Source organism: Methylobacterium dankookense (assembly GCF_902141855.1).
Classification (GTDB): domain Bacteria; phylum Pseudomonadota; class Alphaproteobacteria; order Rhizobiales; family Beijerinckiaceae; genus Methylobacterium; species Methylobacterium dankookense.
In genome coordinates this window covers 221930-274678 of record NZ_CABFVH010000002.1, presented here as the reverse complement: position 1 = coordinate 274678, position 52749 = coordinate 221930, and the positions used below count along the sequence as shown (strand labels likewise).

The following is a 52749-nucleotide window of genomic DNA, read 5'->3' as shown; positions in this document are numbered from 1 at the left end:
GCCTTCCGCATGCGCAACCGCGACCTGGTCTACGTCTCGAACGCGCCCTTCACCGAGTTGCAGAAGGTGCTGAGCGTCTTCTCCACCGTCGCGGCCCCCGTCGCCGGCGCGGCCTCGATCTACTCCGCCGCACGCTGAACGCGGGCGCCGGCCCGAACGAAGAAGGCCCCGCACCGATGGTGCGGGGCCTTCTTCGTTGCGTCCGATCCTGAGATTCCGAAGGGATCATCCTTTCGGCGGGGGCGCCGGGGCAGAGCCCCGGCCATCCCAGATCAGCCGCGCTTGGCGAGCAGCTGCTCGATCAGCGAGCCGCCCTTCTCGATGGCCGCGAGCTCCTCGGCGACTGCCGCGACCGTGTCGCGGATCTGCTCGGCCGTATGCTCGGAGGTCATGAAGAAGCGCAGGCGCGAGGCCCGCTCCGGCACCGCCGGGTGGATGATCGGCTGCACGTTGATGCCGCGCTTGTACAGGCGGTCGGACAACGTCACCGACTTCAGCGAGTCGCCGACGATCACCGGGATCACCGCGAGGCCGAGGCTGAAGCCGGTGTCGAGCCCGTGCTTCCTGGCGCAGTCGAGGAAGAGGCGGCCATTCTGGCGCAGGCGCTCGACGCGCTCGGGCTCGGCCCGCATCACCGCGAGCGCGGCCTCGGCGGCGGCGGCCAGCGGCGGCGACATGCCGACGCTGTAGACGAAGCCGCCGGCCGTGCACTTCAGGTACTCGATCAGCGCCGCCGGGCCGCAGATATAGCCGCCGCAGGCCGACATCGTCTTCGACATCGTGCCCATCCAGATGTCGACGCTCTTCGGGTCGATCCCGGCATGCTCGAACAGGCCGGCGCCCGTGCGGCCGAGGACGCCGAGGCCGTGCGCCTCGTCCACCATCAGCCAGGCATTGTAGCGCTGCTTCAGCGCGATGAGCCCCACGATGTCCGGCGCGTCGCCGTCCATGCTGTAGAGGCCTTCCACCACGATGAGGGCGCGGCGGTGCTCGTGCCGGGTCGCCTGGAGGAGCGTCTCGAGGGCTTCGAGATCGTTATGGGCGAAGGAGCGCCGTTGCGCACCGGAGAGCTGCGCGCCCGTCACGATGGAGTTGTGGCTGAGCGCGTCGTGATAGATCACGTCGCCGGGCTCCAGCAGGGCACCGATCGTCGTGACGTTGGTGGCGTGCCCGCTCACCATCACGACGCAGCCCTCGGTGCCGTAATGCTCGGCGAGCGCCCGCTCCAGGCTCAGATGGCCCGGCCGCTCGCCCGCGACCACGCGGCTCGCCGAGGACGAGGTGCCGAAGGCCTCGATCGCCGCGCGCGCGGCATCGCTGACCTTGGGATGCCCGTTGAGGCCGAGATAGTCGTACGAGGAGAAGTTCACGAAGGGCCGGCCCTCGATACGCGTGGTCGCGCCGGCCTTGGTCTCGTGGACGTGGAAGAAGGGATTGCTGAGGCCGATCAGGTCGGCCGCCGAGCGCTGCAGCTTCAGCTCGCGGTAGCCCGGCAGCGTCTCGAAGCTCAGCACCGACGGGTTCTGCGCGGGCTCCGGCGCCCGGGCCGGGGCCGGCCGGGGCGGCGTCCGCCCCAGCCGGTTCGTCACGAAGCCTGCCAGAGCGGCGCGCCCCCCGTCCGGCCGTGGCGATTGCGTCATGGAAGGATCTCTTTGATCTCGAGGCTTTTCTGCTCCACAAGGTCCTTGAACGGCGCGAGCGCCGCCGCGTCGACCTCGCTGCCGACATGCTTCTGAGCCAGGCTCAGGGCCACGCCGGCCGCCTCGTCCATGGGCGCCGAAACCGCCTGAATTAAGGTCTCCGCCAACTCGTTCACAGTCAGGCCCGAGGAGATGCCCGCCGGCGGCGAATCGAGGCCGAAGCGCTCCTGCAGGCTGGCACCGAGCTCGACGCCCATCAGCGAGTCGAGGCCGATCTCGGAGAGCTGGCGCACGCGGCTGATGTCGTCCTTCGGCAGGCGCAGGATGCGGGCGATGTCCTCGACGATCGCGTCCGACACGGTCTTGCGGGCCGAGTCGAGGTCGCCGCCCTTGAGGAGCGCGGCGATGTTGATCGTCGCGACCGCGCCGGCCTCCGCCTGCTGGTCACCGCCGAGCGCGTCGTAGCTCGGCGAGCGCAGGGTGGCGAGGCGCTCGCGCGCCTTGCCCCAATGCATGGCGGCGATGGCGATCACCGCGTCGTCCGGGGACGGGCCCTGGCCTTCTAGCGCCTCGGCCATCAGGTCGAGGCAGCGGCGCGCCTCCATCGGTGTGACGCCGACGCGGGAGGCCAGCGTCTCCATCACCGCCTTGTTGCGGGCGAGCATGCCGACATCGCCGATGGCGCCCCAGGCGACGGCGAGCGCCGGCAGGCCCTTGCGGCGGCGCTGGCGGGCCAGCCCCTCCATGAAGCCGTTGGCGGCGACATAGGCGCCCTGGCCCGGATTGCCGATGAAGGTGGTCGCCGAGGAGAAGACCACGAAGTAATCGAGCTGGCGGTCGCGGGTGGCCGCGTCGAGATGCTGGGCGCCGATCACCTTCGGCCCGATCACGGCGTCGAGCGAGGCCGTGTCGATATTGGCGATCAGGCCGTCCTGCAGCACCGCCGCGGCGTGGATCACGCCCGCGAGCCGGCCGCCCTTGGCCTCGATCGAACCGAGCAGGCGGTCGACCGCCGCGCGGCTGGTGAAGTCGACCGCCGGCGCCTCGACCGTGACGCCGCGGGCGGCGAGGTCGGCGACGGCCGCCTTGGCCTCCTCGGTCGCCGCCCCCTTGCGGCCGGCGAGGACGATGTGCCGGGCGCCGCGATCGGCGAGCCAGCGCGCCGCCTCCAGGCCGAAGCCGCCGAGGCCGCCGGTGACGAGGTGCACGCCGGTGCCGGAGATGGCGAAGCGCGACGTCGCCTCGGCCAGCACGCGGCCGGGCTTCGGCGGGGCGATGACGATCTTCCCGATATGGCCGGATTGCTGCATCAGCCGGAAGGCGTCCGAGGTCTCCTCGGCGGTGAAGGGCTGGTAGGGCAGGGGCTTGAGGCCGCCCTCGCCGAACAGCGCCATCACCTCGCGGAACATCCGCGCTCCGTCCTCGCCCTGGTGCTGGAGCACCTGATCGAGGTCGACGCCGAAATAGCTCAGGTTCCGCCGGAACGGGCGTAGCCCGATATGGGTGTTGGCGACGTAGTCGCGCTTGCCCAGCTCCACGAAGCGGCCGAACGGCTTGAGGGCGTTGAGCGAGCGCTCCATCGCCTCGCCGAACAAGCTGTTCAGCACCACGTCGACGCCCGAGCCCGTGATCGCGCGGATCTCGTCCACGAAGGCGAGCGAGCGGGAATCGAGCACGTGCTCGGCGCCGAGCGCCTTCACCAGCGCCCGCTTCTCACGGGAACCCGCGGTGGCGATGACGCGCGCGCCCTTCAGCTTGGCGATCTGGAGCGCGGCGAGGCCGACGCCCCCCGCGCCGCCATGGACCAGCACCCACTCGCCGCGGCGGAGCCGCGCGCAGGTGACGAGGCCGTAATAGGCGGTGAGGAAGGCGACCGGCACGGTGGCCGCGGCCATCGGCTCCAGCCCGGCGGGGGCGGGAGCCACCACCATGTCGGGCACGACGATATGCGTCGAGAAGCCGGACTGGGCGAAGGCGACGACGGCGTCGCCCACCTTGAAGCCCTGGACGCCCGGGCCGACGGCCGTGACGCGGCCGGCGCATTCGAGGCCGAGGCGCGGACCGGCGAAGCCGTCCTCCAGGATCTCCTCCGGGAGCATCGAGAGCGCCCAGAGCACGTCGCGGAAGTTGAGGCCGGTGGCCTCGACCGCGATCTCGACCTCGCCGGCCCCCGGGGCCTGACGCTCGGCCGGGCCCCAGGTCATCTCGTTGAGGCCGCCCGTGTTGCTGCGCTCCAGCCGCGCGGCGGCGGCGGGCACGGCGCCCGTCTCGGCCCGGCGCCGGACGCGGCCGGGATGGAAGCGCACGACCTGCGTGCGGTCCTCGTCGAGCACGATCTCGGTCTCGGGCGTGCCCGAGAGGATGAGGTCGCGCAGGCGCTCGGCGGCGCGCTTCGAGGACATCTCGGGCGCGAGGTCGATGCGGCGGACATCGAGGTTCTGCGCCTCGTTGGCGAGCGTCCGGGTGAAGGCCCAGACGCCGGCCTCCACCGAGGTGCCCTGGCCGCCGCGGTCGCGGGTCGCGCCCGGCGCCACCACCCAGAGCCGGGTCTGGCGGGTGCCGAGATGCTCGGTGCAGCGCTTCAGGCTGAGGCAGCGGTCGCGCAGGCGCTCGGCCGCCTCGCCGCCGCGGGTGAAGGCGCCGGCGAGGAAGACCACCGTATCCGGGGTCTCCCGCTCCAGCTCCATCAGCGAGGTCTCGGAATCGAGGATGATCGAGACGTGCACGCCGCCCGCGACCAGGAGCGTCGCGAGGGAGGAGGCGGTCTCGGCCGCGAACTCGTCGTCCGAGCCGATCACGAAGGCGAAGGTCTGGCCCGGGGCCGGACCCGGACGGGCAGGCGCCTCGCCCACGAGGAGCAGATCGTCGCCATTGGCGGAGGCCGCCCGCTCGGCCGAGACGCTGACGAGGCCGGTGGCGCTGAGCGTCCGCTGCCAGCCGGTGATGTCGTCGAGGCGCCCGATCGGCAGGTCGTCCTCGCCCGGCTCGAACCATCCGGGGGTGAGGCCGAAGACGAGGTCGCGGAACAGCGACGCGCCGGGCTCGACGGCGATCAGAAGGCCGCCGGTGGCGAGCGCGTCGGCGAGGCGGCGCGGCAGGTCGCGGTCGCCCCGGTGGAGGGCGCCGCTCGTCAGCACAAGGTCGAAGCAGGCCGCCGGCAGCTCGTCGGCGACCTCGATCACGGTGACGCCGCGCGGCAGGGCGAGGCGGGCGCGCCCGGCGAGGCGGCGGTCCGTCTCGAACACGGTGAGGCGGGCCTGCGCCTCCTCGGCGAGCGAAGCGACCTGGGCGGAGAGGGGCCCGAACCCGGCCTGGAGCAGGCGGAGTGCCCGGTCCTTCGGCAGCTTGTCGCGGGAGGCGGCGAGGATGCCGGAGACGACGTCGGCGGCGTGGCGCGCGGTGGCGCTGCGCAGGGCGAAGGCGTCGAGGGCGTTCTGCGGCAGGACCGGCGCGTCGCTCAAGGAACCGGCGAGGAGCTGGTCGGCCAGGGCACCGACATCGGCGACGAGGACGAGCTCGGCCGAGAGCTCGGGGTGGTCCGCCGCGATCCAGCGCAGGATCTCGTCGGGGGCGGGCAGCGCCGAGCCGTCGCCGAGGGTCCAGCCGGGGCCGGCCCGCTCCGCGAGGCCGCTGCTCTCCAGGGCCGAGAGCGCGTTGGCGATCCAGGGGCGCAGGGCGTCGGGCACGCGCCCGTCGAGGGTGACGGAGCCGTCGCGGGCGAGGCCGGCGGCGAGCTTGAAGGCGAGCGCCGTCGCCCAGCCCTCGAGGAGCAGGTGGCCCGGCGAGAGCGGCGCGTCGGCGGCGCTACGCGCGCCCTCGGTCAGCGGCTTCAGGCGGGCGGCGATGCTCGGCCGCCGGTCCATCGGCACGGCGGTCGGCTCGGGGGCGAGTTCCGTCGCCTGCGAGATCGCGAAGGCCGACAGGTCGCCGCCGCCCTTGGCGCGCAGCGCCTGGAAGCGGCCCTCGCGGATGGTGGCGATGACGGCGCCGTCGGCGTCGAGCACCGTGAAGTCGGCCAGGATGCTGCGCTCGTTGCAGCGGCGGGTGCGGATCACCGCGCGGGCGATCGCGGCGCCCGGCTTCACGAGGCGGATCTCGCCGAAGCGGACGGGGATGTAGGCCTTCCCCGCATTCTCCCCGAGGAGGTCGGCGAAGAGCAGGATCAGGCCGTGGAAGCAGGCATCGAGGCGCGCCGGCACGAGGCCGTAGCGGGCATCCGCCTCCGCGGGCACGAGGTCGGAGACGATGGTCTCGTCGTCGAGGCGGGCGGAGAGCGCCACCTGACGGAAGCTCGGGCCGAAGCCGAGGCCGGCGGCCACGGCGCGGGCATAGAGCTCATCGCCGGCGACCGCGCGGTCCTCCGGCATCTCCACCTGCGGCGCCGCGGGCGGGGCGAAATCGCCCTCGATCACCTTGGCGGCGGCATGGATCTGCCAGGGCGTCTGGGCGAGGCGCGGGCGGCTCAGCACCTGGATGCCATTGCCGCTGCCGGACAGACGTACCGCGACCTCGCGCAGGGCGTCCTCGTTGAACACCATCGGCGACTGGATCTCGAAATCGGCGAGCACGATCTCGTCGCTGCGCAGCGCCTCGCGGGCGGCGGCGAGCGCCATCTCCACGAAGCCGGCGCCCGGCATGATCGCCTGACCCTCGATCCGGTGGTCGTCGAGCTCCGGCACCGTCGCGATGTCGACGTAGCCTTGCCATTCGAGCCCGTCGGAGGCGTTCCGCGAGCCGATCAGCGGGTGGTACTGGCGGGCGCTGGTGGCGCCGACGCTCTCGGTGGTCTCGGGCAGGCGGAAGGCCCGGCGCTGCCAGGGATAGGTCGGCAGCGCGACGGCGCCCTTCGGCGCGTCGCCGAACAGCAGCGCCTCGTCGACCGCCGCGCCCTGGACCAGGGCGGCGCTGACGGCCTTGGCGATCGGGTCGCCGCCGGCCTCCTTGCGGTGCATCACGCCGACCACGGCGTTGTCGATGCCGAGCGGCTCGATGGCGTCGCCCACATGCGACATCAGCGTGGCGCGGGGGCCGACCTCCACGAAGACGCGGGCGCCCTGGCGGGTCGCCTCCTGCACGGCGTCGCTGAAGCGGACCGGCTCGCGGATGTTGCGCCACCAGTAGGTCGCGCCGAAACTCTCGCCCGCCAGCACCTTGCCGGTGACGGTCGAGACCATGTGCACGATGCCCGGCGAAGCCTTCAGCTCGGCGAGGTCGCGCAGCAGCGGCTTCTCGGTTGGATCCATGATCCGGCCGTGGAAGGGATAGGCGAGGTCGAGCTTGCGGCCACGGCGGCGCTTGCGCGACAGGGCCTTGATCGCCGCGTCGATGTCGGCGACCGGGCCGGCGACGGTGACCGCCTTCGGGCTGTTGTAGGCGGCGATATCGAGGCGCGGATAGTCCTTGAGGAAGGCGGGCACCTCCTCGGCGGGCATCAGCAGCACGGCCATGGTGCCCTGGCCGCGGGTCGTCTCCTGGTGGTGGCTGCGGTAGAAGATCACCCGCACCGCCTGCTCCAGGCTGAGGATGCCGGCGGCTTCCGCCGCGGCGATCTCGCCGACGCTGTGGCCGATGACGTAGGCGGGCTTCAGGCCGCGGGCGCGCAAAGCCGTGGTCGAGGCGCTCTGGATCGCGAAGATCAGCGGCTGCGAGACGCTGGTGAGTTCCAGGCGCTCTTCGAGGTCCTCGGCCTCGAGCGCCTCCTTCAGCGACCATTTGGCGTAGGGCTGGAACAGGGCGTCGATGCGGTCGAAGGCCGTCCGGAAGACCGGGTTCTCGGCATAGGCCTCGCGGCCCATGCCGGCCCACTGGCTGCCGTTGCCGGAATAGACGAAGGCGACCTCGGCCGCCCGGTCGATCGCGGTGCCGGTCACGGCCTGGGCCGTGTCCTCGCCCTCGCCGATGGCGCGGAGCGTCGACGCGAGGTCGGCCTTGCCGTCGAGCGGCACGGCGAGGCGGGTGTTCAGGCGCTCGCGGCGATGGGCGGCGGCGGCCGCGATCCGGGCCGCCTCGGCGGGCGTCGCCGCCTCGAAGCGCTCGGCATAGTCGAGGGCGAGGTCGTTGAGCGCGGCGCGGCTCTGGGCGGAGAGCAGCAGCATCTCAGGGGTCCGCGCCGCCTTGGCGGCGGGCGCCGCCCGGACGGGCTCGGCATCGCTCAGAACGACGTGGGCGTTGGTGCCGCCGAAGCCGAAGGAGTTCACGCCGGCGAAGCGCTCGGCCCCGCGGGTAAGGGGCAGCGGCTCGCGAACCACGTCGAGGTTCAGCTCGCCGAAGGGGATCTCGGGGTTCAGCTCGGCCGCGTGCAGCGAGGGCGGCACGAGGTCGTGCTCCAGCGCGAGGCTGGCCTTGAGTAGGCCGGCGAGGCCGGAGACCGGCTCGGTATGGCCGATATTGGTCTTGATCGAGCCGATCGGCAGGGGCTCCCGGCGCATGCGGCCGATCTTGCCGCCGATGGCCGAGGCCTCGATCGGGTCGCCGACCGGGGTGCCGGTGCCGTGCGCCTCGACGAAGGCGATGCGGTCGAAGTCGATCTCCGCCTCGCGGTAGACCTTCTCGAGCAGCGCGCCCTGCGCGTAGCCGGAGGGCAGCGAGATGCCGGTGGTGCGCCCGTCCGAGTTGACGCCGCTCGCCACGATGCGGCCGCGCACCGTCGCCTCGGAGCGCGCCGCGGCCTCGGCCGATTGCAGGACGAGGACCACGCCGCCCTCGGAGCGCACATAGCCGTCGGCATTGGCCGAGAAGGCCTGGCACAGGCCGGTGCGCGAGAGCATCTGCGCGTTGGAGAAGCAGATGAAGTTGAACGGGCTCGCGAGCACGTTCACGCCCGCTACCACCGCGGTGTCGATCCGGCCGGAGCTGATCGCCTGGACGGCGTTGTCGAGGGCGACGAGCGAGGACGAGCAGGCCGTGTCGACGGTGAAGCTCGGGCCCTTCAGGTCGAAGATGTAGGAGATGCGGTTCGAGAGGATCGAGAGCGTGTTGCCGGTGGCCGCGTAGGCGTCGCCCGACGGCACATCGAGGATGCGCAGGTTGCCGTAATCCAGCGACGAGGCGCCCACGAAGACGCCGATATGGCTGCCCGCCACCGCGGAGGGGCGCAGGCCCGCATCCTCGAGCGCCTCCCAGGTCAGCTCCAGCAGCAGGCGCTGCTGCGGATCCATCTGCTCCGCCTCGCGCGGCGAGATGCCGAACACGCCCGGATCGAACGACCAGATGTCGTCGAGCACGCCCGCCGCCCAGGTGTAGCTCTTGCCCCGTTCCTGCGCGCGCGGGTGCCCGAACCGGTCGAGGGACCAGCGGTCGCCGGGAACGCGGCTCACCGCGCAGCGCGGCTCCGTGAGGAGCTGCCAGAGGCCATCGACGCTCGGGGCCCCCGGAAGCCGACAGGCGCGACCGACGATGGCGATGTCTGTACGTTGTGTCACGTTCGGTTCGCACACGCTCGTTAACGGGAGTCGATTCGAAGGGCGGAGAGTGGGCATCCTGCTGCACCCTTAGTATGGCTCTAATGCGGTGGCAAACAGGCAGGGCGACGACCAGCGGGCGCCGCAACACAAATCCAGCCGCGTGTGATATGTATTCATCAGTTTAGGGCCGGCAGGCCGGCCACTGAAGTTCCGGTCAGGCGCCGCTATGCTGAAGGCTTTGCAGTGGAGCCGCGACTGAGCTGCCACATTTCAGCCGCACGTTTCACAATGGATTGAATCGTCAGGCGCCCCTGACGCCCATCGCATGGCCCGGATCGCGGCCATGGCACGCTTCGCGGCGGTCAGCCAAGCCTGAGCTTGGAGCGGCCGGGGGATAACCTATGCGCAGGACGCATCTCATCCAGCGGATTCAAGGTCCGGCCGACCCACGCTGACGTAGCGGAATCCGCGGGCCTGGATGTCCTGCGGACGGTAGACGTTGCGCAGATCTACAAGCACAGGCTGTGCCATCCGCTCGCGCAGGCGGGTGAAGTCGAGGGCGCGGAAAGCGTCCCATTCGGTCACCAGAACGAGCGCATCCGCGCCTTCCGCGCAGGCATAGGGGTCGGAGGCGTAGGCGACGTCGCCCAAGAGCGGCCGCGCCTGCTCCATCCCCTCGGGGTCGTAGGCCTGGACGCGGGCGCCGGCATCCTGCAGGCCGGCGACGATGGCGAGCGAGGGCGCATCGCGCATGTCGTCGGTGTTCGGCTTGAAGGTCAGGCCGAGCAGCGCGATCGTCTTCCCCCGCACCGCACCCCCGCAGGCCGCGATCACCTTGCGCGCCATCGCCCGCTTGCGGCTCTCGTTGACCGCCACCACCGTCTCAACGATCCGCATCGGCGTGGCGTAATCCTGCGCCGTCTTCACCAGCGCCAGCGTGTCCTTCGGAAAGCACGAGCCGCCATAGCCCGGGCCCGCATGCAGGAACTTGCGCCCGATCCGGTTGTCGAGGCCGATGCCGCGGGCCACCTGCTGCACGTCCGCCCCCACCTGCTCGCACAGGTCGGCGATCTCGTTGATGAAGGTGATCTTGGTGGCGAGAAACGCGTTGGCGGCGTACTTGGTCAGCTCCGCCGTGCGCCGCCCGGTCACCAGGATCGGGGCCTGGTTGAGGTAGAGCGGCCGGTAGATCTCGTTGAGCACCGCCACCGCGCGCGGATCCTCGGCGCCCACCACGATGCGGTCGGGCCGCTTGAAGTCGGCGATCGCCGCGCCCTCGCGCAGGAACTCGGGGTTGGAGGCCACCGCCACGTCGGCCTGCGGGTTGGCCTCGCGGATGATGCGCTCGACCTCGTCGCCGGTGCCCACCGGCACGGTGGACTTGGTGACCACCACGGTGAAGCCGGTGAGCGCGCCGGCGATGGCGCGGGCGGCGGCGTGGACGAAGGAGAGGTCGGCGAAGCCGTCGCCGCGGCGGGACGGCGTGCCCACCGCGATGAAGACGGCGTCGGCCTCGGCCACCGCCTCGCGCAGCTCGGTGCGGAAGGCGAGCCGGCCCTGGCGCACGTTCTCGGCCACCAGCGCCTCGAGCCCCGGCTCGTAGATCGGCATGCGCCCCGCCTCGAGCGCCGCGATCTTGGCGGGATCCGTGTCGATGCAGACCACGCCGTGACCGAAATCGGCAAAGCATGCCCCAGACACTAGGCCGACATAGCCGGCTCCGATCATCGCGATCCGCATGAGAACTCCTGCGCCGACCGGCCCTCGGGGCCATGCCCGCCCACGCCGCGACGGACCATGACACCAAGCCCTTGTTTCGACACGCTCCCCGGCGCCGAAACCGGTGTCCCGTGCGGCAGGGCGCGCCCTAGGTGCACTGCACCATTAGCGTGAACGGGCGGGCAGGCAAACCGTCGCGGTTCGTTGCCGGCACGCCCCCGCATGCCAAAGCGCGCGAACGCGACAGTTTTTTGTCGGCGGCGCCGGAGCGGCGACGATGGTTCAGCGGCGTAGCGCGGCGGCCGCAGAAGCAGCCTTGCGGATCGCCGCGACGTCCGGCGCGCCGGGCTTCACCACCCAGCTCCCGCCGACGCAGAGCACGGCCTTCTCGGCCAGCCAGTCCGGCGCGCTCGTCTCGGTGATGCCGCCGGTCGGGCAGAAGCGCACCTGATGGAAGGGGGCGGCCAGCGCCTTCAGCGCCTTGAGCCCGCCCGCCGCCTCGGCGGGGAAGAACTTGAAGCGGTCGAGGCCGTGATCGAGCCCGCGCATGATGTCGGCGGCATTGGCGACGCCCGGCAGGTAGGGCACGCCGTTGGCCTTGGCCGCGTCGGTGAGCGGATCGGTGAGGCCCGGCGAGACGATGAACTCGGCACCCGCCGCGAGAGCCGCGTCGAGGTCGCGCGGGTTGAGCACGGTGCCCGCGCCGACCACCGCGCCCTCGACCCGGGCCATCGCCCGGATCACGTCGAGGGCGGCGGGGGTGCGGAGCGTGACTTCGAGGGCGGTGAGGCCGCCCTCCACCAGGGCCCGGGCGATCGGCTCGGCATGGGCCGCATCCTCGATCACCAGGACCGGGATCACGGCCACGGAGCGCATCAGCGCGTCGATGCTGGTCAGGTCGTTCATGGTCGGCACCTCCCGGTTCTGTGGTCGTGGTTTCGAAAGGTCCGAGACCTTTCGCGGGTGCAGGGCAGAGCCCTGCAATCGGCCCCAATACCCGGCGACGCCGGGCATTGGGGCCGAACTCGGGGCTTCTCGCGCCCCGAGACCCCGCCGAAGGGACTTGTCCCTTCGGGATCCCGTTACAGGCCCGCGGCTGCGAGCATCGCCGAGGCGCCCTGCTCGGCGCCATCCGCGCCATGGCGCATGAAGGCGAACAGCTCGCGGCCGGTGCCGAGTTCCGGCGGCGGCACCGCTGCGGGCGTACGGGCGGCGAGCTCCGCCTCGTCCACCATCACCTCCAGCACGCCGTCCTCGGCGCTCAGTCGCACGATGTCGCCGTCGCGGATCTTCCCGATCAGCCCGCCGCCGAGGGCCTCCGGCGTCAGATGAATCGCGGCGGGTACCTTGCCGGAGGCGCCGGACATCCGCCCATCCGTGACGAGGGCGACCTTGTGGCCGCGGTCCTGCAGCACGCCGAGCGGCGGCGTCAGCTTGTGCAGCTCCGGCATGCCGTTGGCGCGCGGGCCCTGGAAACGGACCACCACGATGACGTCCCGCTCCAGCTCGCCCGCCTTGAACGCCCTGATCACGTCGTCCTGGTCGGAGAACACCCGGGCCGGTGCCTCGATGGTGCGCCGCTGCGGCTCGACGGCGCTGGTCTTGAAGGTGGCGCGGCCGAGATTGCCCTTCACGAGGCGCATGCCGCCATCCGGCTGGAACGGGTCGGCGGGCCGGCGCAGCATGGCCGGGTCGAGGCTCTCCGGCACCGCGGGCTCGAAGACGAGGTCGTCGCCGGCGAGCTTCGGGTCGCGGGCATGGTCGCGCAGCGATTGGCCGGCCACCGTCAGGATGTCGTCGTGCAGGAGCCCGCCATCGAGGAGCGCGGCGATCACGAAGCTCATGCCGCCGGCCGCGTGGAAGTGGTTCACGTCGCCCGAGCCGTTCGGGTAGACGCGGGCGATCAGCGGCACCGCGGCGGAGAGGCGGTCGAAATCCTCCCAGTCGAGGACGATGCCGGCCGCGCGCGCCATGGCCGGCAGGTGGATCGCGTGGTTGGTCGAGCCTCCCGTGGCGAGCAGCCCGACGACGGCGTTCACGATCGCCTTCTCGTCGATGCACAGGCCGAGCGGCCGGTAGTCGTTGCCGTCGGCGCCGATCTCGGTGAGGCGGTGGATCGCCGCCCGCGTCACCGCCTGCCGCAGCTTGGTGCCCGGATTGATGAAGGAGGCGCCCGGCATGTGCAGGCCCATCACGTCCATCATCATCTGATTGGAATTGGCGGTGCCGTAGAAGGTGCAGGTGCCGGCCCCGTGATAGGAGGCGGACTCGGATTCGAGCAGCTCCTCGCGGCCGACCTTGCCCTCCGCGTAGAGCTGGCGGATGCGCTGCTTCTCCTTGTTGGCGAGCCCCGAGGGCATGGGACCGGCCGGGATCAGGATCGTCGGCAGGTGGCCGAAGCGCAGCGCGCCGATGATCAGGCCCGGCACGATCTTGTCGCAGATGCCGAGCAGCGCCGCCCCGTCGAACATGCCGTGGCTGAGCGCGACCGCGGTCGAGAGCGCGATGGTGTCGCGCGAGAACAGCGACATCTCCATGCCGCGCTGGCCCTGCGTGACCCCGTCGCACATGGCGGGCGTGCCGCCGGCGACCTGGGCCGTGGCGCCACGCTCGCGGGCGAAGACCTTGATCTGGTCCGGATAGCGCCCGTAGGGCTGATGCGCCGAGAGCATGTCGTTGTAGGCGGTGACGATGCCGATATTCATCGACCGCCCGGCGCGGATCGCCGCCTTGTCCTCGCCGGAGGCCGCGAATCCGTGGGCGAGGTTGCCGCAGGCGAGCTTCGGCCGATGCACGCCCGCCTCGCGCTCGCGCTCGATCAGGTCGAGGTAGCGCCGCCGGCTCGCCCGGGACCGCTCGACGACGCGCGCGGTCACGGCCGCGACCTCGGGATGGATCTCCGTCATGAGCCTTCCTTCCTCTGGGCGCATCCTGCCGGAATGGGCGCCGCTCCGGCGCGGGGCCGAGCGACGGTCCGGGCTTCGACGCACCGGTTATTTCGAGCCCTTCTAGCCTGTCGCCAATCCTGTGTAAACGTTTACACCCCAATCCGACATCAGGCTCGCTCCTTGAGGGGGCCGAGCGGAAGCCCGCCCCCCGAACGCAGGCTCAGTATTCCCAGAAGATGCGCTGCAGCTCCTTGGTGTCGCCGGTCTTGGTCAGGGCCACGGCAGTCAGGATCTTGGCCTTCTGCGGGTTGAGGTCGTGGGCCACCACCCAGTCGTACTTGTCGTCGGGCTGCTCGGCGTTGCGCAGCACGATGCCGTCGCCGACGCGCGAGGAGCGCACGATCAGCGTGCCCTTGGAGCGGATGTCCTTCAGGGTATCGACGAGATAGCCCGCCACCGAGCCGTTGCCGGTGCCGGCATGGACGATCGCCTTGGCCCCGGCATCGACGGCGGCCTTGTAGGCACCCGGATACATGTTGCCCGAGCCATAGACGATCGCCACCGTCGGCAGGCTGTCGATGGCGTCGATGTCGAACTCGGACGCCTTGCCGTGGCGCTTCGCCGAGCTGCGGAAGAAGTAGGTCTTGCCCTCGACCACCATGCCGAGCGGGCCCCATTGGCTGTAGAAGGCGCTCGGGACGACGTTGACGCGCTTCGTCACGTCGCGTCCGGCCTGGATCTGGTCGTTCATGGTGACCATGACGCCCTTGCCGACCGCTTCCTTCGAGCCGGCCACGGTGACGGCGTCGAGGAGGTTGAGGGCGCCGTCCGCCGAGATCGCGGTGGAGGGCCGCATCGAGCCGACCACCACGATCGGCTTGTCGCTCTTCACCACGAGGTCGAGGAAGAGGGCCGTCTCCTCCAGGGTGTCGGTGCCGTGGGTGACCACGACGCCATCCACGTCGTCCTGCTTCAGCAGCGCCGAGACGCGCTTGCCCAGCTCCACGAGCTGCGCGTCGGTGAAGCTTTCCGAGGCGATCTGGAAGACCTGCTCGCCGCGGACATTGGCGACGCCGCTCATGGCCGGCACGGCGGCGATGAGCTTGTCCACCGGCACCTTGGCGGCCTGGTAGGTGGCGCTGTTGGCGGCATCCGCGCCGGCACCGGCGATGGTGCCGCCGGTGGCGAGGATCACGACGTTCGGCTTGCGCGCGGCCTGATCCGCGGCGGCATCCGGCATCTCCCGGGCCGCGGAGGGGAGGGGGCCGAGCGGCAGGCTCGCGCAGGCGAGCGCCGCCAGGGCGGCCGCGGAGGAGAGACGACGGCCGGAGCGGAAAGCAGACATCGGGTTATCCCTGAGCTCGGAAGATCCTCGACGGATCGTAGGCAGCGGGTCCCATGAGGCAAGACGGAGGCCGCGCCCTGGCCCGTGCCGATGCCCGGATTGTCACGGCAGACCGGAGACGCGCTACAGATGCCGCCCGGCATCCATGCGCGCATGCAGGATCCGGATCACCTCGATCCGGCCGCCATCGCCGATGCGGTAGAAGGCGACGTGCGACGTGACGGTCAGCCGAAAATAGCCCGGCCGGACCTTCTCGGCACTGCGGCCCCGGACAGTACCGGTGGCGAGATCCGCGAAGGATTGCGCGAGGCGGCGGACATAACGGTCCGCCTGATCAGGGTCCCAGCGCTCGGCCGTGTCGTCCCAGATCCCGTCGAGATCGTCCCGCGCCCGTGGTGCGAGGACGTAGCCGCCACTCACGGGCGGCCGGCGCGCTTGGTTTTCAGGAAGGCCTCGACATCGAAGGCCTCCGGCGGGCCGCTGGCCTCGCCCTCGACGAGCGCCGCGCGAAGGGCCTGCAGGCGCGCCTCCTGCTCCTCGAGGAGACGCAGCCCGGCCCGGACCACGTCGCTGGCCGAGCCGTAGCGGCCGCCCTCGACCTGCTGGGCGATGAACCGGGCGAAGTGGTCACCCAAGGAAACAGAGGTGTTGTGCGCCATCGCCAGCCACCAAATTACCAATTCCTGGTACTTTGGCAGGCGAAGCGGCAAAGGAAAAGGGGCCGCCTCGCGGCGACCCCTCTCCCGTTTCCCGATGGTGGCGTGGACTTAGAAGTCCATGCCGCCCATGCCGCCGCCCGGCATGGCCGGAGCGGGGGAGTCCTTCTTCGGCGCGTCGGCGACCATCGCCTCGGTGGTGACCAGCAGGCCGGCGACGGAGGCGGCGTCCTGCAGGGCGGTGCGCACGACCTTGGCCGGATCGACGATGCCGGCCTGGATCATGTCGACATACTCCTCGGTCTGGGCGTTGAAGCCGAAGGTCTCGGAGTCGGTCTTGTCGGTGATCTTGCCGACCACGATCGAGCCCTCAACGCCCGCATTCTGGGCGATCTGGCGGATCGGGGCCTCAAGGGCCTTCAGGACGATCTTGATGCCGGCCTGCACGTCCGGAACGTCGGACTTCAGCTCGGCGACCGCCTTCTTGGCGCGGAGCAGCGCGGTGCCGCCGCCGGGGACGATGCCTTCCTCGACCGCCGCGCGGGTGGCGTTGAGGGCGTCGTCGACGCGGTCCTTCTTCTCCTTGACCTCGACCTCAGTCGCGCCGCCGACGCGAATCACCGCGACGCCGCCCGCGAGCTTGGCCAGACGCTCCTGCAGCTTCTCGCGGTCGTAGTCCGAGGTGGTCTCCTCGATCTGCGCCTTGATCTGCGCGATGCGCGCCTCGATGTCGGCCTTCTCACCGACGCCGTCGATGATCGTGGTGTTCTCCTTCTCGATGCGGACGCGCTTGGCGCGGCCGAGCATCGGCAGGGTCACGTTCTCGAGCTTGATGCCGAGATCCTCGGCGATCATCTGACCCTTGGTCAGGATCGCGATGTCCTCGAGCATGGCCTTGCGGCGGTCACCGAAGCCCGGCGCCTTGACGGCCGCGACCTTGAGGCCGCCGCGGAGCTTGTTGACGACGAGCGTGGCGAGCGCCTCGCCCTCGATGTCCTCGGCGATGATCAGGAGCGGCTTGCCGGTCTGGACCACGGCCTCGAGCACCGGCAGCATGGCCTGGAGCGACGAGAGCTTCTTCTCGTGGATGAGGATGTAGGGGTCCTCGAGCTCGGCGACCATCTTCTCCGCGTTCGTGATGAAGTACGGGGAGAGGTAGCCGCGGTCGAACTGCATGCCCTCGACGACGTCGAGCTCGGTCTCGGCGGTCTTGGCCTCCTCGACGGTGATGACGCCCTCGTTGCCCACCTTCTGCATGGCGTGGGCGATCATCTCGCCGATCTCCTTGTCGCCGTTGGCGGAGATCGTGCCGACCTGGGCGACCTCGTCGGACGAGGCGACCTTCTTGGCGCGCGAGGTGATGTCCTTCACGGCGGCCTGGGTGGCGAGGTCGATGCCGCGCTTCAGGTCCATCGGGTTGATGCCGGCGGCGACGTACTTGGCGCCCTCGCGGACGATCGCCTGAGCGAGCACGGTCGCGGTGGTGGTGCCGTCACCGGCGATGTCGTTGGTCTTCGAGGCCACTTCGCGCACCATCTGGGCGCCCATGTTCTCGAAACGGTCGGCGAGCTCGATCTCCTTGGCGACGGTGACGCCGTCCTTGGTGATGCGCGGCGCGCCGAAGCTCTTCTCGATGACGACGTTGCGGCCCTTGGGGCCCAGCGTCACCTTGACCGCGTCGGCCAGGATGTCCACGCCGCGGAGCATCTTCTCACGGGCGTCGGCGGAGAAACGAACGTCTTTCGCTGCCATGTGGGTCAGTCCTTAATGGTTAAGGATTGCGGGGAAGGCCCCGAGGCGCGGAAATCGGCCTCGAAGGGCGATGAACGGTGCCGGCCGGGGCCTTTAGGCCTCGACGACGCCCATGATGTCGGATTCCTTCATGATCAGGAGGTCCTGACCATCGATCTTGACCTCGGTGCCGGACCACTTGCCGAACAGGACGCGGTCGCCGGCCTTGACGTCGAGGGCGTTCACGCGGCCCTGCTCGTCACGGGAACCGGGGCCGACGGCGACGATCTCGCCCTCCTGCGGCTTCTCCTTGGCGGTGTCCGGGATGATGATGCCGCCCTTGGTCTTCTCCTCGCTCTCGATGCGACGGACGACGACACGGTCGTGCAGCGGACGGAACTTCATGGTCTGCCCTCTTGCTTCAGAACTCGAAGTGGCGTTGATGCGGCGCGCGATTGCCGCCTCCAAGCCCGGTCGTTAGCACTCGGCTTGAGTGAGTGCTAACGACCGGCGGCGAGATAGCCACCGCCCTCAGACGAGTCAAGGCTGTCGCACCCCCAAGTGACGGGGCGACGATGGTTTTCGTCTCCCTTTCCACGCGACGGTGAACCGATCCGCCATGCTGACCCTGCACGGACCGGAGGGCGCCCTCGCGCCGTGGGATCCCGCCTCCGGGGCGCCGCTGCCCGCAGGCGCCCTCTGGATCGACCTGAACGACCCGAGCGTCGAGGAGGCGCAGGCGGTGGAGGCCGCCACCGGCATCCGCGTGCCCTCGCGGCGGGCGCTCAGCGAGGTGGAATCCTCGAGCCGCCTGCGCCGCCTGAAGAACGGGCTGTCGCTCTCGACGCCGATGATCACCTTCGAGCAGGCGGATTCGCAGCTGAAGCCGCTCGGCTTCCTGCTGACCCGCGACCACCTCGTCACCGTGCGCTTCCACGAGCTGCGCGCCTTCGAGGGCGCGGGCAAGCGTCTCGCGGAGGAGGAGGGCGCAGCGACCAGCGCCGAGGCCTTCCTGCTTCTCGTGGAGGAGCTGGTCGACAACCTCGCCGACGCGCTGGAGGACATGGGCGCGGAGCTCGACTCGCTCTCGACGCGCATCTTCGACTTCGACGTGCGCGCGCCTCGTGCCCGGAACGGCGCCCGCAACGGCGACGTGCCGCCCCGCCGCCGCGACCTCGCGCTCCGCCGGATCCTGCGCGGCATCGCCCGGCGCGGCAAGGCGCTCGGCAAGATCCGCGCGAGCCTGCTCGGGATGGAGCGCATCGTGCCCTACGTCGCCGGCGCTTGCGCCGACCTGCTCCATCAGGAGGAGGATGCGCGCTTCGAGACGATCCGCCGGGACATCGAGTCCCTCGACGAGTTCGAGACGCGGCTCTCGGAGAACGTGCAGTTCCTGCTCGACGCCGCTCTGGGGCTGATCCAGATCGAGCAGAACAACGTCTTCCGGGTGCTGACCGTGGTCTCGGTGGTCGGCGTGCCGCCGACGCTGATCGCCTCGATGTACGGCATGAACTTCAAGCACATGCCGGAGCTCGACTGGCTCTACGGCTACCCCTACGGCCTCGCCCTGATCCTGACGAGCGCGCTGATTCCGATCGTGTTCTTCCGGATCAAGGGCTGGTTCTGAAGCGCCTCTCCTCTGCTCCGTACGGCGAGAGGGTGCCCCTGCAGCTCACGATCAAGCGCGCGCCCCCTCTCTCGTTCGGGAGAGGGGGCGCGGCGAGGTTCCTGCTCGCGTCCTGAAGCCGTGTTCCCGGCTTCCTCAGCCCTCGATCCTGGAGAAGTCCGCGACCTCGCGGGTGGCCGCGCGCAGCGCGTTGAGGAGGGCGAGGCGGTTGGCGCGCAGGGCCGGGGCCTCGGCATTCACCGTGACCGCCTCGAAGAAGGCATCGACCGGAGCGCGGAGCCGCGAGAGCGCCCGCATCGCGCCCTCGAAATCCTCCGCCGCCACCGCCGCCGAGGCCTCATTCCGCGCGACGCCCAGGGCCTCGGCGAGCGCCCGCTCCTCCGGCTGGCCGGAGGACGCGATCAGCGCGGCGTCGGGCTCGGCATCGTAGGCGCGTCCGTCCTTCTTCTCCTCGATGCGCAGGATGTTGGCCGCGCGCTTGTAGCCGGCGAGCAGGTTCTTGCCGTCATCGGTTTCCAGGAACGTGCCGAGCGCCTCGACGCGGCGGACCACCATCAGCAGATCGTCCTGGCCGGGCAGGGCGAAGACGGCGTCGATCAGGTCGTGGCGGGCGCCCTGGTCGCGGAGATAGACTTTGAGGCGGTCGGCGAAGAAGGCCAGGAGGTCGTCCACGCGCGGATCGGCCAGCAGGTCGAAGTCCGGGGGCAGGTCCTTGTAGGCCGCCTCCAGCTCCTCGATGCTGCCCGGCAGATCGATCTGCACCACCATCGGGCCACCGGACTGCAGGTCGAAGGCGTTCGGCAAGGCCAATTCCGCCAGCGGCAGGCGGATGCCATTCTCCAGGATAAGCCTGATCACCCCGAGAGCCGCACGGCGCAGGGCGAACGGATCCTTGCTCCCGGTGGGCTTCTCGTCGATCGACCAGAAGCCGGCGAGGGCGATGAGCTTGTCGGCCAGCGCGACGGTGATGGCGACCGGATCCGAAGGCACCCGATCGGATGGCCCGAGGGGCTTGTAGTGGTCGCCGATCGCCGTGCAGACACTCGGGTCCTGGCCCTGGAGAGCAGCGTATTTCGCGCCCATCAGGCCCTGCAACTCGGGGAATTCGCCGACCATCTCCGTCACGAGATCGGCCTTCGCGAGGCGTGCGGCGCGACCCACGAGGCCGAAATCCGCCCCCACGGTCTCGGCCAGATCCTCGGCAAGCGCCGCGATGCGCCGGACCCGCTCACCCTGCGTCCCGAGCTTCTCATGGAAGACGATGGAATCGAGCTTCGGAAGCCGGTCCTCCAGCTTCACCGCCTTGTCGGTCTCCCAGAAGAACTTCGCGTCCGAGAGGCGTGCGCGCACCACGCGCTGGTTGCCGGCCACGATCGCCTGGCCGCCGTCGCTGGCCACGAGGTTCGAGACGAGGATGAAGGCGGGGGCGAGTTCCTCCGAGCCGGATTTCCGCAGCACGAAGCATTTCTGGTTGGCGCGGATGGTGGCGCGCACCGCCTCGGCCGGAATGTCGAGGAAGCTCGCGTCGAACGAGCCCATCAGCACGACCGGCCACTCGACGAGGCCGGCCACCTCCTCCAGCAGACCCTCGTCCTCCACGAGGTCGAGCCCCTGCGCGAAGGCGAGGTCGCGGGCGTCGTGAAGGATGATGTCCTTGCGGCGGTCGGCGTCGAGCACGACCTTGGCCCGCTCCAGGGCCTGGACGTAGTCGTCGAAGCGGCGGACCTCGATCGCCTCGGGGGCCAGGAAGCGGTGGCCGTAGGTGACGTTGCCGGCCGCGATCCCGTCGACCGAGAAGGGCACGATCTCGGTGCTCTCGGTCTCGGGGCCGAAGGTGGCGACGATCGATTGCAGCGGGCGCACCCAGCGCAGCGCCCCCGCTTGAGCCGAGGCCGCGCCCCAGCGCATGGATTTCGGCCAGGGGAAGCTGCGGATGATCTGGGGCAGGACCTCGGCCAGCACGTCGAGGGTCTCGCGGCCCTCGCGCTCGATCACGGCGAGGTAGAACGCGCCCTTCTTCGGGTCGGTGACCGTCTTCGCCTGATCGATCGAGGCGAGCCCGGCGCTCTTCAGGAAGCCCTGGATCGCGGCGTCGGGGGCGCCGACGCGCGGGCCCTTGCGCTCCTCGCGCACCGCCTCGCCGCGGGGCGGCAGGCCGGCCACGTGCAGGGCGAGGCGGCGGGGCGTCGCGAAGGCCTTGGCGCCCTCGTAGAGGAAGCCGCGCTCCACCAGGGCGTCGGTGACGAGCTTGCGCAGGTCCTCGGCCGCGCGCCGCTGCATGCGGGCGGGGATCTCTTCGGAGCGGAGTTCGAGGAGGAGGTCAGGCATGGCTCGGATCCGGCCGCGGGGGCCGCGCAAGGGGGCGTCGGAACGGCCGGGCCCGTTTAGGAGCCCGGACCGGCGGTGTCGAGGCGCGGGCCGCGATCGGGAGCGACTCTAGTTCAGCGGCTGCGAGAGGAGGGCGACGAGCCCCCAGCGCTCGCCCGTCACCGCGCGCACGTCGGCGATCAGCCAGCGGCCGCCCTCGCGCACGAGGTCGTAGCGGATGTCCTGGGGCCTGCCGTTGCGGAACGTCGCCTGGACCTCGGCCCGGTCCTCGCCGGCCGAGAGCGTGGCGAGCCGCAGCGTCTTCTCCCAGCCCTTGGCGGTGTCCTGGCCGTTGACGCGAAAATCGAATCCGATCCGGCCGACCTCGCCGTTCGCCTCGCGCTGGTCGCGTTCGTAGAGGGCGCGCAGCACCCGGGCGTAGAAGCGGAGATCGTCGGTCGATGGCGCCGCGTAGAAGGCCCGCACGGTGCCGACCGGGTCGGTGGCCGATTGCGCGAGCGCCGGGCCGGCCCCGAGCAGGAGCAGGAGGGCGAGGAGAAGGCCGCGCACGGGCTCAGGCCGCGGCGAGCCCGCCGCCCTCCGTCCTGAGCCAGGCGGCGCCGCAGGCCTTGGCGAGCTCACGCACGCGCAGGATGTAGCTCTGCCGCTCGGTCACCGAGATCACGCCGCGGGCGTCGAGCAAATTGAAGACGTGGCTCGCCTTGATGCACTGGTCGTAGGCCGGCTGCGCCATGCGGTGGCGGGCACCCTCGCTCTCGGGCGCGCCGGCCTCGAGATAGGCGCGGCAGGCCCGCTCGGCATCCGCGAAGTGCCGGAACAGCATCTCGGTGTCGGCGGCCTCGAAATTGTGGCGCGAATATTCCTGCTCGGCCTGGAGGAAGACGTCGCCGTAGGTGACCTTGTCGTCGCCTTCGCCGCCGTTGACGTTCAGGTCGTAGACGTTCTCGACACCCTGGACATACATGGCCAGGCGCTCGAGGCCGTAGGTCAGCTCGCCCGCCACCGGCGCGCATTCGAAGCCCGCCACCTGCTGGAAGTAGGTGAACTGGCTCACCTCCATCCCGTCGCACCAGCATTCCCAGCCGAGGCCCCAGGCGCCGAGCGTCGGGCTCTCCCAATCGTCCTCGACGAAGCGGATGTCGTGAAGCTTGAGGTCGACGCCGATGGCGGCGAGCGATTCGAGGTAGAGTTCCTGAAGGTTCGGCGGGTTCGGCTTCAGGATGACCTGGAACTGGTAATAGTGCTGCAGCCGGTTCGGATTCTCGCCGTAGCGCCCGTCCTTCGGGCGGCGCGAGGGCTGCACATAGGCCGCCTTCCAGGGCTTCGGCCCGAGCGCGCGGAGCGTGGTGGCCGGGTGGAACGTGCCGGCGCCGACCTCCATGTCGTAGGGCTGCAGGATGACGCAGCCCTTGGCCGCCCAGAAGCGCTGGAGCGTCAGGATCAGGCCCTGGAACGATCGGGTGGGCGCGAGATCGGCGTCGGACATCATGCTGCATCGCGGCGGGAGCAAGGGCCGGCAGCGTTTAGATGGGGATGACGGGGTGTCAAGCGACCGGCCTGCGCCGTGGGCGACGGCCCGGTCGGTATTGCCCGCGTGTTGCAGCACACCGCAGCGTGGCGGAAATGCGGCGAGAAGAGGGAACGGCCGAGCCCACGGCCACGTTTATTGTCCAGCCAGGGAAGAGCGGGCCGGCGAACCGGCCGAAGCTTTCGGAAGACCAGTCATGCGCAAGAATCTCACCATCGTCGCCGCCCTGTTCGCCGGCTCGCTCGTGGCAACGCCGCTGGTGATGTCGGGCACGAAGGCCCTCGCCACCGCCGAGGACACGGCCACGATCACCCTTCCGGCCGCCGTGACGCCGGTCGAGGTCACGGCGGTGGCCGCCCCGGCGCCGCAGGCCGAGCCATGCCAGGTCCGTAAGGTTCGCGTGGTCTATAGCGGCTACGGCACGCCGAACGCGGGCTGCCAGGCGCGGTAACGCAGAGCCGGCTCGATCAGAGCCCGAGGCGCGCCCAGGCGGCGCGCTCCTCCAGGGCCGCGAGGCCGTCGCCGGCGAGCGTGCCCACCCCGCCGGGCGCAGCCCGGCGCAGAAGCCGGGCCAGGAACGAGCCCCGCGCATCGGCGATCAGCCGCATCTCCACCTTCTCGCCGAAGCGGGCTCGCAGGGTCGAGCGGATGTCACCGAGGGCATCCACCAAGCCGAGCGCCGCCGCCTGACGGCCGGTCCAGACCGCGCCGGTGAACAGGTTCTCGCCGGCGGGGAGCTTCGGGCGGCGCTGCGTCACGAGCTCCGTGAAGAGCGCCTGCACATCCGCCTGGATCGCCTTCAGACGCTCCACGTCGGCCGGATCCTCGGGGCGGAAGGGATCGAGCATCGCCTTCGCCTCGCCCTGCGTGTGCACGCGCCGCTCGACGCCGATGCGGGCGATCAGCTTGTCGAAGCCGAACCCCGCCGAGACCACGCCGATCGAGCCGACCACCGAGGTCGGGTCGGCCACGATCTCGTCGGCCGCGCAGGCGATCATGTAGCCGCCCGAGGCCGCCGCATCCTCCACGAAGGCGAGGACCGGGATCGCCTTCTCCTCGGCGAGGGCGCGGATCCTGCGGTGGATAAGGTGGGATTGCGCGGGCGAGCCGCCCGGCGAGTTCACCACGATCGCCACCGCGGCGAGGTCCTTGAGGGCGAAGGCGCGCTCCAGGCTCCCCGCGACCGAGGCGATGGAGAGGCCTTGCCGGATCGGCGAGACCGCGCCGATCACGCCGTTGAGGCGCACCACCGCGACGAGCGGGCGCTTCTCGCGGAAGCGGCGGGGCAGGAGGTCGCGGAGAAAGGCCGGAAGCGCGGGCATGGTGGGGCCGGGTCGGGAACGGGGGGATCCGGGAGCAGGTGGGCACGGCCGCGCCAATGGCAAGGCTCAGCGGCAAGGCTCGGCACTCGCGAACGGCTCAGCCGGCCTCGAACATCAGGGCCATCGTCGCGCTGAACACGCGGCGCCCCCTCTCGTCGCGCACGTCGGCCCGGTAGGCGCAGGTGTCCCGATCCGGCCCGGAACCCGCGATCAGCTCCTGCAGGAGGCGGCGCGCCTCCAGGCGGGCGCTCAGGACATCGGGCAGCACGCGGCCGACATCGTCGTGCACGATGGTCCCATTGAACGTATCGAAGAAATAGCGCTGGGTCATCATCGTATTCCCATGATGCCGACGCTGAACCGCCCGGGCTGCGGAAGGAATAAGTTCAGTACCTCAAAGTTCCTTCACCCGACAAGCAATTTTCGACCCTTTTGGAATGCGGTATACCTGTTAATCCCAGCTCGATCCGCAATGCATCGACGCCGATTCGGGGGTCGGGCTGGCATCGTCGTTCTGGAGGATCAGCGGCGGCAGCAGGCTCGTCCCGGCCCGGCTGCCCTTCACCGCCCGGATCAGGATGCGGATCGCCGGGCGCCCGGGCCGCGCATGGACCGGCCGCACCGCCACGTCGCCGAAGCGCCCGGCGAGCACGGCGAGGCAATCGGGCAGGGCGTCGGCGCGGTGGATCAGGCCGAAATGGCCGCCAGGGCGCAGCAGCCAGGTGCAGGTGCGGATCCAGGCGGCGAGGCCGCCCTCGGGCAGGCTGTGCGCGGCGGCGCGGAGCGCGTTCGGCGAGGGCCGGTGGTCCGCGCCGAGGAAGGGCGGGTTCGTCACCACGAAATCGGCCGCCTCCGGCACGAGCCCGGCCGCGAGCCGCGCGGCGGCCGGCGCCAGCACGTCGGCCTCGACCACGGCAGCCGCGGGCAGCGCGTTCAGCGCGACGTTGCAGCGAGCGAGCCCGGCGAGACCCGGCTCGCGCTCGACGAGGGTGACGCGGGCGCCCACGCGCCGGGCATAGGCGAGGCCGACGACGCCGGTCCCCGCGCCGACATCGCAGAGCGTCGCGCCGGCCGGCGGCTCGAACAGGTGGGCGAGCAGCACCGCATCCGTGCCTGCCCGGTGCGCGCCGCGGGCCGGCTGGAACAGGCGCAGGCGCCCGCCGAACAGGCTGTCGGGCTCGTCCGCGCCCGTCACCGGCACCTCCCGCGGATCGCACGGCGCATTGGTCGCGGGGCCGCGCCCGCAGCCGCACACCATATGGGGGGACGGGTCATCGACGGCCTCGCGTGTTGCGGCGCCGCGGGCCCCGTGCGAAGGGGAACGGTCCCGCCTGTCGCGGTCGAACGGTCTGGAGGCATCGGACCTTGGGTGTCGTGGTTCCCATGGAGAAAGGTCGTCCGCAAACGGAGGCCGATCTGAACGATCTCGTGGCGCTCGTCGCCGACGGGATGGCGCGCGTCAACACGACGATCCTGTCGCGGACGGGATCGGAGGTGACGATGATCCCCGAGGTCGCGAGCCACCTCATCGCCTCGGGCGGCAAGCGCCTGCGCCCGATCCTGACCCTCGCCTGCGCGGACCTGTGCGGCTACCAGGGCGGCGAAGGCGCGGTGAAGCTCGCGGCCAGCGTCGAGTTCATGCACACCGCGACGCTGCTGCACGACGACGTGGTCGACGAGAGCGACATGCGCCGCGGCCAGGTCGCCGCGCGCATCAAGTGGGGCAACGAGGCGAGCGTGCTCGTCGGCGACTTCCTGCTCGGCCAGGCCTTCCGCATGATGGTCGAGGTGGGCTCCCTGCGCGCCCTCGACATCCTCTCGGCCGCCGCGACCGTGATCGCCGAGGGCGAGGTGATGCAGCTCACCGCCGCCAAGAACACCGAGACCACCGAGGACGAGTACCTCGCCGTCATCCGCGCCAAGACCGCCGAGCTGTTCGCCGCCGCCTGCGAGGTCGGGCCCGTGCTCGCCGAGCGCCCACGGCCCGAGCAGGCCGCCTGCCGCTCCTACGGCATGAATCTCGGCATCGCCTTCCAGCTCATCGACGACGCGCTCGATTACGGCGGCTCCAGCGCCGAGCTCGGCAAGAATGTCGGCGACGATTTCCGCGAGGGCAAGATCACCCTGCCCATCGTGCTGGCCTTCCGCCGCGGCAGCGAGGACGAGCGCGCCTTCTGGCGGCGCACCCTGCAGGAGGGCAAGATCGAGGAGGGCGACCTCGAGACCGCCCGCGCCATCCTGCGCCGTCACCGCGCGCTCGAGGACACGGTGGAGCGCGCCCGCCACTACGGCGCCATGGCCCGCGACGCGCTGGCCCTGTTCCCGCAGAGCCCGACCAAGGCGGCGCTGCTCCAGGCCATCGATTTCTGCATCGCCCGGGCGCATTGACGCCGCCCGGCGCGACGGACCATCCCGGACGTGCCGCTGTCCCGAAGCGGCACACAGTAGTTTTCCGCCATACCCGGCCTGACCCCACACCCTAGCTGAGCAGTACGCCGCCGTTCGCAATCTGAGATTGCGAACGGGCCGCCCGCTTCCGCGCACGGGGTTGAGAATGCCGGGTTCTCTCGCCTACCGGCCCTTCGGAGCCTTCCGCTTCCTGCTCGCCTTCCTGGTGCTGGTGAAGCATTTCTGCGCCGACGTGGCGCCGGACTGGCTGGCGGAGGCCACGCGCCCCTACGCCTTCGGCTACGTCGCGGTCCTGGCTTTCTTCATCCTGTCGGGCTTCGTCATCACCGAGGCCATCTACCATTTCTACCGCCACCGGCCGGTCGGCTTCATCGAGAACCGCCTGCTGCGCATCGTGCCGCACTACTTCCTGGCGCTCGCAGCGATGATCGTGGTCTGCCTCGCCTTCTCCGATGCCGGCACGCTGCGCGTGTCGCGCACGGAGATGCTCCCGGCCGGCGCGGCCTTCGACGCCAAGAACCTGCTGGCGAACCTGTTCGGCTTCGTGCCGCTGTCGAACCAGATGATGGATTTCGACTTCATCGGCATCGCCTGGGCGATCCGCGTGGAGATGATGTTCTATCTCTTCTTCGCGGCCGCCCTCTGGCTGGAAGGCGTGGCGGGGCGCCTGTTCGACCGGCGCCTGCTTACCGGCATCCTCGTCGCCATCGTGCTCGTGCTGTGCCCGCTCTGGTTCCTGTCCATGGCCGGGCGGCTGCCCGCGATGATCTCGCTCGCGCCCTACTTCATCTTCGGCTCGGCCTTGTACTTCCTGCTGCGCTCGCGCAGCCGCGAGAGCATCCTGATGGCCTTTCTCGCCTTCGCGGGGTGTACGGCGCAGTTCATGGTCTACTCCGTCCACGGGCGGGAGCCCGGCACCGAGAGCGGCGCCTGGGCGGAGTTCGCGCTCCTCGTCGGGCTCGTCGGGACGATCATCTGGCTCGCCGAGAGCCGGCTCACCCGCCTCCGCTCCATGGACGAGGCGCTCGGGCGGATCACCTATCCGCTCTACGTGTTCCATCCGGTGGTCGAGGTGTTCATCCTCGCCCTGGTGCCGGGCTATTCCTACTGGGCTTTCGTGATCGGCATCGCGCTCAGCGTCGCCGTCTCCTGCCTGCTCCAGGCGCTCATCGACCCGAGCGTCGACCGGATCCGGGACGCGGTGCGCGGGCGGAACCCCGAGATCGGGGCTTCCACATCGGGGGCCTTCGGCGGGGACTACCAGGGCGCCGCCCTGGACCCGCGAAAGGGGTGACCCCTTTCGAAGCCCGGACCTACCGCAGCAGCGTGGCGGCGACCCACCAGCCCGGATTGGCCGCGCGCAGGGTGCGGGCGGCGCGCATGGCGGCGTGCCGGTCGGCGAAGAGGGCGAAGACCGTCGCGCCCGAGCCCGACATCCGGGCGAGGCGGCAGCCGGCCTGAGCGCGGAGCGCCGCGAGCGCGTCGCCGATCACCGGGGCGACGGTGAGGGCAGGGGCCTCCAGATCATTGCGCGCCGGGGCGATCAGGCCGAGCAGCGCGTCCGCATCGAGCCCGCCCGCGATGGCGGGATGCTCGGCCCCGTCGAGCCGGTCGCCGACCTTGAGGCCGAGCGCCTTGAACACCGGCGCGGTCGGCACCGGCACGCCGGGATTGATCAGCACCGCCGGCAGGCTGGCGAGCCCGAGCGGGCCGCCGACCTCCTCGCCCGCGCCGCGCATCATCCGAGCCCGCGGCTCCAGGCAGACCGGCACGTCGGCCCCCGTCGCGCGCGCGGCGTCGACCACGGCCGGATCGTCGATGGCCACGCCGTTCAGCCGCGCGAGCAGGCGCAGCGCCCCGGCCGCGTCCGACGAGCCGCCGCCGATCCCCGCCGCCACGGGCAGGCGCTTGTGCAGGCGGAAGGCGCCGTGGCGCAGGCCGGGCAGCCGGGCTGCAAGGTGGCGGGCGGCGCGCAGCACGAGGTTGTCCTCGGTCGGGCCGGCAGGCCCAGCGGTCGGCCCGCTCACGGCGAGGCCGAGATCGGCGCCGGGCTCCAGGGTCAGCACGTCGGAGGTGCTCGCGAAGGCGACGAGGCTCTCCAGCACGTGATAGCCGTCCTCGGGCCGACGGCCGAGGACGTGCAGGGTCAGGTTGATCTTCGCGGGCGCGCGGGTTGTGAGGGAGGACACGGGCGCTCCGGCGTCAGGAACCTCGGGACAGAGGCAGGCCATACGGGGCCGCCGCCGGAGGGGCAAGGCAGAGCGCGTTTCGGAGGGCGGGCGACGATTTCTCGCCCCGTCTCCCGGCTCGCCCCCCTCTCCCCGCTTGCGGGGAGAGGCCTGCCTGCACCTTGTCGTGCCGGCAGGAAGTGGAGGCGCAGGCCGGAGCGGCGGTGAGGGGGCAGCTCAGGAAGGGTCTCCACGGAGCCGCCCCCTCATCCCCGGCTACCGCCTCGCTCAGCCGACGACAGGGTCGGCTGAGCCCTCTCCCCGCAAGCGGGAAGAGGGGATCCTCAGGCACCAGATCGTTCGAACGAAGACTGCCCTCAGCCCCCGGTCTTCTTGTCGGCGGCGCCGGGCGGCTCGTTCGGCTGCGGCGCGCCCTTCGGCAGTTCCGGGTTCTGCGGGTTGTGCGGCGCGGCCACCGGCGCCGGCGGGTTCTCCGCGGTGGCGGTCGGCTTCTCGATCTCGGGCAGGCCGTTCTTCAGCTTCTCGTTGATCTGCTCGAGGTCATCCGGCTCGGGGTTGAGGTCCTTGGCATGCTGCCACTGGAACTTGCCTTCGAGGCGCCGGCCGGCGCGCCAGTAGGCGTCGCCGAGATGGTCGTTGATGGTCGGATCGCCCGGCTTCAGCTCGACTGCCTTCTCCAGTTCGCGCACGGCATCGTCCCAGCGGCCGAGGCGGTAATAGGCCCAGCCCAGGCTGTCGATGATCATGCCGTCGCGCGGGCTCAGATCCGCGGCCTGCTTCAGCAGCTTGAACGCGTCGTCGATGTTGAGCTTCTGGTCGACCCAGGAATAGCCGAGATAGTTCAGCACCTGGGCGCGGGCCGCGGGCTGGCTCGCCGGCACGAGCTCCAGGGCCCGCTTCAGGTCGGCCTCGGCCTTCGGCCATTGCTTGGCGCGCTCGTAGGCGGTGCCGCGGAAGTAGAAGGTCGTCCAGTAGTTCTGCACCGGGCGGTCGCCGATGAGACCGATCGCCTTGGTGTAGGTCTCGGCGGCCTCGGCGTACTTCTTGCGCGAGCGCTGCACGTTGCCGAGCGCGGTGATGACGTCGATGTCGTCGGGATGCGCCTTCATGGCGGCGTCGAGATGGGCCAGCGCCTCGTCGCCCTTGCCCATCTGCTCGAGGTTCAGGCCGACCTGGATGTCGGCGTTGAGCTTGAGCGGGGAGGCGGCCGGGATCTGGGCGTAGGCCTCGTTGGCGCGCTCGGGCTGCTTCATCCGGTCGAGGATGTCGGCGAGGGTGAGCCGGGCCAGCGCGTGCTCGGGGGCGAGGTAGAGGGCGAGGCGCAGGTAGATCACCGCCGGCAGCTCGTCGCCCTGCGTCGAGCCGGCCGAGCCGAGGCCGTAGAGCACCTCGGCCGCGCCCTCCTGCGCCGAGCCGACCAGACGGCCGAGCGGCTTGCCGGCCTTCAGCTTGTCGAGGGCGTCGCGCACGATCGGGTGGCGCGGCATCAGGTTGTCGAAGTCCGTGTAGACCTGGATCGCCACGTCGGTGCGGCCGGCCGCCGCCTGCTGGCGGGCATAGGCATCGACCACGCGCAGGGTGTTGCGGTCGGCCTCGTAGGCACCCTTGAGGCGGCGCTCGGCCTCCGCCTGATCGCCGACCACCGAGGCGATCAGGCCGGCATGGTAGTCGCGGAAGGTGTTGTAGTAGCGCTCGCCCTTGAGGCGGCCGACCGTCTCCAGCGCCTTCTTGCCGTCGCCCTGGCCGGCATAGGCCCAGGCGGTGAGCAGCGTCGCGGTGAGGTCGGCGGCGGCGCCGCGCCCGCTCTTGGTGAAGTTCTGGCGGGCGGCCGACCATTGGCCGGCCTTGATCTGGCGCACGCCGAGCGAGAGGTTGGCGAGCCCGTTGGCGCCGTCGCGGGCGGTGAGGCGCTCGGCCGAGCGGAAGGCGTCCGGCAGCGCGCCGTCGGCGAGCAGCGAGATGAAGGCGCGCTCCAGAAGCTCGGCGTTGCGCGGGTCGGCCTTCACGGCCTCGCGATAGAAGGTGGCGGCGGCGGCGGTGTCGCGGGCGGCCCCGGCGATGTAGGCGGCGAGGAAGTTGCCCTCCAGCGAATCCGCCGGCTCGTACTCCGTGATCGGGGCGGATTCCCGCGGCTGCGCGGCAAGGGCGGGACTGAGGCCGGCCGCGAGCACGAGGGCGATCACCGAGACTGTGCGGCGGGCGCGTCGATCGAACATCCGGAAAACTCGCGGCTCCTCGCGCACCGCAGCCCAGGAAGGCCGCGGCGCTGAACGGGCGGGACTCTGGACCCTACCCGCCATGCCCGCAAGGCGAAAGGATGGCGCGGCGGGGAGCGCCCGCCGCGCCGGCCACACTCACATGTTCGGATAGTTCGGGCCGCCCGGACCCTCCGGGGTGACCCAGTTGATGTTCTGGTTCGGGTCCTTGATGTCGCAGGTCTTGCAGTGGACGCAGTTCTGCGCGTTGATCTGGTAGCGCACGCCGCCGCTGGCCGCCGCGTCCTCCACCCATTCGTAGACGCCCGCCGGGCAGTAGCGCGCGGACGGACCGCCGAACACGTCGTGCTCGGAGGATTTCTGCAGGCCCGCATCCTTCACGTTCAGGTGGGGCGGCTGGTCCTCCTCGTGGTTGGTGTTCGAGAGGTAGACCGAGGAGAGCCGGTCGAAGGTCAGCTTGCCGTCGGGCTTCGGGTAGACGATCGGCGTCACCTCCGAGAGCGGCTTCAGGCAGGCATGGTCCGGCTTGCCGTGCCGGAGCGTGCCGAAGGGCGAGGCTTCGAGGATGGTGTTCGACCACATGTCGAGCCCGCCGAGCCCCACGCCGACCAGGGTGCCGTATTTCGACCAGAGCGGCTTGACGTTGCGCACGCGCTTCAGGTCCTGCCCGATCGGGCTGTCGCGCCAACCCTGCTCGTAGGCGGTCAGCTCGTCGCCCTGACGGCCGGCCCTCAGGGCCTCGCCGATCGCGTCGGCCGCCTGGATGCCCGACAGCACCGCGTTGTGCGAGCCCTTGATGCGCGGGACGTTCACGAAGCCCGCTGAATCGCCCACCAGGCAGCCGCCGGGGAAGACGAGCTTCGGGACCGATTGCCAGCCGCCCTCCATGATGGCGCGCGCGCCGTAGCCGATGCGCTTGGCCCCCTCGAAGGTCTCGGCGATCATCGGGTGGGTCTTGAAGCGCTGGAACTCCTCGAACGGCGACAGGGTCGGGTTCTCGTAGTTCAGGTGCGTGACGAAGCCGACCGAGAGCAGGTGGTCGTCGAAATGGTAGAGCCAGGAGCCGCCGCCGGCCTTGTTCGGCAGCGGCCAGCCCATGGTGTGCTGCACGAGGCCGGGCTGGAACTTGCCGGGCGCGAGCTGCCACAGCTCCTTGACGCCGAGGCCGTATTTCTGGTGGTCGCTGCGGGCGTTGAGCTGGAAGCGGTCGATCAGCGTCTTGGTGAGCGAGCCGCGCGCGCCCTCGCCGAAGATCGTGTACTTGCCGCGCAGCTCCATGCCGCGGGTGAAGTCGTCGCGCGGCTCGCCGGAGCGGCCGATGCCGAGATCGCCGGTGGCGATGCCGACCACCACGCCGTGCGCGTCGTAGAGCACTTCCGCGGCCGGGAAGCCCGGATAGATCTCGACGCCGAGCGCCTCGGCCTTGACGCCAAGATACTTCGTCACGTTCGAGAGCGAGCCGACGAAGTTGCCGTGGTTCGACATCAGCTTGGGGAAGAACAGGTTCGGCAGGGTGATGCCGCTGTTCTTGGTGAGGAACATGAACTCGTCGCGCTCGACCGCGGTCTTGAGCGGGCGCTCGGGATCGTCGCGCCAGTCCGGCACCAGCAGGTCGAGGCCGGACGGGTCGATCACCGCGCCCGAGAGGATGTGCGCCCCGACCTCGGAGCCCTTCTCGACGACGACGACGCTGATCTCATCGCCGGCCTCCGCCGCGCGCTGCTTCAGGCGGATCGCCGCGGCGAGGCCCGCCGGCCCCGCGCCGACGATCACCACGTCGAAATCCATCCCCTCGCGTTCGGGAAGCGCCATCCTCGTCTCCTGCCTCTCGTGTCGGCCCTGTCTTCGGCCTGATCGTTCGTCCGCGCCGGGCTCGTGAACCCTTCTCGGCCTGTCTCGGTATTGTCAGGCTTGCTTTCAAGCAATTCCTCAACCCATTCCAAGGTAGGATGGCAAGGCTTGCCTGGCAGGTGAGGCGCGCCATCGCGCCGCTGCCGGGGCCCCGGCGGCGCGCGTTGTCCACAGGCTTGCGACGCCCCACATGACGACGATGGCACCGCCCACCGAAGCGCAGCGCGACCTCATCGCCTATCTCGACTTCCACAGCGAGGCCGGCGTCGACGCCGTCCTGGACGAGCGCCCGCATGACCGCTTCGGCGAGGCCGACGCACCAGAGCCCCATTCCGCGCAACGACCCGCCCCGCGCCGCGCAGAGGCGTCTTCGCCCCGGCCGTCCCTGCCGCCCCGCGGCGAGGCGCCGCCCGCCCGGGCACCCGCTCCGGCGCGCACCTTCGGCCAGGCGGCCTCGGCCAAGCCCGACGAGGCGGCCACCGACGCCCGCGCCCGGGCGCGGGCGGCCCAGAGCCTCGACGAGCTCGAAGCCATCCTGAAGGATTTCGAATCCTGCCCCTTGCGCTTCACCGCCAAGAACCTCGTCTTCGCCGACGGCAACCCGGCGGCGCGGGTGATGTTCGTGGGCGAGGCGCCCGGCGCCGACGAGGACCGTATCGGCAAGCCCTTCATGGGCCGCTCGGGCCAGCTCCTCGACCGGATGATGAAGGCGGTCGGCCTCGAACGCGAGACGGCGTACGTCGCCAACATCGTGCCCTGGCGCCCGCCGGGGAACCGCAACCCGACGCCGCAGGAGGTCTCGGTCTGCAAGCCCTTCATCGAGCGGCAGATCGAGCTGGTCGATCCGGACCTCATCGTCTGCCTCGGCAGCCCCTCGACGCAGACGCTGACGGGGACGAAGGACGGCATCCTGAAGGCGCGCGGGCGCTTCTTCCCCTACCGTCTGCCGAGCCGCGAGGTGCGGGCGCTCGCCACCCTCCACCCCGCCTATCTCCTGCGCCAGCCGGTGCAGAAGCGGCTCGCCTGGCGCGACTTCCGGCTCCTGCGGGCGGCCCTCGACGGAAAGGCTTGACCGTTCCGGCGGAACCGGGGCTTTTGCCCGGCCATTACTAGTGACCGCCCAGGGTGGGCGGCCGGGCAGGGCGGCTGGCAGATGCGCTGGGACGATTTCCGGTCTTCGGACAACATCGAGGATCGCCGCGGCGAAGGCGGCGGCGGCGGCATCGGCTTTCCCGGCGGCGGCGCCGGGGGGCTGGGCATCGGCACCATCGTGGTGCTGCTCATCATCGGCTGGGTGACGGGCATCAACCCGGCGATCCTGATCGGCGGCGCCGAGCAGATGACCCGTGGCGGTGGGCAGAGCCGCGAGGAGCGCGTCGACCCGCAGACGCAGCAGCGCCGCCGGCAGCAGCCCACCGACGATTCCGGACGCTTCGCCGCCAAGATCCTCGGTAACACCGAGGACGTGTGGAGCCAGATCCTGCCGAACCAGACCGGCAAGCAGTACACGCCGACGACGATGGTGCTCTATACCGGCGGCACCCGCAGCGGCTGCGGCTCGGCCCAGGCCGCGATGGGCCCGTTCTACTGCCCGCTCGACAAGAAGGTCTATCTCGACACGAGCTTCTTCAAGGAGATGGCCACGAAGTTCGGCGTAAAGGGCGATTTCGCCTACGCCTACGTCATCGCCCACGAGGTCGGCCACCACGTGCAGGACGTGCTCGGCATCCTGCCCAAGGTCCAGGCGCGCCAGCAGCAGGCCTCGAGCAAGCGCGAGGCGAACGCCCTGTCGGTGCGCGTCGAGCTGATGGCCGACTGCCTTGCCGGCGTCTGGGCCAAGAACTCGAACGACAAGTGGAACGCCCTCGACCAGAGCGACATCGAGGAGGCGCTGAAGGCCGCCAACGCCATCGGCGACGACAAGCTCCAGGAGGCCTCGCGCGGCTACGCCGTGCCCGATTCCTTCACGCACGGCTCGTCCGAGCAGCGGATGCGCTGGTTCATGAACGGCTACAAGAGCGGCCAGACCCGCGCCTGCGACACGTTCAAGACCGCCAACAACTGAGCCGCCGCATGACCCTTCCCTGCAGAGGGGAAGGGGGGACACAGCGCACGGCCGCTTCGTCCGTGCTCCGAATGTGTTCCACGTGAGGTGGGATCCGGACCGAAGGCTGAGCCCCATGAAGCGCATCCCCGTCGACGCAAAGCTCTCCGTCGCCGCGCAGCCGAGCGAGGCCGAGATCGCAGCGCTCGGGGTGGAGGGCGTGGCGCTCCTCATCAACAACCGCCCCGACGACGAGGAGCCCGGCCAGCTCGGCTCAAGCGCGGAGCGCAAGGCGGCGGAGGCCGCCGGCCTCGCCTATCTCGACCTTCCGGTGACCGGGCCGACCATCACCGAAGAGGCGGTCCGGCGCTTCGCGGAAGCGGTCGCGGCGGCGCCCGGCCCTGTCGTCGCCCATTGCCGCAGCGGCACGCGCTCGCTCACCCTCTGGGCGATCGCGGCTGTCCGCTCGGGCCGGCTGCAGCGCGAGGAGGTCCTCGCCTTCGGCGCGGAGCGCGGCATCGACCTCGCGGGCGCCCTGCGCTGGCTCGACGCGCATCCGGAAGGCTGACGCTCAGGCCGGGGACAGCTCCCGCGCCTGCACCTCCAGGGCGCCGAACAGGCGCTCCAGTTCCGCGCCCTCGATCTGGTGGAAGCCGAGCGAGCGCCCGAGCATCAGGCCGAGCACCGCGCAGACCAGCACGCCGCCGGCACCCGGGCGGCCCTCCACCGAGGCCAGCTGCGCGAAACGCTCGTCCATGAAGGCGCGGAAGCCGGCGAGCGCCTCCGGATTCTCCACCGCCGCCAGGAGCAGCGCGTCCGGGAAGCCGCATTCCTCGGCGTAGAGCTCGCGCGCCAGCGCCACCGCGGCGAGCGGGATGGCGGCCGGCGCATCGCCCTGCGCCACGACCTGCTCGGCGATGCCGGTGCGCATCCGCTCGACCTTGCGGGCCGCGAGCGCGCAGATCAGCGCGTCCTTCGAGGCGTAGTGGTGGAGCACGCCGCCCTTGCTCAGCCCGGCCTCCGCCGCCACCGCGTCGATGGTCAGGCTGCGGTGCTCGGAGCGGCGCAGCAGCGCCTCGGCCGCGTCGAGGATGATGTCGGCCCGGTCGGGGCGCCGGCTGCGCGCGCTGCTCATGGCTTCGGTCTCACGTGGTCGACCACATTCAATTAAAAACCGTCTGGACGGTCGGTAATCTAGCGGATATGGCTGCGGCGCGAAAGGGAGAATCGGCGGTGACGACAGCTTCCCGGGCCGTAACCATATCATCCGCGGCCCTCCTGCATCTCTGTGCGCTCGGCGCATTCGCGCCCGGCGCGGCCCTGCTGGTGCCCCGTGGGGCCCTGGCCGACGAGGTGCCGCTGAAGGCGCAGACGCTGGTGCGGACCGCGATCGCCGCGGAAAGCTCCGTGGCGTCCGAGGCGGTGATCACCGGCGACATCCAGGCCCAGGCGCAGACGAACGTCTCGTTCCGCACCAACGGCAAGATCGCCGAGCGTCTCGTCGAGGTCGGCGACCACGTCACCGCCGATCAGGTGCTCGCCCGGCTCGATCCGCAGGAGCAGCGTGCGAACCTCGCCAATGCCGAGGCCGCCCTGACCTCGGCCGAGGCGCGGCTGACGCAAGGAAAGCTCAGCTTCCAGCGCCAGCAATCACTGATGCAGAGCGGCTACACGACGCGGCCGGCCTTCGACAACGCCGAGCAGGAGCTGCGCGGCGCCCAGGCCGCGGTCGATTCGGCCAAGGCCTCGCTGGGCACCGCGCAGGAGCAGTTCTCCTATACCGACCTGAAGGCCGGCGTGACCGGCATCGTGCTGAGCCGCTCGCTCGAGACGGGCCAGGTGGTCCAGGCCGGGCAATCGGTGCTAGCCGTGGCGCAGGACGGGCCGCGCGACGCGGTCTTCAACGTCTACGAGGCGCTGCTCGCCGCCCCGCCGGCCTCCAACCGGGTCGAGGTGACGCTTCAGGCCGACCCGTCCGTGACCACGACCGGCACGGTGCGCGAGATCGCGCCGAGCGTCGATCCGGCCTCGGGCACGGTGCGGGTGAAGGTCGGCATCGCGCAGACGCCGCCGGCCATGTCTCTGGGAAGCGTGGTGATCGGGCGCGGGCGCTGGAAGCCGCGCAAGGCCGTGGTCCTGCCGTGGTCGGCGCTCTACCGCTGGCGCGGCCATCCCGCGGTCTGGATCCGCGAGCCGAAGGGCGGGACGGTCAGCCCGCGCGCCGTCGCCATCGAGCGCTACGGGCCGGATTCGATCGCGCTCGCCTCCGGCGTCACGGCCGGCGAGGAGGTCGTGGTGGCCGGCATCCAGTTCCTGCGCCCCGGCCAGACCGTCACCGTCGCGGAGACCGTGCGATGAGGCTCCCCAACCCGCAGCGGACGGCGCTCGCCGCCGCGCTTCTCGCCGCGCTCTCCGCCTGCAAGGATGAGACGGGCGACAAGGCCGAGGCGCCCCCCATCCGCCCCGTGCTCTACACGGTGGCGAAATCCGTCGACACGGTGCGCTTCGGGCCCTTCGCGGGCACCGTGGAGCCGCGCTACCAGTCGCAGCTCGGCTTCCAGATCGGCGGCCGGGTGGTCGCCCGCGACGTCACGGTCGGCGACCTCGTGAAGCGCGGCCAGCGCCTCGCCGCCCTCGACCCGATAGTGCCGCGCTACGCGCTGACCCGCGCCGAGGCGGATGTGTCCGATGCCCGCGCCCAGACCGAGAACGCGGTCGCCACCGAGGCGCGCACCCGCCGCCTGATGGAGGGCGGCAACGTCACCCAGGCCCAGCTCGACGCGGCGGTGGCCAACCGCGACACCGCCCAGGCCCGCCTCGCCCAGGCGCAGGCGAGCTTGAAGAAGGCCCGCGACCAGATCGGCTATACCGAGCTGAAGGCGGATTTCGACGGCGTCGTCACCGAGCGTCGCGCCGAAGTCGGCCAGGACCTCTCGGCCGGCCAGACCGTGGTGACGGTGGCCCGGCCCGAGGTGCGCGAGGCGGTGGTCGACATCCCCGAGGAGCTCGTCGGCGCCATGCCGAAGGACGGGCGCTTCACCGTCGCCCTCCAGAGCGCGCCGGACGTGACCGCGATCGGCACCGTGCGCGAGGTCGCGCCCTTCGCCGATGCCAGCACCCGCACCCGGCGCATCCGCATGGCCCTGCAGGATCCGCCCACCGCCTTCCGCCTCGGCACCACCATCACGGTGGTCCTGACGCGCCCGGTGGAGCCGCGCATCTACCTGCCGGCGACCGCGCTCCTCAGCGAGGCGGGGAAGGATTCCGTCTGGGTGGTGGACGGCGACGGCGCGCACGTGACGCGGCGCGCCGTGACGGTGGCCGAGCGCAAGGCCGAGCGCGTCGCCCTGAAGGCGGGGCTGAATCCCGGAGAGCGCGTGGTCGTGGCCGGCGCGCATTCCCTGAGCGAGGGCCAGACGGTCCGGCTGTCCGACGAGGCGCTGTGATGCACGCTCCCACCGACACGACCGGCCGCGAGACGCAAGGCCAGCCCGAGAAGGACCGGCACGAGACCGGCTTCAACCTGTCCGAATGGGCGCTCGCGCACCGCTCCTTCGTCTGGTTCCTGATGGGGATCAGCCTGCTCGCGGGCGCGCTCGCCTACACCAAGCTCGGCCGCGAGGAGGACCCGCCCTTCGCGATCAAGACCATGGTCGTGCAGGCCGTCTGGCCCGGCGCCACGATCGGCGACACCCTCGAGCAGGTGACCGACCGGATCGAGAAGGAGGTGCAGCAGATCAATGCCCTCGACTACGTGAGGAGCTACACCACGCCCGGCCAGGCGACGGTGTTCGTACAGTTCCGCGACACCACGAAGAAGGAGGAGATCCAGCCCGCCTTCTACCAGGTGAGGAAGCGCCTCGGCGACATCCAGAGCCGGTTCCCGCAAGGGGTGCAGGGCCCGTTCTTCAACGACGAGTTCGGCGACGTCTACGGCAACGTCTACGCCTTCACGGCGGACGGCCTGACCCACCGGCAATTGCGCGACTACGTCGAGGGCGTGCGCACCGAGATCCTGAAGGTGCCGAACATCGGCAAGACCTTGCTGCTCGGCACCCAGAAGGAGGTGATCTACCTCGACTTCGCCACCCGCAAGCTCGCGGGCTACGGCATCGACTTCAACCAGCTCATCAAGACCCTCCAGACCCAGAACGCGGTGACGGCCTCGGGCGTCGTCCAGGCCGGGCCGGAGCGCGTCTCGGTGCGGGTGAGCGGGCAGTTCGCCTCCGAGGAATCGCTCCTCGACATCAACCTGCGCGTCAACGACCGCTTCTTCCGCCTGTCGGACGTGGCGGAGATCTCGCGCGGCTACGAGGATCCCCCGGCCGCCATGTTCCGGGTCGACGGCAAGCCGGCGATCGGCCTCGCCATCGCCATGCGGCCGGGCGCCAACCTCCTGCATTTCGGCGAGGACCTGAAGACGCGCATGCGGCTGATCGAGGAGAAGCTCCCGATCGGCGTCGGCATCCATCTGGTCTCGGACCAGCCGAAGATCGTCGAGGAGGCGGTCGGCGGCTTCACCAAGGCGCTGGTCGAGGCGGTGGTGATCGTGCTCGCGGTCAGCTTCATCAGCCTCGGCGTCCGGGCCGGCCTCGTGGTCAGCCTGTCGATCCCCCTCGTGCTCGCCATCGTCTTCGTGGTCATGCAGATCATGGACGTGACGCTGCAGCGCATCTCGCTCGGCGCCCTCATCATCGCGTTGGGCCTCCTCGTCGACGACGCGATGATCACCGTCGAGATGATGGTCGCGCGACTGGAACTCGGCGACACGCTGAGGAAGGCGGCGACCTACGCCTACACCTCCACCGCCTTCCCGATGCTGACGGGCACGCTGGTGACGGTGGCGGGCTTCCTGCCCATCGGCTTCAACGGCTCGTCGGCGGGCGAGTACACCTACTCGCTCTTCGTGGTGATCGCGGCCTCGCTCCTCGTCTCGTGGATCGTGGCTGTGCTGTTCGCGCCGCTGATCGGCGTGGCGATGCTGCCCACGAAGATGAAGGCGCATGCCCACGAGCCGGGCCGGCTCGGCCGCGGCTTCCTCGCCGTCCTGCGGCTCGCCATGCGCTTCCGCTGGACCACGGTCGTGGTCTGCGTCGCGCTGATGGGCGCGGCGATCGTCGGCATGGGCCACGTCCAGCAGCAGTTCTTCCCGTCGTCCGATCGCACCGAGATCCTGGTCGACCTCACGCTGCCGCAGAACGCGACCATCGCCGAGACCAAGGCGCAGATGGACCGCTTCGAGGAGAAGCTGAAGGGGGATCCCGATATCGAGCGCTGGTCGTCCTATGTCGGCCAGGGCGCGGTGCGCTTCTACCTGCCCCTCGACCAGCAGCTCGACAACGCCTTCTTCGGCCAGATCGTCGTGGTGACGAAGTCGCTGGAGGCGCGCGAGCGGGTGTTCACGCGGCTGGAGGAGATCGGCAAGACGGAGTTCGTCGGCACCGACGTCTTCGTGAACCCGCTCTCCCTCGGCCCCCCGGTCGGCCGCCCGATCCAGTACCGGCTCTCCGGCCCGGACATCCAGGCGCTGCGCGAGCACGCGCTCGGCCTCGCCAACGTGATCGCGAAGAACCCGCACGTCGCCGTGCCGACCCTCGACTGGAACGAGCCCGGCAAGGTGCTGCGCGTCGAGATCCAGCAGGACAAGGCGCGCCAGCTCGGCGTGACCAGCCAGGACATCGCCGGCATCCTCAACGGCGTCGTCGGCGGCACCGCGATCACGCAGGTGCGCGATTCGATCTACCTCGTGAACGTGGTCGGCCGGGCGCGCGCCATCGAGCGCACCTCCCTCGACACGCTGCAGAGCCTGCAGGTGGGGCTGTCCAACGGCACGGTGGTGCCGCTCCTGGCCTTCGCCAAGCTCGACTACGACCTGGAGCAGCCGATCGTCTGGCGCCGCAACCGCGTGGCGACGATCACGGTGCGCGCCGCGATCATGGACACGACGCAGCCGCCGACCGTGGTGGCCGCGCTCCAGCCGGACATGGACGCCTTCATGAAGGCCCTGCCCGAGGGCTACACCCTGGAGACCGGCGGCGAGGTGGAGGAATCGGCCAAGGGCCAGGGCCCGATCGCCGCGGTGGTGCCGGTGATGCTGCTCACCATGGCCTTCTTCCTGATGGTGCAGCTCCAGAGCGTGGGCAAGCTCCTGCTGGTCTTCTCGGTTGCGCCGCTCGGGCTCATCGGCGTGGTGCCGGCGCTGCTCCTGTTCGACAAGCCGATGGGCTTCGTGGCGATCCTCGGCATCCTGGCGCTGATCGGCATCATCGTGCGCAACGCCGTGATCCTGGTGAGCCAGATCGAGGAATGCGAGGCGGAAGGGCTTGCGCCCTGGGACGCGGTGGTCGAGGCCACGCGCCACCGCATGCGCCCGATCCTGCTCACCGCGGCGGCGGCGAGCCTCGGCCTGATCCCGATCGCCCGCGAGGTGTTCTGGGGCCCGATGGCCTACGCGATGATCGGCGGCATCCTGGCGGCGACCCTGCTCACGCTGCTCTTCCTGCCGGCCCTCTATGTCGGCTGCTACCGGATCCGGCCGCCGAAGGCCGGGTGATCAGGGGGCGCCGCTCCGCTGCACCGTGGCCCCTGGCCTCGAATCGGTCGAGGCGTAGTAGGGCTTGATGTCGAGGAGCGGCGTGCCGTCGAGGCAGTCGAGGCCGCGCACGTGGAGCGTCGCGCCCGCGATGCCGAGAAGCTCCACCACCGAGAGGGCGATCGGGTTCGGCCGGGCGGGGGAGCGTAAGGAGAAGGTGCCGCGGGTGCCGTCCGCGTGGCGCGGCTGCTGGACCAGCAGGCCGCGCGGGGCCCGGTCCATCCAGTAGAGCAGGATCAGGTGGCTCGCGCCCGAGACGTTGGCGAGGCCGGCCGCATAGGCCGGATCGACCTCGACGGTGCAGACCGCCTCCGTCTGCAACCCGTTCTTCGGGCAGTCGCCGCGCTCGGTCCAGGGCGTGCGCAGGCGCCCGATGAAGTGGAGGCCGGCATCGTAGCGCCCGGGCAGGCTCACCGCCTGCTCGCCCGGCCGCAGCCCGAATCCGTCCCCGCCGCCCGCTTCTCCGCTCATCGCCGCCCGCTTTCCCGGTGCCGCCCCCGTCCTCGCGGGTATAGGATGGGCCGGCGGAATGCGAGCGGGAGAGCGGCTTGGTCGAGGAACTGCGCCCCATGGAGGCGGTCGAGGAGGTGCCGGTCGCCGTCGACCGGCTGGTCGCCCTGCACGCGGAGGCGACGCGGGCCCTGCGCGAGGCGCTGGCGCGCTACCTCGACGGCGGACCGCCGCCGGACGCGGCCGAGCGGCTGAAGTTCCGCTACCCCGAGATCCGCGTCACCTATCACCCGACCGGGCCGATGCCGCGGATCAGCCGCGCCACCGGCAAGCTCCAGGTGCCGGGCACCTACGCCACCACGGTGACGCAGCCCGCGCATTTCCGCGAATACCTGATCCACCAGCTCCGCCCGCTGGTGGAGGATTACGGCGCCGCGCTCGAAGTGGGCGTGAGCGCGCAGGAGATCCCGTATCCCTACGTGCTGGAAGCCGGCATCGGCCCGAGCCGGCGCACGCCGGACGGGGCGGACCTCGCCGCCTTCTTCCCCGTGCCGCTGCTCTCCCAGGTGGGCGACGAGGTGGCCGACGGCCTGTGGGAGCAGCGGGGTGACGCGCCGCGCCCGCTCGCCCTCTTCGACGCCGTGCGGGTCGACTACTCGCTCCGCCGCCTCGTCCACTACACGGGCTGCGACTGGAGCCATGTCCAGCCCTGGATCCTGCTGACGAACTACCACCGCTACGTGGACCAGTTCATCCGCCACGGGCTGGAGCGCCTCGCCTCGGGGGCGGAGGGCTTCGAGGAGATGATCCTGCCCGGCAACATCCGCGTGCGGCGGGACGAGGCCGCGAGCGCCGACCCCAACGCGCTGATCGCGGCCTCGCCCTGGCACCGGTTCCAGATGCCGGCCTACCACCTCGTCGCCCGCGACGCGGAGGGCGCGATGCAGGGCACGACGCTGGTCAATATCGGCGTCGGCCCCTCGAACGCGAAGACGATCACCGACCATCTCGCGGTGCTGCGCCCGCATTGCTGGCTGATGGTCGGCCATTGCGGCGGCCTGCGCCAGTCGCAGCGCATGGGCGACTACGTGCTGGCCCACGGCTATCTGCGCCGCGACCGCATCCTCGACGCACTCGTTCCCACCGACGTGCCGGTGCCGGCGCTCGCCGAGGTGCAGCTCGCCCTCCAGGCGGCCGCGGCCCAGGTGACGGGGGAGCGGGCCGAGGCCCTGAAGCGGCGCCTGCGCACGGGCACCGTCGTCACCTACGACGACCGCAACTGGGAGCTGCGCTTCAGCCAGGAGCGCCGGGTGATCAACCTCAGCCGCGCCATCGGCGTCGACATGGAAAGCGGCACCATCGCCGCGCAGGGCTACCGCCTGCGCGTGCCCTACGGCACGCTGCTCTGCATCTCGGACAAGCCGCTCCACGGCGAGATCAAGCTGCCGGGCGCGGCCAACGCCTTCTACGAGCGGGCGGTGGGCGAGCATCTCCGGATCGGTCTCGCCGCCCTCGACATCCTGCGCGCCGACCGCCACGGCCTGCACTCGCGCAAGCTGCGCAGCTTCGACGAGCCGCCGTTCCGCTGAGGTTGCCGCCAGCCGTTCAGCGGTCGCGCCCCCACAGGCCGACGCGCTCGGCGCGGGCCTGCTCCTCGGCGGCGAGGAGATCGGGCGGGGCGCTCTCGCTCGCCCGGGCGCCGCCGGCGGCGAGGATCAGCGCGGCGAGGTCGTCGCCCTCGATACGGCAGCGCATGCCGTCGCTGACCGTGGCGCAGACCACCTCGCGGCGGCGCAGGTAGCGCGCGAGCTGGCGGGCGAGCGCGCCGCCCTCGCCCTCGACGCCCGCGAGCCGGACCACGCGCCCACGGAAGGAGAGGGTGCCGGTATCGATCACCTCGGGCACGCCGCGCGCCTCCGCCGAGGCCTCGACCGGCACCGGCGCGGGCGGCTGGATCCCGGGCTGCACGGTCGGCTGCGCCCCCGCCTGGACCGCGGGGGCCGGCTCGGCACGGGCGGCGGAGGGACGCTTGCGGCCCTTGGCGAGCTGCGCGGAGGCGCGCTGCACGAAGTCGCGGAACATCGCGGCCGGCAGGTCGCCGCCGCCGACCCGGTTCATCGAGGAATTGTCGTCGTTGCCCACCCAGATCCCGACCACGAGGTCCGGCGTCATGCCGATGAACCAGGCGTCGCGGTAATCCTGCGTCGTGCCGGTCTTGCCGCCCACCGCGAGGCCCGGCACCCGCGCCGCCTTGCCAGTGCCGCCATCGACCACGGCCTGGAGCGAATCGAGCATCATGCTGCGGCTGTCGGCGGACAGGCCGCCCGTCTGGGCCGGGTCGGGATGCAGGTAGAGCGGCTGGGGCTGGGCGCCGCGGATCGCGTGGATCGAGAAGGTCTCCAGCGGCGTGCGGTTGGCGAGCACGCCGGCATAGGCGCGGGTCATCTCGAGGAGCGTCACCTCGGCCGAGCCGAGCGCGAGGCTCGGCACGTTCGGCAGGTCTGAGGTGATGCCGAGCTTGCGCGCGGTCGCGATCACCGCCGGGATGCCGAGTTCGTCGCCGAGCTGCGCCGCGATGGTGTTCACCGAGAGCGCGAAGGCGGTGCGCAGGGGCAGCGCGCCGCGGAAGCGGTTGTTGGAGTTCTGCGGCTCCCAGTCGCCGATCTGGACCGGGCGGTCGACCAGCATGGAATCCGGGCTCAGGCCCTGCGAATAGGCGGTGAGATAGACGAAGAGCTTGAACAGCGAGCCGGCCTGGCGCTTGGCCTGCACGGCGCGGTTGAACTGGCTGTCCTCGTAGTCGCGCCCGCCCACCATCGCCAGGATCGCGCCTTGCGGCGAGAGGGCGACGAGGGCGGCTTGGCTCGCCTTCTTCTTCTGCCCTTCCGCATCGAGGCGGCGGGCGATCACGCCCTCGGCGAGGCTCTGCAGATCGAGGTTGAGGGTCGCGCGCACGGTGACGTCGCCGCCCGTATCGGCGAGGCGCTTGGCGTCGGCCGCCACCAGGTCGAGGAAGTAGTTGGCGCCGGGCGGCGTCTCCGGGGGCGTGCGCAGGGTCACGGTCTTGGTCCGCGCCGCATCGGCCTCCTTCGCCGTGATGGCGCCGGTCTCGACCATGGCCTGGAGCACCACGTCGGCGCGCTCCTTGGCGCCGCCGAAATTGCGGGTGGGGGCGAGCTGCGAGGGCGCGCGCACGAGCCCCGCCAGCATCGCCGCCTCGGGCAGGCTGACCTGCTTGGCGGGCTTGCCGAAATAGCGCCGCGCCGCCGCGTCGACCCCGTAGGCGCCGGCGCCGAAATAGGCGGTGTTGAGATAGCCGAGCAGGATGTCGCTCTTCGTCATCTCGCTCTCGGCCCGCAGGGCCAGGAAGGCCTCCTGGATCTTGCGGCGGAGCGTCTTCTCCTGGGAGAGCGAGGTCAGGCGGACATATTGCTGCGTGATGGTGGAGCCGCCCTCGCGCACGCCGCCGCCGAGCGCGTTGCGCCAGGCCGCCCGCGCGAGGCCGCGCAGGTCCACGCCCCAATGGCTGTAGAAGCGCCGGTCCTCGATGGCGACGATCGCCTGGGCGAGGTGGGGCGGCAGGTCGGCGGCGGTGAGCGGCTGGCCGCGGAACACGCCGCGGGTGGCGAAGACGCGCCCATCATCGGCTTCGACGGTGAGCGCCCGGCTGCCCGGATCGGTCGTCACGGAGCCGAGCGGCGGCAGGGTGAGGAAGGCCGCGAGCACATAGCCGAGGAGCGCGAGCAGCGGCACCGCCACCAGGGCGACGAGGGCGAAGGCGGCCCTGCGCCAGCGCCCGGGCCGCCGGGGCGGTGGCGCGGCGGAACGGGCCGGGGCCGAGTCGGGCGAAGGGGCGGACGAGGCCGGCCGCGCGAGCCGCCGGCGCAGGCCGCCCAGGCGCTCGGCGCCGCCGGCCGCCGCACGTCCGGAGCTGCGGGCGGCCCAGCGCACCGAGCCCGCCAGCAGGATGGCGAGCTGCCGCCCGAGCTGGCGCGCGGCCGAGGCCGCCTCGCGCGCCGCCGCCCGGGTGTCCGGGTCGGGGCCGCGCCCGTCGAGCTTGGCGCGTTCCGGGTCGGGAGGGCTCATCGTATCCGCAATCGAGGGCCGCCCGGCGGCGGGCGGCCGGGTGCGGGCGAGCCGCCGTTCTAGACCGGATCCCGCGGCCGAAGCTACGCCGCGTTCCTCAGGCGCCGCCGGGCAGCGGCATCGGCCGGCCCGCGGCCTCGTGGCGGCCGCGGAGCTGGAAGCCGAGCACCACCAGCATCACCCCGAAGGCGATGGCGTAGCCGCCGAGCCACCACGTCAGAACCAGGGCGGACATGCCCGGATTGACCAGCAGCGCGATGCCGAACAGCACCGAGATCGCTCCGCCGAGCCCGAGCCACCAGCGCCCGTAATGGGCGTGCAGGTGGATCGCCGCGGCGATCATCAGGCCGCCGGTCACCAGGGCCCAGAAGGCGACGAGGAAGACGAAGGCCCAGACCGCGGCCGCCGGCATCAGGAAGGCCGCCGCGCCGACGAGGATGTCGAGGATGCCCTCCATCAGCAGGAAGCCCCAGCGTTCGTGCCGCTGCGCCGCCCGCATGGAGGCGACGATGCCGACGACGCCGTCGACCAGCATGTAGGCCGAGAAGAACAGCACGAGCGAGAGCACGACGGCTCCGGGCGCGGCGAAGGCGGCGATGCCGAACAGGATCGCCACCACGCCGCGCAGGGCCATCAGCCACCAGTTGCGGGCGAGCATCGTGCACATGGCGTCGCGGCGGGCGGCGCCGGCGAGCGGCACGCCGGACGGACTCGTGGTTCCATCAGGGTTCGGGTGCATGGCGGCGGACTCCGGATATTCCCCCGGGTGGGAGCATGATCCTGCCGCGGCGCGCGCTCAAGCCTCGCGTCACGCGGGCGCACTCCAACGTGTGCACCGGAACTTTAATCCGCCCCGCGTCTTGCCAGCCCGAGGCGGGTTCACCCGGCCGCGAGCCTGAAATACGGGCGCGGCGTATCGAACGACAGATTCCGATGCTTGACGACCAGCGGCGGCGCGCGACCGCCGACGCCCCGTCCCGGAATGCCGGGCCGGAGGACGAGGCCGCGCGCGACATCCTCGACCTCGAAGCCAAGGTCAGCAGCAAGGCCCGGAAGGCGGAGCCGGACGACGCGTCCGCGCCCGACGGGCAGGATTCCGCCGAGGCCGACGACGGCCCGGAGGACGAGAACCGCCCGAGCGTGATCCGCCGCCATCCCTGGTGGTTCATCCTCGGCGCTCTCGCCCTGGTGGCGCTCGGAATCGCCGGCTACTTCTATTGGCAGATCTATCTCCATCCCTACAAGACCACCGACGACGCCTTCGTGGATGCGCGCAGCTTCACGATCGCGCCGAAGGTCGGCGGCTACGTCGTCGCCGTGCCGGTGACCGACAACCAGCATGTCGAGAAGGGCGATGTGCTCTTCCAGGTCGACCAGCGCGACTACCGGGTCGCCCTCGAACAGGCCGAGGCGCAGGTCACCGCCTCCGAGGCAGCGATCAAGAACATCGACGCGCAGATCGAGGCGCAGAGGGCGCAAGTCGAGGTCGCGCAGGCCCAGGTCGACACGGCGCAGGCCGCGCTCAAGTTCGCGGAGGAGGATGCCGCCCGCTACAAGGCGCTCGCCGAGCGCGGCGCCGGCACCGTGCAGCAATCGCAATCCTCGACCTCGCAGCTCCAGCAGCGGCAGGCCGCGCTCGCGAGCGCCAACGCCAACGTCGTGGCGGCGCGGAAGCAGATCGGCTCGCTCCAGGCCCAGCGCGCCAGCGCCGAGGCGCAGCTCTCCCAGTCGAAGGCCCAGCGCGACCAGGCGCAGCTCAACCTCGGCTACACGACCGTGACGGCGGCGCAAGGGGGCCGCGTGGTGCGCCTCACCGGCGGCGTCGGCGAGCTCGCCCAGGCCGGCCAGAGCCTGTCGAACTTCGTGCCCGACGACATCTGGGTGACGGCGAACTACAAGGAGACGCAGGTCACCGACATGCGCCCAGGGCAGCCTGTCGAGATCGCGATCGATGCCTATCCGGACCGCAGGATCACCGGCCGCATCGACTCGATCCAGCCCGGCTCCGGCACCGCCTTCAGCCTGCTGCCGGCGCAGAACGCCACCGGCAACTACGTGAAGGTGACGCAGCGCATCCCGGTGAAGATCATGGTCGACGGCTGGCCGGCGGATGTCGCGATCGGCCCCGGCATGTCGGTGGTTCCGAAGGCGCACGTGCGGTGAGCGCGGGGGGCCAGGGGAAGGCGCCCGGGGGCCACAACCCCCGGGGCGATCGCTCTCGTGGTGGCGCTCGCCACCTTCATGGAGGTGCTCGACACCACGATCGCGAACGTGGCGCTCCGCTACATTTCCGGCGGCCTCGCCGTCGGGCCGGACGAGGCGGCGTGGGTGGTGACGAGCTATCTGGTGGCCAACGCGATCACGCTGATCGCGTCGAGCTTCCTGGCCAAGCGCTTCGGCCGGAAGGCGTTCTTCATGTGGAGCGTGGCCCTGTTCACGCTCTCCTCGATCCTGTGCGGCTTCGCCTGGAGCCTCGAATCGCTCCTGTTCTTCCGCGTGCTCCAGGGCCTCGGCGGCGGGGGCATGGCGCCGCTGGCGCAGTCGATCCTGGCGGATTCCTTCCCGCCGCAGAAGCGCGGCCAGGCCTTCGCCCTCTACGGCGTCGCCATCGTGGTCGCTCCCGTCATCGGCCCGACGCTCGGCGGCTGGCTCTCCGACAACGTCTCCTGGCACTGGTGCTTCCTGATCAACGGCCCCGTCGGCCTGATCTCGCTCGGGCTCATGTCCTGGCTCATCGAGGACAGCGAGGCGGCCAAGCGCGAGCGGCGGCAATTGCGCCGGCAGGGCGTGCGCTTCGACCTCGTCGGCTTCCTGCTGGTGGCGACCTTCCTCGGCTCGCTCGAGGTCGTCCTCGACGAGGGCCAGCGCAAGGACTGGTTCGGCACCTCGACCCTGATGAACGTGTTCGGCGTGCTGACCGTGGCCTCGTTCGTCGCGATGATCCCCTGGCTCCTGCGCAAGAAGAACCCGGTCGTGGACCTGCGGCTCCTCGACAGCCGCCAGTTCGGCTCCTGCTTCATCGTGATGCTGTTCACCGGCGCGGTGCTGATCGCGACCACGCAGTTCATCCCGCAGATCACCCAGGAATACTACGGCTACACCGCGACCCTGTCGGGCCTCGTCCTCGGGCCGGGCGGCATCATGACGGTGGTCTCGATGCTGGTGATCGGCCAGCTCTCCGGCTCCGTGCAGCCGAAATGGCTGATCGCGGCCGGCGCGGCCATCGTCGCGGCCGGGATGTACGACCTCACGCGCATCAACGGCGAGACCACCTTCTCGTTCTTCGCGTGGTCGCGCATCTATATCGGCATCGGCCTGTCGATGATCTTCCTGTCGGTGACCACGGCCTCCTACGAGGGCCTGCGCAAGGACCAGACCGACCAGGCCTCGGCCTTGATCAACGTGGCCCGCAACGTCGGCGGCTCGATGGGCGTCTCGCTCGCGCAGAACGTGCTCGCCTATCGGAGCCAGTTCCACCAGAGCCGGCTCGTGGAATCGGTGAACCCCGCGAGCCCCGCCTATCAGGAGACCCTGTCCCAGGCGACGCGCTACTTCCAGCAGCACGGCTTCGCGGGGCCCGACGCGCAGGGGCAGGCCACCGCATGGATCGGGCAGCAGCTCGCCACGCAGGTGGCCTACTGGGCCTATATCGACGTGTTCTGGGTGCTCGGCGTGCTCACCGCCTGCCTGATCCCGCTCGCCATGATCCTCAAGACGGTCAAGCTCGGCGGCGCGGCGCCCGCCGCGCATTGATGCAGGCGCCCGGCAGGGTCGGGCTCACAGCTCGGAGGGCGGCAGCGCGTCGCTGACCTGGATGCGGCCGGAGGCCGCGGGTGCGACGACCTGGACCGGCTCGGCGCGGTCGGGCGTCCGCGTGAGGACCGCGACGCCCTGGTAGCGGGAGAGGCGCTTGTCGATCATGCCGTCGATGCGCTCGTAGACCTCGGCCACCGTAAGGGCGCGCCGGCCCTTGGCGGTGAACAGGCTGCGGTTCGCCCGCGCGGCTTGGCGGAAGGCCTTCTGGGCATTCACCTCCGGATTGTCGCTGCTGAGCACGAGGAAGCGCCCGGCGCTCGCCGTCCCGAGGAAATGGGCGAAGTAGAGCTCGGTGCTGGTGAGCGCGCGGCCGATCTTCGCCTCGATCCGGCCGCGGTCGCGCTTGGCCAGCTCCGCCGCCATCAGGCTCGCGACGTAGGGGTCGTTGCGCAGCGACAGCACGCGCTGGCGCATGCCATCGCCCGCCACGCGGATGGCCGAGCCGGTGCCCTTCACGGATGCCGCCTCCTCGGCGAGGCCGTAGCGGGCGCCGTAGTCGCGGATCATCTCCAGCCAGGTATTGGCCACGAACTGGAACAGGCCCTGCGCCGAGGAGGTGGCCGCCTTCACGTCGGTGTCGAAGCTCGATTCCTTGTCGGCGAGCGCCATCATGTAGACCGGGTCCATCCCGGTCTCCTCGGCAGCCTTCAGGATGGTGTCGACCACCTTGCGCGGCACGCTGGTCGGGCCGAAGCGCACCTTGTCCTCGCCCGCATCCACCACCGGGCGGGGCAGGGTGTCGAGGTCGCCGGCGATGATCGCGGTCGTCGCGGGCTCCTGCTCGACGAGGGGCACGCCGCTCCAGGTCTCGGCAGCGGCCTCGACGGAGGCGGCGGCCTCGGCTGGGGCATGCGTGCCGACGGTCTCGGCCGCCAGCGCCTGCGCGGCGCGCGCACCGGTATCGATGCGGTCGTGGGCCGAGGCCGCGGGCGCGAAGGCCGTCTGCGGCAGGCTCAGGCCGGCCAGCAGCGCGGCGACCAGGGTGACGTTGCGTCGGGTGGCGAAGCTCCGGCGCGGGTTCCTGCGCACGGCCCGCGGCAGCCACGCCACGGCGTTGTTGTCATCACGATCGGTCTCGCAAGGCACGAGACGGCTCACGTCGTCGACGCCACGCGCCGGCTCCGGGAAAACCCCCATGTCTGGTCCTTCTGTGCCGCGGCGTTCTTCGGCCGGGCTCTCGTTCAGCGGCGCGCTCTATCGCCGCCGGTCATGACCAGAATGGGACACTCGCGTGATCAGCACGTGGCACCGCCGATGCGGCGTTAAGTCTCCGGATAGCTGCCGAAATCGTCGTTCGTTCGGGCTCGGTTCAGCCGCGGGGCGCCACAAGTGTGTCCAGGTCGGGCTTGGAACGAAGCTCGGACGCTCCACTTGTTAGGGCCACGCGGAGCAGGCCGGAATAATCCGGCTTTTCGCACCATCCGCGTCCCACAGTCGAAGGAAATCCCAGTCCGATGAGCATGCAGACCGGTCGCCGTGTCGGCGTTGCGTTCGTTGGCATGGGTGGGGCTGTCGCCACCACCGCCATCGCCGGCATCGAGATGATCAAGTCCGGGTCCAACCGCCTCGACGGACTCCCGCTCGCCGGCCTGCCCGTCGCCGGCATGGCGGACTACAGGGATCTCGTCTTCGGCGGCTGGGACCTCAACGGCGACGACCTCGCCTCGGCGGCCTCGGGCCACGGCGTGCTGACGAAGCAGGACATCGAGAACGGCGCGCAGGTGCTGAAGGGCATCACGCCCTGGCCGGCGGTGGGCAGCGCCAAGTTCTGCAAGAACATCGACGGGCAGAACCGCATCGTCGCCAAGGACCACCGCGAGGCGGTCTCGGTCATCGCCAGCGACCTGCGCCGCTTCCGACAGGAGAGCAACCTCGACGAGGTGGTGGTGGTGAACCTCGCCTCCACCGAGCGCTGGCCCGACCTCTCCGACCCGACGCTCAACTCCACCGCCGCCTTCGAGAAGGGTCTCGATGCGAGCGACGAGGCGATCTCGCCGGCCATGCTCTACGCCTATGCGGCGATCAAGAGCGGCATCCCCTACGCCAACTTCACGCCCTCGGTGGCCGCCGACGTGCCGGCGCTGCTGGAGCTCGCGAAGGAGATGAACGTCCCCGTCGCGGGCAAGGACGGCAAGACCGGCCAGACCATGATGAAGACGGTGCTGGCCCCGGCCTTCAAGGCCCGCGCGCTGCACGTGGACGGCTGGTTCTCGACCAACATCCTCGGCAACCGCGACGGTCTCGCGCTCAACGACCCGAATTCGCTGCAGTCGAAGCTCAACACCAAGGGCACGGTGCTCGACTCGATCCTCGGCTACCCGGTCGAGGACCACCTCGTGCACATCCACTATTACCGCCCGCGCGGCGACGACAAGGAAGCCTGGGACAACATCGACGTCACCGGCTTCATGGGCCAGCGGATGCAGATCAAGGTCAACTTCCTCTGCAAGGACTCGATCCTGGCCGCGCCGCTGGTGATCGAGATCGCCCGCGTGCTCGACCTCGCCAAGAAGCGTGGCGAGGGCGGCGTGCAGGAGCAGCTCTCGACCTTCTTCAAGGCGCCGATGGTGAAGAACGGCCACGGGCCGGAGCACGCCTTCGGCAAGCAGGAGAAGATGCTGCGCGACTGGCTCGGCGTGAACTGATGGGCGCGGCGGTGCAGGGCGGCCCGGGCTCCGGCCCAGCCGCCCCGGTCGCTCTGCGCGACCTCCTGGTCGAGGTGAACGACCTCAAGCGCGTCCGGTCCGCCGGGCGCCAGGGCTCCATCGCCGAGCGCCTGTTCGCGCAGGGCTGGGGCCTGCTCACGGGCGGGGCCTCGCCCGAGGACGTCGCTCTCGACATCACGGCGACCGCGCTCGCCGCCACGCGCCTCTGCGACCTCGACGCGGCCTTCCTGACGGCGGCCGGCC

Annotated in this window: 38 protein-coding genes and 2 pseudogenes (1 of these 40 running past the window's edge); 16 read left to right on the top strand and 24 right to left on the bottom strand. The window is 70.9% G+C overall.

What is annotated here, in order from left to right; all coding sequences use genetic code 11:
• A pseudogene (locus MTDSW087_RS30685) lies at positions 1-138 on the top strand (polysaccharide biosynthesis/export family protein); the annotation flags it as partial.
• Positions 139-272: 134 nt separating this feature from the next.
• Here MTDSW087_RS30685 and MTDSW087_RS03365 read toward each other — a convergent pair.
• From MTDSW087_RS03365 to groES, 10 genes are all read right to left on the bottom strand, one after another.
• Positions 273-1640 (bottom strand): aminotransferase class I/II-fold pyridoxal phosphate-dependent enzyme, encoded by a 1368-nt coding sequence (locus tag MTDSW087_RS03365; protein ID WP_144760202.1) that lies wholly within the window; start codon positions 1638-1640, stop codon positions 273-275.
• Positions 1637-9061 (bottom strand): type I polyketide synthase, encoded by a 7425-nt coding sequence (locus tag MTDSW087_RS03360; RefSeq protein WP_186383716.1) that lies wholly within the window; start codon positions 9059-9061, stop codon positions 1637-1639. Before MTDSW087_RS03360 ends, MTDSW087_RS03365 begins: the two co-directional genes overlap by 4 nt.
• Before the next feature lie 399 nt (positions 9062-9460).
• Positions 9461-10783: a UDP-glucose dehydrogenase family protein gene (locus MTDSW087_RS03355; RefSeq protein ID WP_144760197.1), complete on the bottom strand. Its 1323-nt coding sequence runs from the start codon at positions 10781-10783 to the stop codon at positions 9461-9463.
• A gap of 261 nt (positions 10784-11044) precedes the next feature.
• Positions 11045-11659 carry a bifunctional 4-hydroxy-2-oxoglutarate aldolase/2-dehydro-3-deoxy-phosphogluconate aldolase gene (gene eda, locus MTDSW087_RS03350; RefSeq protein ID WP_144760254.1) on the bottom strand — a complete coding sequence of 205 codons (615 nt, stop codon included), beginning with the start codon at positions 11657-11659 and terminating at the stop codon, positions 11045-11047.
• A 185-nt stretch (positions 11660-11844) separates the two neighbouring features.
• The gene (gene edd / locus MTDSW087_RS03345) at positions 11845-13668 is read right to left on the bottom strand and encodes a phosphogluconate dehydratase (protein ID WP_144760194.1); all 1824 of its coding nucleotides are present in this window, start codon (positions 13666-13668) and stop codon (positions 11845-11847) included.
• Positions 13669-13870: 202 nt separating this feature from the next.
• Complete coding sequence (locus MTDSW087_RS03340; protein WP_144760191.1) at positions 13871-14995, bottom strand: asparaginase; 1125 nt, start codon at positions 14993-14995, stop codon at positions 13871-13873.
• 123 nt (positions 14996-15118) lie between these two features.
• Entirely contained in the window at positions 15119-15415 is a 297-nt protein-coding gene (locus MTDSW087_RS03335) for a type II toxin-antitoxin system RelE/ParE family toxin (protein ID WP_144760188.1), read from the bottom strand.
• Positions 15412-15654 (bottom strand): type II toxin-antitoxin system ParD family antitoxin, encoded by a 243-nt coding sequence (locus MTDSW087_RS03330; RefSeq protein ID WP_144760166.1) that lies wholly within the window; start codon positions 15652-15654, stop codon positions 15412-15414. The genes MTDSW087_RS03335 and MTDSW087_RS03330 overlap by 4 nt, the downstream gene beginning before the upstream one ends.
• A 108-nt stretch (positions 15655-15762) precedes the next feature.
• On the bottom strand, positions 15763-17403 hold the full coding sequence (gene groL / locus MTDSW087_RS03325) for a chaperonin GroEL (protein ID WP_144760163.1): 1641 nt from the start codon (positions 17401-17403) through the stop codon (positions 15763-15765).
• A gap of 93 nt (positions 17404-17496) precedes the next feature.
• A complete protein-coding gene (groES, locus tag MTDSW087_RS03320) occupies positions 17497-17787 on the bottom strand; it encodes a co-chaperone GroES (RefSeq protein ID WP_142584316.1) in 291 nt (96 codons plus the stop codon).
• 214 nt (positions 17788-18001) lie between these two features.
• On the opposite strand from groES, the gene MTDSW087_RS03315 reads away from it, so the two are divergent.
• The gene (locus MTDSW087_RS03315) at positions 18002-19009 is read left to right on the top strand and encodes a CorA family divalent cation transporter (protein WP_144760160.1); all 1008 of its coding nucleotides are present in this window, start codon (positions 18002-18004) and stop codon (positions 19007-19009) included.
• Positions 19010-19144: 135 nt separating this feature from the next.
• Here MTDSW087_RS03315 and glyS read toward each other — a convergent pair whose 3' ends face one another.
• From glyS to MTDSW087_RS03300, 3 genes are all read right to left on the bottom strand, one after another.
• The gene (gene glyS / locus MTDSW087_RS03310; RefSeq protein WP_144760157.1) at positions 19145-21337 is read right to left on the bottom strand and encodes a glycine--tRNA ligase subunit beta; all 2193 of its coding nucleotides are present in this window, start codon (positions 21335-21337) and stop codon (positions 19145-19147) included.
• Positions 21338-21445: 108 nt separating this feature from the next.
• On the bottom strand, positions 21446-21886 hold the full coding sequence (locus MTDSW087_RS03305) for a DUF3828 domain-containing protein (RefSeq protein WP_144760154.1): 441 nt from the start codon (positions 21884-21886) through the stop codon (positions 21446-21448).
• 4 nt (positions 21887-21890) lie between these two features.
• Complete coding sequence (locus MTDSW087_RS03300) at positions 21891-22826, bottom strand: glycine--tRNA ligase subunit alpha (RefSeq protein ID WP_144760151.1); 936 nt, start codon at positions 22824-22826, stop codon at positions 21891-21893.
• Positions 22827-23061: 235 nt separating this feature from the next.
• Between MTDSW087_RS03300 and MTDSW087_RS03295 the strand changes: the two genes are divergently transcribed.
• On the top strand, positions 23062-23316 hold the full coding sequence (locus MTDSW087_RS03295; RefSeq protein WP_144760148.1) for a hypothetical protein: 255 nt from the start codon (positions 23062-23064) through the stop codon (positions 23314-23316).
• Positions 23317-23332: 16 nt separating this feature from the next.
• Here the strand turns inward: MTDSW087_RS03295 and MTDSW087_RS03290 are convergent, their stop codons facing one another.
• From MTDSW087_RS03290 to MTDSW087_RS03280, 3 genes are all read right to left on the bottom strand, one after another.
• Complete coding sequence (locus MTDSW087_RS03290; protein WP_144760144.1) at positions 23333-24187, bottom strand: S49 family peptidase; 855 nt, start codon at positions 24185-24187, stop codon at positions 23333-23335.
• Between the two features lie 97 nt (positions 24188-24284).
• Complete coding sequence (locus MTDSW087_RS03285) at positions 24285-24518, bottom strand: DUF6894 family protein (RefSeq protein WP_144760141.1); 234 nt, start codon at positions 24516-24518, stop codon at positions 24285-24287.
• 120 nt (positions 24519-24638) lie between these two features.
• Positions 24639-25382 carry a tRNA1(Val) (adenine(37)-N6)-methyltransferase gene (locus tag MTDSW087_RS03280; protein WP_238179019.1) on the bottom strand — a complete coding sequence of 248 codons (744 nt, stop codon included), beginning with the start codon at positions 25380-25382 and terminating at the stop codon, positions 24639-24641.
• A gap of 170 nt (positions 25383-25552) precedes the next feature.
• Between MTDSW087_RS03280 and MTDSW087_RS03275 the strand changes: the two genes are divergently transcribed.
• Both MTDSW087_RS03275 and MTDSW087_RS03270 read left to right on the top strand, forming a co-directional pair.
• Positions 25553-26575 carry a polyprenyl synthetase family protein gene (locus MTDSW087_RS03275; RefSeq protein ID WP_144760135.1) on the top strand — a complete coding sequence of 341 codons (1023 nt, stop codon included), beginning with the start codon at positions 25553-25555 and terminating at the stop codon, positions 26573-26575.
• A gap of 166 nt (positions 26576-26741) precedes the next feature.
• Positions 26742-27890, top strand: a complete 1149-nt coding sequence (locus MTDSW087_RS03270; RefSeq protein ID WP_144760133.1) for an acyltransferase family protein — start codon at positions 26742-26744, stop codon at positions 27888-27890.
• 19 nt (positions 27891-27909) lie between these two features.
• On the opposite strand, the gene MTDSW087_RS03265 is transcribed toward MTDSW087_RS03270, so the two are convergent.
• From MTDSW087_RS03265 to MTDSW087_RS03255, 3 genes are all read right to left on the bottom strand, one after another.
• A complete protein-coding gene (locus tag MTDSW087_RS03265) occupies positions 27910-28827 on the bottom strand; it encodes a 4-(cytidine 5'-diphospho)-2-C-methyl-D-erythritol kinase (RefSeq protein WP_373321961.1) in 918 nt (305 codons plus the stop codon).
• Between the two features lie 314 nt (positions 28828-29141).
• A complete protein-coding gene (locus tag MTDSW087_RS03260; RefSeq protein ID WP_144760128.1) occupies positions 29142-31001 on the bottom strand; it encodes a tetratricopeptide repeat protein in 1860 nt (619 codons plus the stop codon).
• Between the two features lie 138 nt (positions 31002-31139).
• Positions 31140-32813 (bottom strand): electron transfer flavoprotein-ubiquinone oxidoreductase, encoded by a 1674-nt coding sequence (locus MTDSW087_RS03255; protein ID WP_144760125.1) that lies wholly within the window; start codon positions 32811-32813, stop codon positions 31140-31142.
• 229 nt (positions 32814-33042) lie between these two features.
• Between MTDSW087_RS03255 and MTDSW087_RS03250 the strand changes: the two genes are divergently transcribed.
• The 3 genes from MTDSW087_RS03250 to MTDSW087_RS03240 all read left to right on the top strand — a co-directional run bounded on the left by MTDSW087_RS03250 (position 33043) and on the right by MTDSW087_RS03240 (position 35464).
• Positions 33043-33924 (top strand): uracil-DNA glycosylase, encoded by an 882-nt coding sequence (locus tag MTDSW087_RS03250; RefSeq protein WP_373321963.1) that lies wholly within the window; start codon positions 33043-33045, stop codon positions 33922-33924.
• 81 nt (positions 33925-34005) lie between these two features.
• The gene (ypfJ, locus tag MTDSW087_RS03245) at positions 34006-34917 is read left to right on the top strand and encodes a KPN_02809 family neutral zinc metallopeptidase (protein WP_144760122.1); all 912 of its coding nucleotides are present in this window, start codon (positions 34006-34008) and stop codon (positions 34915-34917) included.
• A gap of 115 nt (positions 34918-35032) precedes the next feature.
• Positions 35033-35464 (top strand): protein tyrosine phosphatase family protein, encoded by a 432-nt coding sequence (locus tag MTDSW087_RS03240; protein ID WP_144760119.1) that lies wholly within the window; start codon positions 35033-35035, stop codon positions 35462-35464.
• Between the two features lie 3 nt (positions 35465-35467).
• On the opposite strand, the gene MTDSW087_RS03235 is transcribed toward MTDSW087_RS03240, so the two are convergent.
• Entirely contained in the window at positions 35468-36031 is a 564-nt protein-coding gene (locus tag MTDSW087_RS03235) for a TetR/AcrR family transcriptional regulator (protein ID WP_144760116.1), read from the bottom strand.
• 68 nt (positions 36032-36099) lie between these two features.
• On the opposite strand from MTDSW087_RS03235, the gene MTDSW087_RS03230 reads away from it, so the two are divergent.
• Genes MTDSW087_RS03230 through MTDSW087_RS03220 form a run of 3 tightly spaced genes read left to right on the top strand, consistent with a single transcriptional unit; the run spans position 36100 to position 41449 of the window.
• Positions 36100-37254 (top strand): efflux RND transporter periplasmic adaptor subunit, encoded by a 1155-nt coding sequence (locus MTDSW087_RS03230; RefSeq protein ID WP_144760113.1) that lies wholly within the window; start codon positions 36100-36102, stop codon positions 37252-37254.
• Positions 37251-38342 (top strand): efflux RND transporter periplasmic adaptor subunit, encoded by a 1092-nt coding sequence (locus tag MTDSW087_RS03225; protein ID WP_144760110.1) that lies wholly within the window; start codon positions 37251-37253, stop codon positions 38340-38342. Before MTDSW087_RS03230 ends, MTDSW087_RS03225 begins: the two co-directional genes overlap by 4 nt.
• Positions 38342-41449, top strand: a complete 3108-nt coding sequence (locus MTDSW087_RS03220; RefSeq protein ID WP_144760107.1) for an efflux RND transporter permease subunit — start codon at positions 38342-38344, stop codon at positions 41447-41449. Before MTDSW087_RS03225 ends, MTDSW087_RS03220 begins: the two co-directional genes overlap by 1 nt.
• On the opposite strand, the gene tsaA is transcribed toward MTDSW087_RS03220, so the two are convergent.
• Positions 41450-41959 (bottom strand): tRNA (N6-threonylcarbamoyladenosine(37)-N6)-methyltransferase TrmO, encoded by a 510-nt coding sequence (tsaA, locus tag MTDSW087_RS03215; protein ID WP_144760103.1) that lies wholly within the window; start codon positions 41957-41959, stop codon positions 41450-41452. It abuts the gene before it with no gap.
• Positions 41960-42057: 98 nt separating this feature from the next.
• Here tsaA and MTDSW087_RS03210 point away from each other — a divergent pair, with 98 nt between their 5' ends.
• On the top strand, positions 42058-43527 hold the full coding sequence (locus tag MTDSW087_RS03210; protein WP_144760249.1) for an AMP nucleosidase: 1470 nt from the start codon (positions 42058-42060) through the stop codon (positions 43525-43527).
• Positions 43528-43543: 16 nt separating this feature from the next.
• On the opposite strand, the gene MTDSW087_RS03205 is transcribed toward MTDSW087_RS03210, so the two are convergent.
• Both MTDSW087_RS03205 and MTDSW087_RS03200 read right to left on the bottom strand, forming a co-directional pair.
• On the bottom strand, positions 43544-46024 hold the full coding sequence (locus MTDSW087_RS03205) for a PBP1A family penicillin-binding protein (protein ID WP_144760100.1): 2481 nt from the start codon (positions 46022-46024) through the stop codon (positions 43544-43546).
• A 97-nt stretch (positions 46025-46121) separates the two neighbouring features.
• Complete coding sequence (locus tag MTDSW087_RS03200; RefSeq protein ID WP_144760097.1) at positions 46122-46763, bottom strand: HdeD family acid-resistance protein; 642 nt, start codon at positions 46761-46763, stop codon at positions 46122-46124.
• 194 nt (positions 46764-46957) lie between these two features.
• Between MTDSW087_RS03200 and MTDSW087_RS03195 the strand changes: the two genes are divergently transcribed.
• Both MTDSW087_RS03195 and MTDSW087_RS03190 read left to right on the top strand, forming a co-directional pair.
• Positions 46958-48187, top strand: coding sequence for an HlyD family secretion protein (locus MTDSW087_RS03195; protein WP_144760094.1), 1230 nt, complete (start codon positions 46958-46960; stop codon positions 48185-48187).
• A pseudogene (locus MTDSW087_RS03190) lies at positions 48184-49777 on the top strand (DHA2 family efflux MFS transporter permease subunit). The gene MTDSW087_RS03195 and the pseudogene MTDSW087_RS03190 overlap by 4 nt, the downstream one beginning before the upstream one ends.
• A 24-nt stretch (positions 49778-49801) precedes the next feature.
• On the opposite strand, the gene MTDSW087_RS03185 reads toward MTDSW087_RS03190, so the two are convergent.
• Positions 49802-50977 carry a transglycosylase SLT domain-containing protein gene (locus tag MTDSW087_RS03185; protein ID WP_144760091.1) on the bottom strand — a complete coding sequence of 392 codons (1176 nt, stop codon included), beginning with the start codon at positions 50975-50977 and terminating at the stop codon, positions 49802-49804.
• A 317-nt stretch (positions 50978-51294) separates the two neighbouring features.
• On the opposite strand from MTDSW087_RS03185, the gene MTDSW087_RS03180 reads away from it, so the two are divergent.
• Positions 51295-52485 carry an inositol-3-phosphate synthase gene (locus tag MTDSW087_RS03180; protein ID WP_144760087.1) on the top strand — a complete coding sequence of 397 codons (1191 nt, stop codon included), beginning with the start codon at positions 51295-51297 and terminating at the stop codon, positions 52483-52485.
• Positions 52485-52749, top strand: partial view of an HD domain-containing protein gene (locus MTDSW087_RS03175; protein WP_144760084.1) — the 5' end (the start) only. The gene runs 668 nt beyond the window's last position; only the first 265 of its 933 coding nucleotides appear in the window; the start codon lies at positions 52485-52487; its stop codon lies off the right edge, out of view. The genes MTDSW087_RS03180 and MTDSW087_RS03175 overlap by 1 nt, the downstream gene beginning before the upstream one ends.

What these genes read in the sequence shown, in the direction of transcription:
- MTDSW087_RS03365 (WP_144760202.1), bottom strand. Translation starts at nt 1,640, where the DNA reads ATGACGCAATCGCCACGGCCGGACGGGGGGCGCGCCGCTCTGGCAGGC.
- MTDSW087_RS03355 (WP_144760197.1), bottom strand. Translation starts at nt 10,783, where the DNA reads ATGCGGATCGCGATGATCGGAGCCGGCTATGTCGGCCTAGTGTCTGGG.
- edd (WP_144760194.1), bottom strand. Translation starts at nt 13,668, where the DNA reads ATGACGGAGATCCATCCCGAGGTCGCGGCCGTGACCGCGCGCGTCGTC.
- MTDSW087_RS03340 (WP_144760191.1), bottom strand. Translation starts at nt 14,995, where the DNA reads ATGTCTGCTTTCCGCTCCGGCCGTCGTCTCTCCTCCGCGGCCGCCCTG.
- MTDSW087_RS03330 (WP_144760166.1), bottom strand. Translation starts at nt 15,654, where the DNA reads ATGGCGCACAACACCTCTGTTTCCTTGGGTGACCACTTCGCCCGGTTC.
- groL (WP_144760163.1), bottom strand. Translation starts at nt 17,403, where the DNA reads ATGGCAGCGAAAGACGTTCGTTTCTCCGCCGACGCCCGTGAGAAGATG.
- groES (WP_142584316.1), bottom strand. Translation starts at nt 17,787, where the DNA reads ATGAAGTTCCGTCCGCTGCACGACCGTGTCGTCGTCCGTCGCATCGAG.
- MTDSW087_RS03315 (WP_144760160.1), top strand. Translation starts at nt 18,002, where the DNA reads ATGCTGACCCTGCACGGACCGGAGGGCGCCCTCGCGCCGTGGGATCCC.
- glyS (WP_144760157.1), bottom strand. Translation starts at nt 21,337, where the DNA reads ATGCCTGACCTCCTCCTCGAACTCCGCTCCGAAGAGATCCCCGCCCGC.
- MTDSW087_RS03300 (WP_144760151.1), bottom strand. Translation starts at nt 22,826, where the DNA reads ATGATGTCCGACGCCGATCTCGCGCCCACCCGATCGTTCCAGGGCCTG.
- MTDSW087_RS03295 (WP_144760148.1), top strand. Translation starts at nt 23,062, where the DNA reads ATGCGCAAGAATCTCACCATCGTCGCCGCCCTGTTCGCCGGCTCGCTC.
- MTDSW087_RS03290 (WP_144760144.1), bottom strand. Translation starts at nt 24,187, where the DNA reads ATGCCCGCGCTTCCGGCCTTTCTCCGCGACCTCCTGCCCCGCCGCTTC.
- MTDSW087_RS03285 (WP_144760141.1), bottom strand. Translation starts at nt 24,518, where the DNA reads ATGACCCAGCGCTATTTCTTCGATACGTTCAATGGGACCATCGTGCAC.
- MTDSW087_RS03270 (WP_144760133.1), top strand. Translation starts at nt 26,742, where the DNA reads ATGCCGGGTTCTCTCGCCTACCGGCCCTTCGGAGCCTTCCGCTTCCTG.
- MTDSW087_RS03265 (WP_373321961.1), bottom strand. Translation starts at nt 28,827, where the DNA reads ATGGCCTGCCTCTGTCCCGAGGTTCCTGACGCCGGAGCGCCCGTGTCC.
- MTDSW087_RS03260 (WP_144760128.1), bottom strand. Translation starts at nt 31,001, where the DNA reads ATGTTCGATCGACGCGCCCGCCGCACAGTCTCGGTGATCGCCCTCGTG.
- MTDSW087_RS03255 (WP_144760125.1), bottom strand. Translation starts at nt 32,813, where the DNA reads ATGGCGCTTCCCGAACGCGAGGGGATGGATTTCGACGTGGTGATCGTC.
- MTDSW087_RS03250 (WP_373321963.1), top strand. Translation starts at nt 33,043, where the DNA reads ATGACGACGATGGCACCGCCCACCGAAGCGCAGCGCGACCTCATCGCC.
- ypfJ (WP_144760122.1), top strand. Translation starts at nt 34,006, where the DNA reads ATGCGCTGGGACGATTTCCGGTCTTCGGACAACATCGAGGATCGCCGC.
- MTDSW087_RS03240 (WP_144760119.1), top strand. Translation starts at nt 35,033, where the DNA reads ATGAAGCGCATCCCCGTCGACGCAAAGCTCTCCGTCGCCGCGCAGCCG.
- MTDSW087_RS03235 (WP_144760116.1), bottom strand. Translation starts at nt 36,031, where the DNA reads ATGAGCAGCGCGCGCAGCCGGCGCCCCGACCGGGCCGACATCATCCTC.
- MTDSW087_RS03230 (WP_144760113.1), top strand. Translation starts at nt 36,100, where the DNA reads ATGGCTGCGGCGCGAAAGGGAGAATCGGCGGTGACGACAGCTTCCCGG.
- MTDSW087_RS03225 (WP_144760110.1), top strand. Translation starts at nt 37,251, where the DNA reads ATGAGGCTCCCCAACCCGCAGCGGACGGCGCTCGCCGCCGCGCTTCTC.
- MTDSW087_RS03220 (WP_144760107.1), top strand. Translation starts at nt 38,342, where the DNA reads ATGCACGCTCCCACCGACACGACCGGCCGCGAGACGCAAGGCCAGCCC.
- tsaA (WP_144760103.1), bottom strand. Translation starts at nt 41,959, where the DNA reads ATGAGCGGAGAAGCGGGCGGCGGGGACGGATTCGGGCTGCGGCCGGGC.
- MTDSW087_RS03210 (WP_144760249.1), top strand. Translation starts at nt 42,058, where the DNA reads ATGGAGGCGGTCGAGGAGGTGCCGGTCGCCGTCGACCGGCTGGTCGCC.
- MTDSW087_RS03205 (WP_144760100.1), bottom strand. Translation starts at nt 46,024, where the DNA reads ATGAGCCCTCCCGACCCGGAACGCGCCAAGCTCGACGGGCGCGGCCCC.
- MTDSW087_RS03200 (WP_144760097.1), bottom strand. Translation starts at nt 46,763, where the DNA reads ATGCACCCGAACCCTGATGGAACCACGAGTCCGTCCGGCGTGCCGCTC.
- MTDSW087_RS03195 (WP_144760094.1), top strand. Translation starts at nt 46,958, where the DNA reads ATGCTTGACGACCAGCGGCGGCGCGCGACCGCCGACGCCCCGTCCCGG.
- MTDSW087_RS03185 (WP_144760091.1), bottom strand. Translation starts at nt 50,977, where the DNA reads ATGGGGGTTTTCCCGGAGCCGGCGCGTGGCGTCGACGACGTGAGCCGT.
- MTDSW087_RS03180 (WP_144760087.1), top strand. Translation starts at nt 51,295, where the DNA reads ATGAGCATGCAGACCGGTCGCCGTGTCGGCGTTGCGTTCGTTGGCATG.